This is a genomic window from Chitinophaga cymbidii (assembly GCF_007992715.1).
GTDB lineage: Bacteria > Bacteroidota > Bacteroidia > Chitinophagales > Chitinophagaceae > Chitinophaga > Chitinophaga cymbidii.
In genome coordinates, this window is the sequence record NZ_BKAU01000001.1 from 749,729 (window position 1) to 807,399 (window position 57,671).

Genomic DNA, 57,671 nt, shown 5'->3' on the forward strand with positions numbered 1-57,671 from the left:
ACGGCTTCAAAAGCAGTGTATGACTGGGTGATCGATGAAATGGTTGCCGCAGAGGGCTTGCTCAGCGATCAGCAAGCAACGGCATTCGATTATACAGAAAGATTGACGCAAACGGCCGTTCAGGCGGTGCTGGCAAGGGTATGCCTGTATGCCGCGGGCGAGCCGGTAAATGATACCAGGCGGTATACGGATGCGGCAAAATGGGCCAGGGAAGTCATCAATTCCGGGTTCCATAAACTGAACCCTGATTACACAGAAGTGTTCAAACTGCAATGTAAAGACCAGTACGACGCCGTTAATAAAGAAAGCATATGGGAAGTTGGATTCCAGGTGAATTCGGGTACGCCTGAGCAAAGCTCTCCCGGCCAGGTGCGCGTGGGCATACCAACATCCAGCGACGCTGTCGGCAAAAACGACGGTAGGCTTTTTGTTTACCCGCGCCTGTACCGCACCTACGAATCTTTTGCCTTTACCACCGCAACCAATGCGCCATCGGATGCATCGCCCGACCAGCGGCGGGACTGGTGTGTGGCGCCTTTCAAATACTCCGGAGGAAATGCGACCACACCGCCCGCACAGAATGCGGTGGCATACAACCTCTATTACACGCGCTATCCCGGTAAATGGCGGCGAAGTGAAGAAAACGAGCCGCGCATTGCCACCCAAAGTCCCACTAACTACCCCGTAGTCCGTTATGCAGATGTAATGCTGATGCTGGCCGAAGCGGAAAATGAGCTGAACGGGGGGCCAACGCCAGAAGCCATCAGCCTGGTGAACCAGGTGCGGGCAAGAGCTTACGGAAAGCTGAATGACAGCCGGATCATAACCGGGATAACGGTAACGAACCAGGGAACGGGCTACACCACACCGCCGGCGGTGACCATTACCGGCACGGGCGGCACAGGCGCCACTGCCATTGCTGAAATTTCAGGCGGCAGCGTGACCGGCATCAGGATAACGAATCCCGGTAAGGGATACCCTGCCAATACAATGGTAACCATTGACGGCAGTGGCGGGGCAACCGCAAGCGTAATTTTAAATGGTGACGGAGAGTTGAGCGCCACTCAAACCGCCGGAAAGGAAGCGTTCCTGAAAGCCATCCAGGATGAGCGCCTGATGGAACTGAATGGTGAATTTTTACGGAAGCAGGATCTGAAGCGCTGGGGAATCCTTCAATCGACCATCAAACAAATGGGCGTAGAAGTAATATCCGGCAGCAGCGACCTGAAGCCGGACGGCACGCCGGTAGTGCCCGCGGCCAAAACGCCGTTTGCGCCTTCAAATGTAACGGTCACCCACTATACAAATCCCGCCAACAATATTTCAGACAAGGATTACCGGTTAGCCATCCCGCAAAAAGAGATGCTATACAATGACCAGGCTAAACAGAATAAGGGTTACTGATGGATTATTCATCTATGAAATTTAACGATGCCGTTATGAAAAAAACAATATTCGCATTATCTGCTTTAAGCTTATTGCTTACAGCTTGTTCAGAGAAAGAAATACAGGCGCCAACTGATTTTGAGGTTGCTGTAAAAACAGCCAAATACAATCCGGGTGACAGCGTTCAGTTCAACATATCGGGAGATCCCGACAACATTACCTTTTATTCCGGCGAGCCGGGACATGAGTACGATAAACGCGATTTCTTTTCGTCAGACGAAGGTACGCTGACCCTGCAATTTAACAGTCAGACCAGGGCAGGTGCCACATTACCGAGAAACATATCCGTACTGATCTCCACTGATTTCAACGGGGAATACACGGAAGAAGGCGTAAAGGCCGCCCAATGGACGGATATCACCAGCAGGGCGGTAATGCCGGCCAATACCGCGTCCAATGCCGATGTAGTGTCGGGAGAGATTAACCTGGATGATCTGAAAGTGAAGGGCAAGCCGATGTATGTGGCTTTCCGGTACGTTTCAGAAAACGCCGCCGGTACCGCGCAGCGGTACTGGAATATGGGCCGTATGTTTTTGACCAACAAAGTTCCCGGAAATGTTGATTTCGACATTACATCCACCATCGAAAAGGGATATTTCAAGGTGGTTGAATTTCAGGGGGAGGATAACAAGTGGACCATTAACACAGGAACGGCCAGCTCTCACAGGCTGGTACATACCGCCAATGCCATCAACACCCAGCCGGACGACGACTGGGTTGTCAGCCGCGGATTCAATGTGTTTCAAACCTTCGGGCATAAAAAGAATGCCGTAAATGTGAAATCCATTACGGGCGGCACACCTGCAACTTTCTCCTGGCTGTATTCCGCTCCCGGCACCTACAAAGCGACTTTCATAGCACTCAATGCGGACAGCGACACGCAAAAAGAAGTAATTAAAGAAGTATGGGTTACTATAGAATGATGATCACCGGCATCGCACTGGCTGCCGTTGTCTGCGATCTGCAGGCGCAGGAAGCTGTTCCCAGGCCATTTGTGTTCGGTCACGATAAAGATGTGCCCTTGGCGGCATCGGTAATAGGCGCATCCGATTTTCTCTTTATGGATTGGGATGGCGACGGCGATAACGATATGATGACCACAAGCGGCGGCTCCATCAAACTGATAGAAAATATCGGCAGCAAAAAGAAACCAAAGTTCAACAATGTATTTATCCATAACCAGGTGGTGCTGAAAGACGCGCGTGTGGGCCGCTTTTTCTCCCTGATCAGGCACTCGGGCGTAAAGGCGCAGCAGGGCTTGCCGTCTTTCATCGCCTTTGAACGTCATGGCCAGGTGAGTGATGCGGGTAAGAAGCAGCTCGCGCTTCATATGTTTATCCCGCAGGGGAAAACATGGAAGGTGATGCAGGCATTTGATCCGGAGGGGAAGCCCATACAGGACTTCCTGGATTGCTGGGTAAGCCCAACAATAGATGTTGCCGATCTGAACGGGGATGGTAAGGAAGATCTTATTGTCGGCAGTTCACATCCCCGCGTAGCACAGCCTTCATTGAAGTTTGCCGCCGGCTATAACAACCCGCAGGAATCATGGAACCCTCATGCCAGCCGTCTTTATGTTATGTACAACCGCTCGGTTCCCGACAGCCTGATCTTTGATCATCCGCTGCTGATCGAGGCTGACGGCGCGCCGGTTACCGCATTTGGCTTTCCTTATCCTGTTGCATTTGATATGGATAAAGACGGATTGACGGACCTGGTGGTAGGCCAGCATAAACCCGGGCTGATGTATTTCCGGAATGCGGGGACCAAAACGCAGCCCAGGTTCACTTACGCCGGGTTGCTTGCTGACGGGCGTAAAGCACCCATATCAAGCATCCTGGCGATCCATCCGCGCTTTGCGGACCTGGATGGAGATGGCCGCCAGGAGCTGTTGGCAAGCACCTATTTTGGTTGTGTGGATAATATACTCCGGTTTACACCGAAGAAAGGCGGATGGGAAGAACAGGGGCCATTAATGATGGCGAGCGACCGCAATACCCCGGTGATGCCGCAGGGCATTGGAACAATAGCGCCTATCGACTGGGATGGAGATGGCGACACCGACATGGTTGTTGGTTCTGAACCCGCGGCGCCAAAAGTGATCATCAACAAAGGAAGTAATGCAAAGCCTGTTTGGGAAGTGCCCGCGCCGCTGCAATTCGTAGACGGCAGCAAGCTGGAATATTATAGTATCGACTACGGACTTGGTTCTGTATGGGGCCCCATGGAATGGTATATGGAGCGCGTACTGCCGAGGCTGGCGGACTGGGACGGAGACGGTATCCGGGATATGTTGACGGGCTCCATGGGGTTAAGGCAGCTGTTCCTGAAAGGGCGGATGATAAAAGGAGAACTGCGTTTCGAAAAACCGGTAGCGTTCAAAGTGGAAGGAAAGCCCCTCGCAGCCGGTCAGCGGGTACAGCCCGCGGTGCTGGACCTCAATGCGGACGGGCATCCCGACCTGATCGCCATGGACGATCAAAATATACTTAGATGCTGGCCAGGGAAAGGAACGGATGAACTGGGGCAGCCACAGGTATTTCTTGGATATGACGGCAAGCCGCTGCAAATCAAAACCCGCATGCTGGATATCGGTCATGGCCGCAGTTCTTTTACGATGACCGACTGGGATCTGGACGGCAGAACCGATCTTCTCGTGTATCATGCCTTTGACCGGAAACGCGGCGGGATATACTACTACAGGGCATCAGACAAACCGATGCAATTTGAAAAGCCGGTGAAACTCCTGAAGCTGCTCTCCTTCCATAATGGCGGCATCGCGCTGTCTGACTGGGATGGCGACGGATACCCGGACATATTCACCGGCGGCGATGGCGGCCACCTCGGCAAATCCGCCGTACCGCGGGGCAAACTCTTTTTAATTTCCGGAAAAGAGCTGCCGGTACCGCCCGCCGTCCGCAAACAGATAAATCATTCCAAATAATAACACGTATAGACATGAATAAAATTACCGGGCTAATAGCAGCAACATTTGCCGCTTACCATGAAGATGGCAGCATAAACCTCGACATCATCCCAACTATTGTTGATAAAATGATAGCAGACGGACTTACCGGCGTATTTATCTGCGGCACCAATGGAGAAGGGCCGAACCTGAAGACGGAAGAACGGATGGCCATTGCAGAAGCCTATGTGAAGGCTGCGCAAAAACGGATACTGGTATTGGTGCATGTAGGGCATAGTTCCATTGCGGAATGCCGGAAGCTCGCCGCACATGCCGAACAAATAGGCGCGGATGCCATTTCATCCGTAGCAGCATTCTATTTTAAGCCCACTACGGTGAGCGGGTTGGTGAAATGCATGGCGAAGATTGCAGCCGCAGCGCCCAATACGCCGTTCTATTATTATAATATACCCACGCTTACGGGCGTTGCATTAGACATGGTCAGTTTCCTGAAGCTTGCTGAAGATGCCATCCCCACGCTCGCGGGCATTAAATACACCGCATCAACCCTACACGAATACCAGGCTTGCCTGAACTATAAGAACGGCAAATTTGACATCCTGTTCGGTTATGATGAAATGCTGCTTCCGGCACTTGCCGTTGGTGCCAAAGGCGCCATTGGCAGCACTTATACTTTTGCCGCGCCGATCTATCACCAGGTTATGAAACTATATCAGGAAGGCAAGCAGGAACAGGCTGCACAATGGCAGCTTCATTCCGTGAACATGGTACGTTGTTTAGTGAAATATCCGCCCATACCCGCGCAACGCGCCATCATGCAGATCAAGGGGCTGGAGCTGGGAGATTGCAGACTGCCGCTTGAACCGCTTTCGGCGGATGATACATTGGCTTTCAAGGCGGAATTAACGGAAATCGGCTTTTTTGAGCTCGTCAACCAAAACCCTAACCGATATGACAAAAAACAATTTTCCCAAAACGAAAACAAATCTATGTAACAAAATTGCGCTGGCATTTTCATTTATCCTGTTAACGGCAGCCTGTAAGAAAACAAGTCTACCGCAGGACGCCGCCGCGCCAAAAGAACAGGTGGAATCCCAATCGGAAGTTACAGGCGATTTTACCACATTGGCCTTCAATAGTCCCATCAAATTATTCGATGGAGGCAGTGGCGTTTATCACTCTTACCGCATCCCGTCGATCATCAGAACAAAAAAAGGAACATTGATTGCCTTTTGCGAAGGCCGGGTAGATAACAACCGGGACTATGGAAACATCAACCTGATCTGCAGAAGGTCTACTACCGATGGCAGCGGCTGGGGCCCGGAGATACTGGTAAAAAGCACCAGCGGCACCTGGGGCAATCCTACCGCGGTGGTCAATCAAAGCGATGGAAAAATCTGGCTGTTCATGTCTTATAACGATGCCGGCCTGAGCCAGACCGGTGAAAACGGAACAACGAAGATCACCCAGCCCGGTCAGCGAAAAACCTTTGTTTGCTACAGCACCTACGATCAGGATGGAAATGTATGGTCCAATCCTGTTGATATTACCAGTATTGTTAAACCCGCAAATATGGTATGGGATGCCATGGGCCCGGGAATCGGCATCCAGAAAAGGTTCGGGAGCACTGCCGGCCGGTTGATCATCCCGGCCATCAACCGGAATATATACAGTGACGATAATGGAAGCACATGGCAATATAACGCGATGCCCGGCGGCACATCCGAAGGCACTATCGTGGAACGGCTGACCGGCGTGCTGATGAGGAACGACCGCGGCGTTGGCTCCACCGAATTCTACCGTTATAAATCTGTCGGCGGGATCGGCACCAGCTGGAGTAATTTTGAAAAAGTGACCACTTTGCCAGACCCGCATTGCGAAGGTTCCATTTTAAGGTATACGGATTCCCCCAGCCGGATCCTTTTCCTGAATTCGGCAAGCCAAACCACGCGGACCGCAATGAGAATAAGGATATCCAATGATGAAGGGATTACCTGGCCCACCAGCAAAGCCATTCCGCAGAATGGTACGGGAAATGCAAAGCTGGGCGGCTATAGCAGCCTGGTAAAAACGCCGGACAATATGATCGGCGCGCTGATCGAATTCAATGAAAACACGTCAGACAGCGACCATAGTCATCGCAGTATTTACTTCTTTAAATTCAACCTCGCCTGGATCACGCAATGATCTCCTGATGCGCGCAATGAACCGGCCTCCCGGGCCGGTTCATTGCAAATAATCCCCAAAAGCAGTATTTTACTATTCGCAGATCATTTTCACTTTGCTCACCAATAACATGAAAATCCAAACCGCATGAAATACCTGTCTTTTATAATCCTGTTAAGCTGTAGTTTTCATCTTGCCGGGGCACAGGATACCCCTTTGCATATTGTTATGATCGGGGCGCATCCTGATGATTGCGATATCAGAAGCGGAGGAACCGCAGCGCTGTTCGCCCAGGCGGGTCATAAGGTAAAGTTCATCTCGGTGACCAACGGCGATGCCGGCCATATGGAGCAGGGAGGCGGAGCGTTAGCTAAAAGACGGAGCGCGGAGGCCGCAGAAGCGGCTAGACGGCTTGGCATTACCTATGAAGTCATGGATATTCACGATGGAGAGCTGATGCCTACGCTGGAAGTGCGGCTTGATCTTATCCGGAAGATCCGGGGCTGGAATGCGGACGTGGTCATCTCGCACCGGCCGGTGGACTATCACCCGGACCACCGCTATGCAGGAATATTGGTGCAGGACGCGGCTTTTATGGTGATGGTACCCAATATCGCAGCAGACGTTCCCCCTTTAACGAAGAACCCCGTGTTTCTCTATTTCCAGGACCGTTTTACCAAACCATCACCCTTTCAGCCCGATGTGTGCGTGGATATTACAAAGGTCATAGATAAAAAGATCGATGCATTGGATGCGCATGAATCCCAGTTTTACGAGTGGCTGCCCTGGGTAACGGGCTACAAGGGCGAAATACCCAAAGGCAGGCAGGAGCGCAAAAACTGGATAAAAAGCACCCGGTTTCCGTCCATGGATTCCACTGTAAGGGCCGGTCTGATAAAATGGTACGGCGCCCGCCAAGCGGAAGCAGCGCAGTATGCAGAGGCTTTTGAGTTATGTGAATATGGCACGCAGCCTTCGGAGGAAGAAATCAGGGGGCTTTTTCCTATGCTTAAAAAGGAGTAGCGCTAATTTCAAGCTTATATCCTTTGCCGCGTATAACAACAATGCTGATATTGGGATCGGGTTCCAGTTTTTTTCTAAGTTTTGAAATGAACATATCCAGGCTGCGCCCCACAATAACACCTTCGTCTTCCCATATCTCCTTTTGCAACCGGCTTCTCTCTATGGTCTGGTTAGGCGACGACGCGAAAATGAGCAGTAAACGCGCTTCCGTGCCAGTCAGGTCTATGGTGTTTTTATTTATTACCAGTTGCCGTTCCTGCGCATTGAACAAGACTGATCCCAAAGTTAAAATGCTGGTATTTTGATTACCAGGTCCGGTTTTTCGAGGTTTAACCGATCTAAAAAGAACGAAACCAACAAATGATAAAAATGCCAGGCTGCCAAAAACATATCCACTCTTTGCTGTATTTATTGCTGCCGGTTTGAACTTAATGTTGACCATGTAACATCCCCTGGGTTGTACTCTTCCCCTACAAGCTACAATATCATCTCTTTTATTGTTGGATATAGCGTATCCATAGGCTACACTGGAGTTGCTACAGTTCAGAACATTAACAACATAATCACTTGCGAGAGGATCTTTGGCCAACAAACGCCGGGTAATATTCACCAGCGAGTCCGGTTGAAAAGTAAGCTCATTCTCAAAGCTGATCTGGTATTCATTTTCGGCGATCTTTTTTACCGGAAGAACTCTTGATTTACTGTCGCCCGACTGTGTGAGCAGTTCATCTCCTATCCTCCGGAGCAAAATTTCCCTCCTGGCAATATCAAAACCGTCACTGCCGGTCATACTGAAAGTCACGCATATTACAGAGATAAAAAGGACTAATATCAATCCCAATAGGTATTTGCGTTTCCCGGAAAGCAGATTTCGACTAAAAAACATACCCATTTACGATTTATTTACAAAGGTTACATTTCTATTTACAATCCAAATTCTTCAAGCTGAAATATGTCAAATAGTTTTGTTGGATAAACTTTGAAAGTACATAAAAAATAAAAAAAATGTCTTTTACGAATCTATATCATTTAAACCAACAAAAATTATGAAAAAAATCATTTATGCGCTGATCTTACCGCTGGTTGTGGTAAGCGGACTAGTATTTGCTAATCGTGAAATCAATGATGAAACTTCCAGGAAGGCCGCCCCAAAGCCGCTTACTGCTGCCGAAAGGGAAGCCGGAATGAAAAAATGGAAGGCTACCCCTGAAGGTATAAAGTACACAAAATGGGTAGCTTCTCCCGCAGGCAAAAAAGTGTTTGCCGGTATTGCTAAAATAAGGAAGAACATTAATGATTATACCAATATGGAAGCCGTTGTAACCTCTCTTTCTCTTCCGCCAGGATCAAGATTAGGTTTCGGTGTGATGGCCAGGATCAATGGTGATGATTACATTGTAAAATTTGAGCCGGAAAAGTCTCAACTTGAGCAATTGCAGAGCCTGAAAGTTAACGACAAAATAATCATAAGAAGCCATAACGTATCACACGCGCCCAAGTATTCATACCCAATAATATCGGGCGAATATGTAGAACGGGATAGTAAAGTAATTTTTAAACGTGTCCCTCGCAAAGACGGTTGCTGAGCCAATAAATTATGAGATACTCACATATTTACATCTTAATCAATATGTTTTACGCTAAATTTTAAGAAAATGAAAAGACTATTTCTGTTTTTTCCGGTTATCCTCCTGGTATTATTTCTATTAAATTCTTTTGTGCTAAAAGAAAAGGAGGCGGGAGAGAAAACAACCGAAGGGACTAAATCAGGGCCTGTAAACATTGTTTTTAAATCTACAGATGGCGGACAAATCTGGCAGGACATCAGCAAAGGACTGCCAGAGAATTTGCGGGTAGATAGTATCCGGAGAAATCGCATCTTTGCAAATGATAAAGGGCTGTTTTTAAGGATTGGAGACGAACTCTATCACAGTAGACCAAATGCCACAACTCCTTTTTGGACCAAAGAGATTTTCCCTGGCGAACATAGCAGCATTGACCCCGGCAAGCCCTGGATATTTGCCCACCATTACTGGAGTGTAAATCTGAAAAAAACAAACGGAACGAGTGTATGGTCGCCGATATTCGAAAATTTTCAGGAGCCACGGATACGCAGCGTTTTTGAGACTGCCGGAGGTACAATTTTCATCGGCACCGACAGAGGTCTTTTTAAAACTGCTAACAGTGGAAAAACCTGGAAACATGTTCATGCCGGAGGCTTGGTAGGGAATTTGGCAGAGTCGAATGGCGTATTGGTGGCGATCAGTATGAGAAGGATAATAAGATCGACCGATAATGGCGAAAACTGGGCGGTGGTAACCAGTAAGAGCGATGTAGCCTGGGATGTAAAACAGATCAAAGGAGGATTCGCTGCTATCACTTCCAGTTCAGCGTCGAATACCAGAAGACTAAGGACATCCTACGACGGCGGTAAAACCTGGCAGCCCATTGATGCCGGCCCTCTGGACAAAGCTTTTATTGGGTCAATATGGCGGACCTGGAATGATCGCCCTCGTGTGCAAGCCTTCCTGACTCCAATTATCCAGGCTGGTGAAAACTTCTTTAGTGCTCATCCTGACGGCATTTTCAGATCATCAGACAAGGGAAAAACATGGGAATTATTACTTCCTTCTGTAGAAAATAAAGTCTTCAATTTATTTGTTTCAGGCAACGTGATTTATGCCATACCCAGCAAGGGTGGATGTTGAAAACTCAGATTAACATTCATGGATTTCATGCCTGCCTGGGTCCCTGCCTGCTGGCAGACAGGTTACTTTATACTTTTTCATCTCAAAACAATACTAAGCCTTTCAAAACACGAACAAAATAAAACGGAAACAAAAAGGGCAATCCGCTGGATTGCCCTACTGGTATACATTATGTTAGATAAACAAAGAAAAATTAAAGCAATTAAAACAAGGCGCTACTTTCCGATGCAAAACTTCGAAAAAATATAATCCAACCTATCCTCATTTGTTACTTCACCAGCAATATCAGCCAAAAAATGTAAGCTGCGGCGAATATCCAACGCCAGCAAATCCCCCGGCAGCCCGCCATCCATCCCCCGCTTCACATCCCCGAGCGCCGCAAACACCTCCTGCAAAGCCGCATAATGCCTCGCATTCGTGATGATCGTATTCTCCGTGTTCACCACGCCCCCGGTGACCTGTTGCACCAGCTGCTCTTTCAGGTCACCCACATGATCTTTCGCGGAAATAAAAATAACGCCGGGAATGCTGCTGAACTTCACGCGCGCGGCGGCTTCGCCGATTACATCAACTTTGTTGCCGACGAGCAGGTAAGAGCCCTGAAAATCCGCGGCCTGCGCCATTACCTCGTCGGCGGACATTTCAGATACATCGAACAGGTAGATCACGATGCCCGCTTCGCGCATCTTTTCCAGGGATTTTTGTACGCCGATGCTTTCAATGGCGTCGGTGCTTTCGCGGATGCCGGCGGTATCTATGAGGCGGAACAGGATGCCGCCGATGTTGAGCACTTCTTCGATGGTGTCGCGCGTTGTGCCGGCGATGTCGCTGACGATGGCGCGGTTTTCATTCAGCAGGGTATTCAGCAATGTCGATTTGCCCGCATTGGGGCGGCCGATGATGGCGGTGTTCACGCCGTTTTTGATCACGTTGCCCACGCGGAAGGAGCGGATGAGCTGCTCCACTTCGGCCAGCGCGGTGTTCACCAGCTCGTAAAGCGCGGTGCGGTCGGCAAACTCCACGTCTTCCTGGCTGAAATCCAGCTCAAGCTCTATCAATGCAGAGAATTTTATCAGTTGTTCCCGCAGCGCCTGCAACTCGCGGGAAAAGCCGCCGCGCATCTGCTGCAGGGCGGTCTGGTGCGATGCGGCGGTGTTGGAAGCGATCAGGTCCGCCACGGATTCGGCCTGGGTGAGGTCCAGCTTGCCGTTGAGGAAGGCGCGCTGTGTGAACTCGCCGGGTCTGGCGAGGCGGGCGCCGCAGGCGATGCAGGCGTCTATGATCTGTTGCTGGATGTAGGGGGAGCCGTGGCAGGAGATCTCCACCACTTCTTCGCCGGTGTAGGAACGCGGGGCGCGGTAAAGGCTAACGACCACTTCGTCGATCATCTGCCCGTTCAGGCTCAGCACCCCGAAATGCAGGGTGTGCCCGGGTTGGGCGCAGAGGTCCTTTGCGGGGAAAAGCTTATCCGTGATAGTGATCGCCTCTTTCCCGCTCAAGCGGATCACGGCGATGGCGCCGATGCCGGGAGCGGTGGCGATGGCTACGATGGTATCATCATGGCCTCCTAACTTTCCAATCATGGGCCGAAATTAAATAAAATTCCCCACCAGATAACTGATGGGGAATTCTGTATTCCTACTAGCGTGAGACTATTACTATTCTTGCAGGGTAAAGCGGATCGGCAGGTTGAACTGCACAGATACCTGGCGTCCGTTCTGCTTACCTGGTTTCCATTTCGGCATTTTCTTCACCACGCGGATGGCCTCTTCTTCCAGACCGCCGCCTTTGGTGGCACCGACAGTTTTCACGTCCTTGATGGCTCCTTCAGAGTCCACCACGAAGGATACGAATACTGTACCGGAGATACCGTTTTCTGTTGCCAGATGCGGGTAACGGATGTTGTTGTTCAGGTATTTGGCGAGGGCCTCGTCACCACCCGGGAAGGTCGGAGGTTGCTCCACGAATGTGAAGATCTCTTCTTTCGGCGGGGGAGGCGGTGCTTCTACCACACCGGTACCTTTGCTGTCGCTGATAAGGCCCGGGTCGATACCGTTGGGATCACCTTCTACTGTTTTGGTAGATACGGCTTTCTCCTTGATCTCCTCGATCTTCGGAGGTTCCTCTTCGGCTTTTACCTCTTCATCTTTTTTGATCACCGGCGGCGTGAACTGCACGGAGGGCTTCACGGGCGGTGGTGGTGCCGGCGGCGGCGGTGGCGGCGGCGGAGTCTTCGGATCGTCCGGCAACTTCACGTCCTCCAGCTTGATATCTTCAACTATCGGTTTTTTGGTCGTTTCCGGAGCGCTGGCTTTGATATTCATGTAAACGAGATAGCTGCCAACGATCAGTAACGCAATAGAAGCTGTGATCAAGATGGAATTCCGCACGCGCTTGTCGTAATACTTACGAAGCTCATAAGCACCATAGTTCTTGTTCCTGTCCTCAAACAGGATGTCAAGAAAGTCGGTCTTAAGAATCTTAGCTGAATCCATTGTTAAATGTTTATTGATGGATGCAAAAAATTAGTTTTTTCCATAACTACTGAATCCCGTTGGAGGCTTCGGTAGATTTGATCCATTGCTTGTCCTGGTCGCTGATATCCACCGTTGCATACCGCTGGATACGGTTGATAGCCATTTCATCCAATAAATCTACAAAGTTCTGGTAGGTGGCGCCATCATCTGCTTTGATGATCACGACCACATCTTCCGGTTCTCCTTTAAAGTTCCGCAGCTGCGCTACTTCATCTCTTTTTTTGATGATGATGTCGCGGATGCCGCCCGTATTGGCGAACGACGTTGCGTTAAAGAAGTTCGGGTCCTGCGAGGCATTGGGATCTTGCGCCAATCCCTCGTAGTAATACACCTGGTTCTTTTTCCCTAACAGTATGGTGAGCGCAGTACTTTCTTTTACCTTGTTCTGCTCTTCCTCTTTCTCTGTATCCTTGGGCATGACCAGATCCATCGTCTTCGGTTTCGACATAGTGGTGGTGAGCATGAAGAAGGTGATCAGGAGGAAACCCAGATCCACCATCGGTGTCATGTCTACACGGGTTGAAAGCTTTTTCGATTTCGTTCCCTGGTGTTTTTTACCACCGCCACTACTGCTGGTATCCATTTCAGCCATGGTAGCATTTTTTTAGTTGTTAGAAAACTAACGCATTACTGCGCCTTCTTTTCAGTTGCCTGTTGCTGCGCTTCATACAGTGCAGCAGCAGAGCCTGCGGGCTTCGCTTCCAGGTTGGTTACCAGGTTGAGCTTCTGGATCTTCTTGTCCTTGAAAGTATCCAGAATGTCCTTGATCACCGGGTAAGGCGTTTCATTGTCCGCCTGGACGCAATATTTCAGCTTGTTGAGGCTGCCCAGCTGGCCTTGTACGTTACGCGCATACTCGATCCAGACGCCCAGCTCGTTATTGGCAGAATCGATGGGAATACCTTTCTCAATGCCGGAGCTTTTGCGCTCATCAGCGCTCATGCCCAACACCGTTTTCAGGCTTTTCAGATCGGCGCCAACGCTGGAACCGACCATGAAATTGGTCTTCTCAGCCTGCGTCAGACCCAGCTTGTACTGGGTATCCAGGTCCTCGATCAGTTGTTTTCTCTTTGCCTGACCATCCATGCTGAAAAACACTCTACCGTCCTTCGCCACTGTCAGCAGAATTACGTCAGAATCTGGCAGTAATTGCGTGTTGATAGAAGACGGAGTAACCACGGCCACCGGCTCGTCCGGTTTGAACTTGGTTGCCAGCATGAAGAAAGTCAGCAGCAGGAACGCCACGTCACACATCGCTGTCATGTCGATGTTCGTGCTTTTCCTGGGCATTTTTACTTTAGGCATCTTTACTCCTTTTATTGGTTCACTTAATTAGATTCAATTCTGCAGAAATTCCACACATAATTTACGAAAATTATTTGTGATTCGCAGCGAAGCTTTGTGTTAAGGTGAAACCAGACTCATCGATGGCATAAGTGATGCTGTCGATATTGGTAGTGAAGTAGTTATACATGATAATCGCTACAGCGGAAGTACCGATACCCAGGGCGGTATTGATCAACGCCTCGGAGATACCTAACGCCAGCTGTGCAGAATCGGGTGCACCACCGGAAGACATCGCCGCGAACGCCTTGATCATACCCAGTACCGTACCGAACAGACCCAGCAGGGTTGCTACGGAAGCGATAGTGGACAGGAACACCAGGTTCTTTTCCATCATCGGCAGTTCCAGCGCGGTTGTTTCTTCAATTTCGTTTTTGATGGTCAGGATCTTCTGGTCTGTGTCCAGGTCAGTATTGCTGATCATTTCCTTGTACTTTCTCAGACCGGCTTTGATCACGTTACCCACAGAGCCTTTCTGCTTGTCGCATTCAGCCAGGGCCGCATCAACATTCTTGTTGGCCAGGTGATACTGTACTTTTCTTACCAGCTCAGCACCGCTGAATTTACCTTTTGCTTTGGACAGATAAAGGAAACGCTCGATCACGAAAGTGATACAGATCAGTAACACGGAGATCAGGATCGGTACGATGAGACCACCTTTGTAAACTGTACCAAACCATTTGCCGATACCTTCCTCAACAGGGTGATTGGCCACATTGCCGCCCTGGAAGTTGTCCGGATTACCTAAAACAAGATAGAAAAACACATACGCAATGGCAATGCAAATGGGCACAGCCAGCAAAGCAAACAAGTTGGACGACTTTTTCGCTTGGTGAGAAGAGGTTTTGGCAGCAGCTGCAGTCACAGTTGTTTTAGTCTCAGCCATGTTGATTGAATTTTAGTGTTAAAAATTAAACTGTTTGTTTGTTAGTAATTAAGATTTAAGATTTAGATCGATTCGTTTCCGTACCCTCAATAATAGACTAATAATCAGTGATTCGCAAAGTTATAAGCCTTCCTCAAAAAAACAAGTGTCACTCAAAAAATTTAACCATCCACACGGAAAGCCCGCTGACAGGGCATTTCCACCTTCCCACATTTATTGAGCAAACACTTAAATAAACAAAAAAAATAATATTGTTCCAGCTGTCCCCTCCCAACTTGCCGCTAAAAACGGAATCGATTGATTTTTTTCAAAGTTGGACGCACAATTTAAGAAAATTTTCAAATGTTCCAACAGAAATTTTAAAACCCTGTTTATTCACTCCTGCCGCATCAGCAGCGATGGCAGAATGTTGCCAACGCAACTAATGTTATGACGTATTTCCCGCGCAAAACCCCTATTTATTTCCGTTCTTACCGGCTTTTATCACATTTATGGATTTTAACGATATATATAAACTCTTATCACTTTATTTGTACCGCATCTAACCTGATCAAAATCAAATAAACCAACAATACACATGCATCTAAAGAGCAAATTTGCTGCGGCCCTGGCCGGCATGGTGTGCGCTACCTGCCTGCTCACCACCCATCCGGCCGAAGCCCAGAGAAGAAAAAAGAAGGATAAAAAACCTGTACCTGCCGCTACAGCCCCTTCCAAAGATTCCACCGCCCGCCCACCGATGATGATGGGAGGACGCCCGAAATCAGAACCCAGGAAATTCACCGACGTGATCACCCCCAAAGCAAAAGCCGACAGCGGGATGTTCAACGTTTACAAGCAGGATGACAAGATCTTCGTAGAGATACCCAACAAAATACTGGGAAGGGACATCCTGGTGGTGAACCGCATGTCTAAAGCCCCGGCAGGCATGCGCGTAGGCATGTTCGGGTTCGGCGGCGACCAGATCAATGAAAACGTGATCCGCTTCGAGAAAGGGCCGAACAACCGCATCTTCCTCAAGAACATTTCTTTCGCCGAAAGGTCCAAAGACTCTACACAGCCCATGTACCTGTCCGTAATGAACTCGAACATCCAGCCCATCGTGGCGGCGTTCGATATCAAAGCGTTCTCGAAAGACAGCAGCGGCACGGTGCTGGACCTGACCGACTACATCAACGGCGATAACGATATCCTGTTCTTCGACGGCAGCCTCAAAGGCCAGCTGAAGCTGGGCATGGTGCAGAACGACCGGTCCTATATCCAGGACGTGCGCTCTTATCCCGGCAACGTGGAAGTGAAAACCGTAAAGACCTACACCCGCAGCGGCAACTCCCCCGGCCCCGGAATGCCTCCCGTTGGCGGCGGTTTCGTGACACTGGAACTCAACAGCTCCCTCGTGATGCTGCCGGAAGTGCCCATGCAGCCGCGCTACTTCGACCCCCGAGTGGGCTACTTCGCTACCGGGCTGACCGACTTTGATGCCGACCCGCAAGGCGTTAAAAAGCTCGTGATGATCACCCGCTGGCGCCTGGAACCCAAAGCGGAAGACATGGAAAAATTCCGCCGCGGCGAACTGGTAGAACCCAAAAAGCCGATCGTGTTTTACATCGATCCCGCTACGCCGGTAAAATGGCGCAAATACCTGATCCAGGGCGTGAACGACTGGCAGGTAGCTTTTGAACAGGCTGGCTTCAAAAACGCTATTTCCGCCCGGATGGCGCCTACCAAAGAAGAAGACTCCACCTGGAGCCTCGAGGACGCGCGCTATTCCGCCATCGTATACAAACCTTCCGAAGTGCCGAACGCCAGCGGCCCGCACGTACATGATCCCCGCTCCGGCGAGATCCTGGAAAGCCACATCAACTGGTACCATAACGTGATGCGCCTCCTCCGCAACTGGTACTTCATCCAGGCGGCGCCGAACGACGAGCGTGCCCGCAAAATGCAGTTCGACGACGAGCTGATGGGCGAGCTGATCCGCTTTGTATCTTCCCACGAAGTGGGCCATACCCTCGGCCTGCGCCACAACTTCGGCTCCAGCTCCACCTACCCCGTAGAAAAGCTGCGCGACAAGGAATGGGTGAAAGCCAACGGCCATGCCGCTTCCATTATGGACTACGCACGTTTCAACTACGTAGCGCAGCCCGGCGACGGCATCTCCGGCGCCGACCTCTATCCCCGTATCAACCACTACGATAAATGGGCGATCGAATGGGGTTATAAAAATGTCCCCGGCACAGATGCGGATTCCGAAAGGAGCACCCTCAACAAGTGGACCATCAACCGCCTGCAGGATAAAAAATACTGGTTCGGCACCGAAACAAACCCGGACGATCCCCGCTCTCAGAACGAGGACCTGGGCGACAATGCCATGAAAGCAAGCGGCTACGGCCTGAAGAACCTCCAGCGCATCATGCCCAACCTCATGGACTGGACCCGCGAAGAGAACGAAGGCTATTCCAACCTCTCCGAGCTGTATAACGAAGTAGTGGGACAATACTACCGCTACATGGGCCACGTGGCCAAGAATGTAGGCGGCATCTACGAAACGCCGAAGACAGTGGAGCAGAGCGGCGCCGTATATGAAGTGGTTCCCAAAGCTACGCAGAAAGAAGCGGTGCAGTTCCTGCAAAAAGAACTCTTTACCACGCCGCAGTGGCTGCTGGACAAAGAAGTGCTGAGCCGCATCAAGGGTGAAGGCCCGCAGATACTGCTGGCGCGCCAGGAAGCATTGCTGGGCCGCCTGCTGGGTACTTCCACCATCAACAAGCTCATCAATGCGGAAGCTTCTTCCAGCAACACCTACAGCCCCGTGGATTACATGAACGATATGCGCAAAGGTGTTTTCGCGGAACTGTACAATCACAAAAAGATCGATATCTACCGCCGCAATCTGCAAAAGGCCTATGTGAACAGCCTGGCCAACCTGCTGAAAGCGCCGAACATCCCGCAGGGCATGCCCGCGGCTTTTGCGGCCACGATCGCCAACCCCACCAAGTCGGACGCCTCCAGCATCGCCCGCGCACAACTGGTGCAGCTGCGCAGCGACGCCCGCGTGGCTACCGGCGGAGCAGGTGACAGCATGAGCCGTTACCATCTGCAGGACCTGGTGGAACGTATCAATACCATCCTCGAACCTAAAGGATAATTCTTTCAAAGCATTCAAATGAAGAAGGGCTGACCAGCATTTTGGTCAGCTCTTTTTTTATGGCATAAAAGGGCATAAAAAAGACCGCCTATGAGTAAGCAGTCCGTTATTTATCCCTATACTAATAAAAGTATAAGCGAAGATATCTTACCGGGGTGCAGTGTATCTGCGCAGTGTTTACCACCATCTTCCGTGCGCGGGATAATTGCGGTTTTCTGGAATATTATTGACGATGAAAGCGATCAGCAGGAGCAGGAACACGCCGCTGGCTACGGGGGACAGAGCGTAGAGGTACCCCAGGTGCTTTATTTTCTCGCTGCCGGCCACCGCCAGCAAAGCAGTAGCGCCGCCGGGCGGATGCACTGTTTTGGTGACCTGCATCACCACGATGGAGAAGGCCACGGCCAGCGCACCGGAAAGCCACATCAGGTCCGGCGAACGGATCAGCATGCAACAGGTCACGCCCACCAGCGCGCTGAGCACATGCCCTCCGATCACGTTCCGCGGCTGCGCCAGGGGACTGTGCGCATGGCCGTACACCAGCACCGCCGAAGCGCCAAACGAGCCGATCACGAAAAGATTGTCGCGCACCGGCAGCAGGAAGTGGTTCAATCCGCCGATCAGCCCCACGCCCATAAAAGCGCCTGTAAACGACCAGGCGATGTCCTTTCTGTCGATCAACGTTTCCCGGTATATGACATAACGGGCTATCCTGTAAGTTCTTTTGATCTTGTGTTTCATCGGGCGCAAAAATACAGCTATCAATAAAATTTCTTAATATCGCCTTCAAATCCACCGGCCTCAAACGTGAAAGAACGTCACAACACCAACAAGATCACCATCTACGACATTGCACAGGCGCTGGGTCTGAGCGCTTCCACGGTATCAAGGGCCTTGCAGAACAATCCGCTGATCAACGAGGAAACCAGGGAAAAAGTGCAGCAGATGGCTACCGAAATGGGCTATGTGCCCAACTGGATCGCATCGAGCCTGCGTAAAAAGCGTTCGAACATCCTCGGGTTGATCGTTCCGCGCACGAGCATGTACTTCCAGAGCACCGCCATCAGCGGCATCCAGCACGAAGCCCATAAATACGGCTTCAGCATCGTCATCGGCCAGTCCGACGAAACGGTAGCCATGGAAAAAGAGCTGGTGCATACTTTCTTTTCGCTGCGTGTGGACGGATTGCTGGCCGTTTCGTCCATGTTCACCACCAACTTCGATCACTTCTCCCCTTTTATCCGGAATAACATCCCGCTGGTGTTCTATGACCGCGTACCACAAGACTTTCCGGGGTATACCATCACGGGCGACGACTTCAAGGGAGGCTTCCTCGCTACCGAGCACCTGATCAAACAAGGATGCAGAAAGATCGCGCACTTTTCCGGCGTGCTCACCTGTAACCTTTACCAGCAGCGGCTGGAAGGCTACAAAGCGGCGCTGGCGAAATACAAGATACCATTCGATGAATCACTGATACATGTGCATAACCTGACCCTGGACGCTGCCACCGAAGCAGCCCGCAACATCCTCTCCGGCGACGATATCCCGGACGGCATGTTCTCCGCCAACGACACCTCCGCCGTTGCCTTCATACAGGAAGCCCGCCGCAAGGGCGTGAAAGTGCCTGAACAGGTAAAGGTGGTAGGCTACTCGAACGACCTGTCTTCCCGCATCATTTCCCCTTCCCTTACCACCATCGAACAATCCGGTTACCGGATGGGCGAAAAAGCGGTAGAAACACTGGTTCAGCTGATCAACCACGATGAAAAGCTCAAAGTCACCAGGAACTATGTTTTTGAAGTAGAGCTGATCCAACGGGAATCATCTATGCGATAATGCTCAAATAAAACCTACAACTTTATGAAGACTGCACGCCTTTTTTTAATGGCATTCACCGTGTTGGCATTTGCATCCTGCAGCCGCCAGGTACACACCTACGTGCCCAACCAGGCCAACGTGCCGCTGCTCAAGGAAAAGAACGAATTCAAAGGCAACGTTTCCTTCACCAACTGGCAGGGAGCATATGCTGTTACCGACAATATCGGCATCATGGCCAGCGGCCAGTACGTATGGCGCAACATGTTTTATGACCGCGACAGTGACGGCGATTACCTGCTGGACCCTCACGTGCGCGGCGGGCTGATAGAAGGAGGCGTGGGATTCTTCAAACCCATCGGCACAAGCAGGCGCGCCATATTTGATGTGTACGCGGGCTACGGCAACGGCAGCTTCAAAACAGTTGATAACGGCTTCCAGTACGACAGCATCCAGGGAAATCCGGACTACCTGCTGCGTACCAAATTCCATAAATTCTTCGTACAACCTTCTTTCGGGCTTTCCCACAAAGTGGTGGAAGCTGCTTTCTCTACCCGCTTTTCCGTGGTGCGCTTCTATGATCAGACCATGGGCAGCAAAGTGTTTGAAGACAACGAGAGCCGCCGCGAAAATTTCATGCGGCTGAGCGACAAAGCCATTCCCTTCTTTGAGCCGACCTTCACCGTGCGCGTGGGCTACCGCTATGTAAAATGGCAGGCGCAGCTGCTCTTCTCCGTGCCTATCAACGACGAAACCTACACGGGCTACCAGGTGGGAGATTTCTTCCAGCCGGTGTCGCTGACCATGGGTGTTTCGCTGAATTTCGGGCAGTGGGTGCAGGACGCGGGGAAATGAGGGTGTAACATTTCAGGGGTGTCGCGCGCTTAACAGCAGATACGTCACACTATGAAATTCTGTTATCCCTGGATGTTGCTTGTCTGCATGACAGGCTGCATCTCCTGTACCCGCAACATTTATATACCGAACCAGGTAAATGCCCCGTTGCTGCACGAAAAGCACCAGCTTAAAATAGATGCCGCACCTTCCAACCTGCAGGCTGCCTATGCCCTTACCGATAAATTTGCGGTGATGGTGAACGGACAATACACCTGGGAACGATTGGGCCGGGAAGGCTCTGCCACGAGCAGCCGCCACGGGCGTTTTACAAGACCATTGGGTGGAGTCGTGGAAGCAGGACTTGGTATCTTCAAGAAATTCACGCACCCGGATAAGCCGCCGATCGTACTGGACCTGTATGCAGGATATGGCGCCGGCGGGTTCAGCATATCCGATCATGCATATTATAAAGACAGCACTGGCGGCACACACCGGGATTATACCGTGCGTACCCGCTTCCGGAAATTCTTTATTCAGCCTGGCTTCGGCATGGTGCACAAAAGAGTAGAGCTCGCATTCACGCCCCGTTTTACTTTTCTTCGCTACGCAATCCCCTTTGTAGGCAGCAGTGTGTCAGAGGTCTATTTAACAAACACCTTTGACAACCAGATAACCTATCTTCCGGAAATGAGGAAAGCGGCCAGCAGCGCCACTTTTTTATATGAGCCGGCATTCACCCTTCGCGTCGGCAGTCCTCATTTCAAATGGTATTTCCAGTTATTGGGATCTACGGTCAGTATGTTTGATTCGAACGATTACTATCCTTTCATCAGCATTACAACCGGTATTTCTGCCCGCTTTTAAAAAAACGCTCCTGCCATGAAAATATGTTACCTGCAACTATTGCTTTTGTTGATCTGCTTAACGGGATGTTATTCCCCCATCTACCTGCCCAACCAGGTAAATGCACCGCTGCTGAAGGAGAAAAATGAATGGAAAATAAACGTAGCGCCTTCCAACTGGCAGGCGGCGTATGCCGTTACGGACCATTTTGCGGTCATGCTGAACGGCATGTATAGCTGGGAAAGATTCGGCACGCACACGGCAAGCAATGATTCCGGCCTGTTTGATCACGACAGTCCTTTCACAAGGCCCGAAGGCGGTTTTGCAGAAGTAGGGGCGGGTTATTTCACAACGATCGTAGATCACCCGGAAAGGCCACTCATCTTCGATGTGTTTGCGGGATATGGAGCGGGAGGTTTTACCGTGATCGACCGCAGTTATTATGTGGAACGCAATATTGCCCTTCGTAAAGATCATACGGTGCGGACGACCTTCCATAAATTTTTCATACAGCCGGGGATCGGGATGCGGCACGAAAGAGTAGAGCTATCTTTTAATCCACGTTTTACGTTACTGACAGGCTACAATTCCAGGGCGGGCATACTGGTGGATAATTACCGGGATTACCTGAACAGGGGCCTCGGCAAAACGGTGTGGCTGTATGAGCCTGCCCTTACGCTGCGGCTGGGTTCTCCGCATATCAAATGGCATTTCCAGATTCACGGCAGCGTGCCGATGAACGGTGTTATGGGGCCAGACAAGTTCCTTTCGCCCAAGTTCTTCCCGGAGATAACAGTTAATAGCGGCATCACGCTGAATTTCCGGTCGAAAAAAGAACGGGCTGCCCTTTGAGGAACAGCCCGTTATTGTCATTTTATTTTTATCGCGACTGCATATTTCAAATTCTTCTTCAGCGCGGATGCCGGCAGCTTCACTTCTACGGCCTCTCCGGCTTTCTTCCAGGATACTTTCCCGTTCACACCGAGTAATTCCATCTTAGCGCCGCCGGCGGGCGTAATGCCGGAGAAACGGATCACAGGCGGCAGCGCCTCTCCTTCATCCAGCAGGTAGATCGCGTAGATCGTGCCGTTTTTCTTTTGCGAAAAGCAAACCTTTCCGTCTTTATACGGCGCAACGGAGCGGGTGCCGTAGATCGCGTCGCCGTTTATCTCCATCCACTGCCCGATGCTGTCGAGCTTGCGGTAGGCTTCGTCGTGCCAGGCGCCATCCGGACCGGGGCCGATGTTCAGCAGGTAGTTGCCGCCTTTCGCCACAATGTCCACCAGGTTGTGGATGATCCTGTTCACGGGCTTGTAGCGGTCGTTGGGAACGTACGACCAGGAGCCGGCCATGGTCATGCAGGTTTCCCAGGGATAGTCCAGCGGCTTTTCCGGTATCTGCTGCTCGGGCGTGCGGTAGTTTTCGTAGGGGCCATGCACGCTGCGGTCTACCACAATGAGGCCGGGCTGATGTTTACGGGCCATGGAGGTGATGGCGGGCATATTGATGTCCTGGTCCTGCGCCGGCGTTTTATTCCAGCCCAGGGATTCTTTGGTGTGCATGTCCAGCGGGCGCACCCATCCGCCATCCAGCCAGAGAATATCTACTTTTCCGTAGCCGGTCATCAGCTCTTCGATCTGGTTATAGGTGAATTGCTGAAACTGCTTCCAGCGATCGGGGTATTTGCTGATCTCGTAGTTCACGTTCCTGTCTTTCGGCGGGAAGTACGGCCACCAGTAGGAATCCACGTTCCAGTCCGGTTTGGAGAAATAAGCGCCGATGTGGATGCCTTCGTGGCGGAACGCATTGAACACTTCCTTCGTTACGTCCGCACGCGGGTCTTTGCTGAAAGGCACGTTAGGTGCGGTGATGCGGTAGGCGGACTGCTTTGTATCGAACATATTGAAGCCGTCGTGGTGCTTGGTGGTGAACACCATGTAGCGCATGCCAGCTTTTCTGGCGGCAGCGGCCCAGCGGGCGGGATCGAATTTAACGGGATTGAAGGTGTTAGCCAGCGCTTCATACTTTTGCACGTACTCGCAGTAGGGAATGCCTTCCGGCTTGCGGTGCGTCCAGCCTTCATCTTCCGGGCAAAGGCTCCAGGATTCCACGATGCCCCACTGGGAATATGTGCCCCAGTGCATCATCAGCCCGAATTTCCAGTCCTGCCACTCTTCCAGCTTCTGCAATACCAGCGGATCTTTCTCTTTCACATAAGGATGCTCTTCCTGAGCATGTACGGCGAAACCTGCAAGCAGGCACACCGTCAATAGCATGTTTTTCATCTGTTCATGTTTTACAGTTACCTTATTTCAGTATATGTTGCTGATCCGTTGAATACTTTATTTCAGGCGGCCGGAAGGAAGGCACGTTCCGCCGTTTATTCCCGGCACGCATTTGCCAGATGCATGATGCGCAATTGTTCTTTTACCTGTTCTTTAGCCAGCCTGGTCTTTACTTCCACGATCTGCGCCCGGCCCGGCAGCAGATCGAAATAGTTATCGGAAAAATGGGAGGAATCATCCTGCTCCAGCGAAAGGTATACATTCCGGGCCAGGGACCCGGACTGCAGGCGCACCATCATCTTTCCGTCCTTTTCCTCCACCTCCGCGGCGATCGCCGCTTTGGGCAATTGCAGCAAACGGGGTGCAGCAAAGTAAAATACATTCTCCGATAATACCTTATTGTTCTTTAGCAGTTTGGAATACAATATTACCCTTGTGCGGTCCGCCCCGTTCAGCATGTCTTGTATGGGGATGCTGTGCACCATTTCGCTGCCGCCGGTTTTAGTGCGCACGAGCATTTGTTCCTGCCATATTTCTTTCCCGTTCATGTCCATCAGTTGCAGGTGCAGCATGGCCGTTTCGGGTTCCGGCAGATCGCTGACGAGGTGTGTTACCACCCTGCCGGCCTGTTTGGAATGGCTGATGAGCACCGGGGCATATGCTTTTTTAACGAAGTAGTGCAGGGCCTTCCACCGGCCGAAATAATCGATGCCGCTCCAGGATGCGCCGGGCCAGCAGTCATTCAGCTGCCAGTAGAGCGTGCCCATGCAAAAGGGCATGGCGCGGCGGTGCGCTTCCATCCCCACCTTCATTCCTTCCGCCTGCAATACCTGGCTGAGGTAAAGGAAAGCGGGGAAGTTCTTCGGGGGTTTGTAGTAATGGTCCATATACGTTTTGATGGCGGCATTTCCACGGGTGAAGCTCTTCTGGTGGGCCTGCATTACGTAGGAATGGATGTCCCACTGGCTGGTGTCCGCATAGCGGCGCACGGTATGAATGTCGGGGAACGACTGAAAGCCGTATTCACTCATGAAACGCGGCACATGCGTGGCGAAAGCTTCAAACCATTCCATGCCGTGCCACACGCCCCAGTAGTGATTATCGCCGTGTTTGAAATCTTCGGCTTTGCCCCAGTTGCTGATGGGGGACGAAGGGAAGTAAAAGCGGCCGGGATCGTGGGTTTTCACGGCATCGGGCAACAGCTGGTGAAATAATGTTTCGTATCCTTCCAGGAGCTGTTTCCACTGTTTGTCCGTATACGCATATCCGTCTTTCCAGCCCCAGTTTTTGATCGCCACGGCAATTTCATTGTTGCCGCACCAGAGCGCGAGCGAAGGATGGTTACGCAGGCGGGTGATGTTATCTTCCGCTTCTTCCTTCACCTGTTGCAGGAATCCGGGATCGGAAGGATACAGTGTACAGGCGAACATAAAATCCTGCCATACCAGGATGCCTGCTTCATCAGCGAGGTCGTAGAACTGATCGTTCTCGTAAATGCCGCCGCCCCATACGCGGACCATGTTGAAGTTTGCTTCCTTCATGTCATCGAACAGCTTTTTGTAGCGTTCCGGTGTGGCGCGCGGCAGGAAATTATCCTGCGGAATGTAGTTCGATCCTTTCATGAAGATCGCGCGGCCATTGACTTTCACGAAAAAGCTGGTGCCGTGTTCGTCTTTTTTATTCACGACTTCAATCGTACGCAGGCCGATGCGCTGACGCAGCTTTTGCAGGGTATCGCCGCCGCTGACAACGGCTACTTCAACGGGATATAATTTCTGATCGCCCTGCCCGTTCGGCCACCAGCGCTGCGGCTGCGGGATGGTAAAAGGAAGGCGCAGCTGATGTTTGCCGGCGGACAGGGATTGATGGAGCTGTTGCGTGGCAAATTCTTCATGCGGACTTTTTACGATGATATTGTAAGCGCCGGGCTTGTGTACTTCCAGCGTGAGAGCGGCTTCCAGCGTTGCCTGCGCGTCTGTGAGCTGCTGCTGGCGGAGCCAGCTGTCTTTTATTTGCGCCTTGCTCCAGGCTTTCAGGCGAACGGGGCGCCAGATGCCGCTGGTAACGAGGCGCGGGCCCCAGTCCCATCCGTAATGGTAGGGCGCTTTGCGGGCGAATATGCCTAAAGGAATGTCGCTGGCATCGTTGCCGGCGGGGTATACGAGGCGTTCCGCGAGGAATTTGGGCATGTCATGCGCAACCGGACTGTGGAACAGGATGCGGAGGGTGTTCCTGCCGGGCTTCAGGTGTTTTTTCACGGGGACTTCCCTCCGCACGAACATGTTCTCCGCTTTCAGCACCAATGCGTCGTTCACATATACGTCCGCATAAGTATCCAGCCCTTCAAATTCCAGCGATATAACGTCATGCCGCAGGAGTTCCGGCGTAATGTTAAGCCGCGTGCGGTATTCCCAGTCTTTCTTATCGATCCACTGCACGCCTTTTTCGTTGGCGTCGCGGAAGGGGTCAGGGATAAGTTTGTGATGCAGGAGGTCCGTATGCACAGTGCCGGGCACGGTGGCTGTGCGCCATGCCTGTTCATCCGTGCGGCGGAATTCCCAGTTCTTCAGCTCCGTGCTGATCTGTTGTGCGAACACGGGGGCCGTGATGAACACCAGCAAAAGGCTCCTTAGTAAATTTCCCATAGCGCGTAAAAATAACGGATATTTGTACCATGAAAAGCATCTGGCGCCAGATATTGCAGCATCTCTACATCAAAAAGCGCGACCCGGGAGAGGTGAGGAATACCAATACGAAGCTCATGCATGGCATGAACCGGATCTCTATCATCCTGTTCGTGATCGCGTTGATCGTGATGCTGATAAGGTTGTTCCGGCATTAGCGCATCCCCACGATCGCTTCCGCCGCCTTGCGCGATGCCGTTCCATCCCCAAGGAGCGTCCAGAGCACGGCATAATCCGCTTTCATTTGCTGCCGGCGGGCAGTGTCTTTCAGGATGAGCGTTAATTCTTTCAACAGGTTTTCTTCCGTCAGGTCGTGCTGGATCAGCTCTTTCACCACGGGTTTGTCCATGATGAGGTTGACGAGGGAGATATATTTTACTTTGATGAGGTATTTCGCGAAGAAATAGGAAACGGGGCTGCCTTTGTAGCATACTACTTCCGGTACGCCGAACAGCGCTGTTTCCAGCGTGGCGGTGCCGGAAGTGACCAGCGCGGCGGACGCCTGCAACAGCAGCTGGTAGGTTTGGTTCTTTACAACAGACACGTTGGGGTAAGCGCTGGTGAAACTACTGATGAAATTGTCTTCCAGGCTCGGCGCCTGCGCCATGATGAACTGGTATTCGGGGAAATACCGCGCCATGGACAGCATGACCGGCAGCTTCTCTTTTACTTCCTGCTTGCGGCTGCCGGGCAGCAGCGCGATCACCGGCTTTTCGGAAAACGATGGTGCGGAAGGCGCTTCCTGTGCGGCTTTTATAGCTTCTATCAACGGATGCCCCACATACTCCACTTCAAAATCCCACTTGCGGTAAAAATCTTTTTCGAATGGCAGTATCACCAGCATTTTGTCCACCGTCTGCCGGATCTTCTTCACCCTTCCTTCTTTCCAGGCCCATACTTGCGGACTGATATAATACACCACCTTCAACCCCTGCTGTTTCGCCCATTCGGCAATGCGGAGGTTGAAGCCGGGATAGTCAATGAGGATGAGCACATCGGGCTGATAAGCGAGGATATCTTTTTTACACTGGTCGAGATTGGCGAAGATGGTGCGCAGGTTCATGATCACTTCCACGAAGCCCATGAAGGCGAGGTCCCGGTAGTGCTTCACTACTTTCGCGCCGGCCTGCTCCATGAGATCTCCGCCCCAGGAGCGGATGTCGGCGGACGCATCCAGCTGTTTCAGCTGTTTGACAAGATTGCTGCCATGCAGGTCCCCGGAGGCTTCGCCGGCTATGATATAATACTTCATCTGCTACCAGTGAATGATTTTAAGCAGCAAGATAACGATTGCGTATAACATTGTGATGAGGAAAATGCCCCTGGCCGTGAGGTCCCGGCGCTTGCGGGTGTAGAGATAGAATACCAGGCCGTTGGCGAGCAGGCAGATGCTGATGAGCTTGGGGAGCAGGTGCCTGTTCTGTTTCAGCATGGTGAAGAAATCGGACAGGCTTTGATCGCGGGGCATAAACGTCACCAGGTAGTAGATAAACAGGCCGGCTACCGGGGCCAGCAGCCCCAGTAAGATACCCAGTGATAATTTGTCTTGTTTGAGCATGTTCATAGGATTATTGTATCAGAAGCGCCAGTCGGCTTCCAGTTTTTTCATCAGCCTGTAATCTGTCAGGTCGAACTGTACGGGCACCAGCGAAGTATAGCCGTTTTCCAGGGCCCATACGTCGGTGTCGTTCCCTGTGTCCTGGTTCTTGAATTCGCCGGTGAGCCAGTAGTACTTTTTGCCGTGGGGGTCGCGGCGTTCATCGAACTCCTCCACCCATTTGGCGTTGGCCTGGCGGGTGATGCGGATGCCTTTGTAATCTTTCGCGTCCACATCCGGTATATTAACGTTGAAAAGGGTGTGTTTCGGCAGTTCAGTGCTCAACATTTTTTTTGTGACGGTATGCGCTACTTCGCCACAGGTGGTCATGTCCGCCTCATAGTCGTAATTCAGATAAGAGAAACCGACGGAAGGGATGCCTTCGATAGCCGCTTCCATGGCGGCGGACATGGTGCCGGAATAGATAATGTTGATGGAATGATTGGCGCCATGGTTGATACCGCTCACGCAGATGTCCGGCGCGCGTTCCAGTATCTTGTCCCGCGCCAGCTTCACACAGTCAACAGGCGTACCGGAACAGGTCCATGCTTCGATGTCCCCGAATATGTCTACCTGGTTCAGCCGTAGCGGGAAGCCCAGCGTAATGGCGTGCCCTTTGCCGGACTGGGGGCTGTCCGGCGCTACCACCACCACTTTGCCCAGCGTTTCCACGGCTTCTATCAAAGTTCGTATGCCCGGAGACGTTATTCCGTCGTCATTCGTGACCAGTATCAGTTTTTCCTTCTTCACGTTCTCGTTTTATCAACAAATTTACAAGCTGTGATTTACAATTCCTGACGTTTAACATTTAAATAATTACAGGTCTGACCGTTTCAGCCTGCGCCAGGAAAGAAAACAGAACAAGGCGACGTAGGCCAGCGCGATCAGCACGTAGGTGGTGGCGGAGGGTGGTGTGGCCTGCTCCATCAGCCTGCGTATTATTTTCGATTCGCCGGACAGCAGGCGGTCTGTTGCTTCAAACGGCAGAAAGGCGCCGGCGTGGAATTTCACTTTGAAATCCAGCAGCATCGAGAGCATGAACTCACCGATGTAAGCATAGAACACATAAATAGCAATGGCGATGCCGGACCGTTTCATGAACGTGCCGAGGAAAAAGGCGAATGACAGGTAGGCAAGGCTTTGCAGGGCTGACCATACGATATACTTGAACGTATCGCCGTCCGCACTCCCGCCGCTCTGCAGGCCGAATACCAATGCCGTTACTGCTACCAGGAAGGTGACGAACAGCACCATGCAAAGCATCACGCTGAACTTTGCGGCGATGTACTGGTCCCTGCTCCATCCGTCGATGATGTTCTGCCGCAGTGTGCGGAAATTGTTTTCGTTGGTGAGCAGGATGATCATCAGGATGCCCATCACGGGCGTCATAAAGCTGGTCAGCCAGGCTACTGTTTCATACACCTGCGGGAAGGAAAAAGGGTCCTGCAAAATGGGCAGCTTGCTGGTGATGTTGCGGTTCACGCTCTGGTAAGCCATGCACAACAGCGGCGCTGCTACGGTGAACAATGCAATGAGTATCCAGAAGGTGCGGTAGTTCTTCACCTTCATCCACTCTATTTTTAAAAGATGTGTTATCATGATGCGTTAAGATCAATTGGTTAATTCAATGAACCTTGCTTCGAGGCTCTTTCTGCGTACGGCGAGGTAGTTGAGCGTGACGCCCTGCTCAAAGCAATGCCTGTTCACCTGCTCTGCGCTCTGGCTCCCGGAGAACACTATCTGGAAGCTGCCGTTGTGCCGGCGGATGGACTTGATGTTGGGCAATGCGTTCAGCACATTTTCCAGCTGCGCGAGGTCCGCCGCGCTGATCTCTATCATGTCTTCGTTGGACAATACTTCGTCCACATGCCCGGCCGTGAGCAGCACGCCTTTTTTGAGGATGGCTACGTGGGTGCATACTTTTTCCACTTCGTCCAGCAGGTGGCTGGCCATGATCACGGTGGTGCCCTGTTCGCCGAGCTGGCGGATGAGGTCGCGGATCTCCGCGATACCGGCGGGGTCCAGGCCGTTGGTGGGTTCATCCAGCAGCAGTACTTCCGGTTTGCCCAGCAGTGCGCTGGCGATGGCGAGGCGTTGTTTCATGCCGAGGGAGAACGTGCTGAACTTCGAGTCCCGGCGTTCCCACAATCCCGCCAGCCGCAGTACGCGCTCGATATCGTCCTGGCCGCGGCCTTTGATCTGCGCGCTGATCTGCAGGTTGCGCATGCCGGAGTAATAGTGATAGAAGTTAGGGGTTTCCAGGAGCGTGCCGATCCTTTTGCGGAGGTCTGCATGCGGCTCCTGTCCGAACCATTTGAAGGAGCCTGCGTTGGCCTTCAATACGTCCATAACGATGCCTAACAGCGTGGTTTTCCCGCTGCCGTTGGGGCCCAGTACGCCAAACACGCTGCCGGCCGGCACATCAAAAGAAACTTCTTTCAACGCCTGGATGGGGCCATAGTGCTTGGATACCTGGTGGAGGGATAAGATGTGTGTGTTTTCCAAGGTTTGTGTTGATTATAATGATCAATTACGCAGCGGCTTGCCGGTTTTGAGCATGTGCTGCAGCCTTTCGAGCGTAGGGCGTTCCCCGCAGAGGCTGAGGAAGGCTTCCCTTTCAAGGTCCAGCAGGTATTGCTCGCTGACAAGCGTTTGTTCGCTGAGATCGCCGCCGCACATAACATAGGCGAGCTTCGCCGCGAGCTTTGCATCGTATTCCGAAATGTAGTTGCCGAACTTCATGCCGTTGATGCCCGCCAGCATGGCGCCCAGGGCGGAACGCCCAAGTACGCGGATGTCTGTTCTTTCGATGGGACGGGTATAGCCGGCCTCCGCCAGCTCAAGGGCTTTTTCCTTCGCGTCCGCGATCACGCGGGAGGGGTTCATGCTCACACCGTCCGTGCCTTCCCGCAGGATGCCCATTTCATACGCTTCAAATCCGGAAGTGGCCACCTTCGCCTGCGCGATAGTGAGGTAATAATCCTGCAGGATCACGTTCTCCACCAGCCCTTCGCGATAAGCGTCGGACGCGCGCAGCGTCATTTCCTTGGTGCCGCCGCCACCGGGGATCAGGCCCACGCCCAGCTCCACCAGGCCGATGTAGGTTTCCGCAGCGGCCTGCACCGCATCCGCATGCAGGCTCATTTCGCAGCCGCCGCCCAATGTGAGGCCATGTGGCGCTACCACCACGGGAACAGAGGAATAACGGAGGCGCATGGTGCTTTTCTGGAACAGGCGTACGGCCATGTCCAGCTCATCAAACTCCTGCTCCGCCGCCAGCATGAAGATCATGCCCACGTTGGCGCCCGCGGAGAAATTCGCGCCGTCGTTGCCGATCACAAGCCCGCGGAAATCTTTCTCCGCGCGGTCTACCGACTTATGCACGCCTTCCAGCACCTCACCGCCGATGGTGTTCATCTTTGTTTTCCATTCGAGGTTGAGGATGCCGTCGCCGAGATCATAGAGATTGCAGGCGCTGTTCTTCCAGACGATGTTGCCGGAGCGGTTTTCGAGGATGATGAAATTATCTTCGCCCGGCACCGGCTTGTAAGCTTTGGATGCCAGGTCATAATAGTGCTTTTTGTTGTTTTCGATCTTGTAGAACGATTTCACGCCGGCTGCCAGCATGTCTTCCACCCAGGCAGCGGCCGTCAGCTTGTTGTCTTTGATCAGCTTCAGCCCGTTTTCCACGCCCAGCAGATCCCATGTTTCGAACGCGCCGATCTCCCACCCAAAGCCGGCTTTCATGGCATCGTCCACTTTATAAAGATCATCTGCTATTTCCGGGATACGGTGACTGATATACGAAAACAAGTGCGCATGAAAACGCTGGTAGAACTGTCCGGCTTTGTCGGTGGACTGCGCCAGGGCTTTGATGCGCTGCTTCAGGTCTTCAATGGGTTTGGCGGCTTCGATGCTGGCGAACTTCGCTTTTTGCTTCGGGCCGTATTCCATCGTTTTCAGGTCCAGCGTCAGTATTTCCTTGCTGCCGCCCGCTCCTTTCGTTTTTTTGTAGAAGCCTTGCCCGGTCTTATCGCCCAGCCAGTTGTTCTCCACTACTTTTTGCAGGAACGGCGGGATGCCCATGATGGCTTTGGCTTCATCGTTGGGCGCATTGTCCGCCACGCCCTTCGCCACTTTCACCAGCGTATCGATGCCCACTACGTCCGCCGTGCGGAAAGTAGCGGATTTGGGACGGCCGATCACGGGGCCTGTCAGTGCATCCACTTCATCTATGCCCAGTTCCATTTCCTGCATGATATGGAAGATGGCCATGATGGAGAACACGCCCACGCGGTTGGCGATGAATGCCGGTGTGTCTTTACAGAGCACGGTTGTTTTCCCGAGATAGAGATCGCCGTAGTGCATGAGAAAATCCACTACAGCGGCGTCTGTATGCGGTGTGGGAATGATCTCCAGCAGCCGCAGGTAGCGCGGCGGATTGAAGAAGTGGGTGCCGCAGAAGTGTTTCTTAAAATCATCGCTGCGGCCTTCCGCCATCAGGTGAATGGGGATGCCGGAGGTGTTGGAAGTGATCAGGGTGCCGGGCTTGCGAAACTGCTCTACCTGTTCGAAGATCTTCTTCTTGATGTCCAGGTTCTCCACCACTACTTCTATCACCCAGTCGCAGTCCGCAATGGATTTCATGTCATCCGTAAAATTGCCGGTGCTGATAAGCCGGGCGGATGCTTTTGTATACAGGGGCGAAGGATTGGATTTGACCGCCGCCTGTAATGCTTCGTTCACGATCCTGTTCCTTACCGCCGGATGTTCCGTCGTTAATCCTTTTGCCTTTTCCGCATCGTTCGGCTCTTTCGGAACGATATCCAGCAGCAATACCTTTACGCCTGCGCCTGCAAAAAGGCAGGCAATCCTTGAACCCATTACACCGGAACCGAGCACGGCTACTTTGTTGATCCTTCTTTCCATGTTTTCCAGCTTTTGATGAATGAATTTAGCATTTTTTGCCGGGGTACGATGAGGGGAATGAAAAAACCCTGCGTGTTTTTGACAAACGCAGGGTTTCTTTATGTAAAACGGTTATTATCAGCTTACACTACTGCCGGGCGCTACCGCATCGTCCGGGTTCACGAACACGAGGCGGCCGTCTTTATCTTCCGCCATCAGTATCATGCCCTGGCTCTCGATGCCGCGCATTTTGCGGGGAGCGAGGTTGGCTACCAGCGTTACCTGTTTGCCGGTGATCTCTTCGGGTTTAAAATGCTGGGCGATGCCGGATACTACCGTGCGCTGCTCATAGCCGAGATCTACGGTGAGCTTCAGCAGTTTGTCCGCCTTCTCCACTTTCTCCGCCTGTATGATGGTGCCCACTTTCAGGTCCAGCTTCGCGAAATCATCATATTGTATTTCAGGTTTTGCTTCGGGCTTCGGTGTTTCTTCGGGTGCGGCGGCAGCGGGCTTCTTCAGTCCGGCATGCAGCTTGTCCACCTGCGCTTTCACCTGTTCGTCTTCTATCTTTTTGAACAGCAGTTCCGGCGGCCGCAGCGAATAGCCTACGCTGACCAGTTTCATGCTGCCGGCGTTTTCCCATTCCAGCAGGCGGTCTACCACTTTCAGCATATGGCAGATCTTCTTTGCCGTGAACGGCAGGAAGGGGTTGATGAAGATGGCGAGGTTGGCGGTCAGCTGCAGGCAGACGTGCAGGCAATTGTCGATCTGCGCCTGGTGCTGCGCCTGCAGTTCCGGCGTTTTAGCCAGTATCCAGGGTTGTTTTTCCTGGAGGTAGCGGTTGCCTTCGCGGGCTACGTTCATTACTTCATTCAGCGCGTCGCGGAAACGGAAGGTTTCGAGCGATTCGGAGATCTTCGCTTTGGCTTCCTGCAGCATGGCGAACACAGCGTCGTCCGCCGCATCTTTCTGCTCCGCATGCATGGGCGGTACTTTGCCGCCGCAGAGCTTGTGCATCAGTACCATCGTGCGGTTCACGAAGTTGCCGAGGTTGGCTACCAGCTCATTGTTATTGCGGTCCTGGAAATCTTTCCAGGTGAAGTCGTTATCCTTTGTTTCCGGCGCGGTGGCGCACAGTACGTACCGCAGCACGTCCTGCTGATCGGGGAAATCCTTGATATACTCGTGCACCCACACGGCCCAGTTGCGGGAGGTGGATACTTTTTCGCCTTCGATGTTGAGGAATTCGTTGGCGGGCACATTGTCCGGCACCACATAACCGCCGTGCCCTTTCAGCATCGCCGGGAAAATGATGCAGTGGAACACGATGTTGTCTTTCCCGATGAAATGCACCAGGCGGCTGTCTTCCTTGCACCAGTAATCCTGCCACTGGTCGGTCAGCTCCCGGGTGGCGGAGATATAGCCGATCGGCGCATCGAACCATACGTACAGCACCTTTCCTTCGGCATCTTTCAACGGCACCTTGATACCCCAGTTGCTGTCCCGCGTCATGGCGCGGCTTTGCAGGCCATTGTCCAGCCAGCTTTTGCACTGTCCGTATACGTTATTCTTCCATTCCTTGTGATCTTCGATGATATATTGTTTCAGCCAGGGCTCATAATTTTGCAGCGGCATATACCAGTGCTTCGTTTTCTTTTTCACGGGCACGGCGTCGCTGAGGGCTGAGCGGGGATTGATCAGCTCGTCCGGGCTCAGGGACGAACCGCAGCGTTCGCACTGGTCGCCATAAGCATTCGGATTGCCGCATTTCGGGCAGGTGCCGATGATATACCGGTCCGCCAGGAACACCTGTTTCACCTCATCGAAATACTGCTCGGATTCCCTTTCCTCAAAAAGGCCGTCGTCATACATCTTTTTGAAGAAGCCGGCGGCTGTTTCGTGGTGGATCTGGCGGGAGGTGCGGGAAAATATATCGAAAGAGATGCCCATGGCATCAAAGCTGTCTTTGATGATCGCGTAATATTTGTCCACAATATCCTGCGGGCTGACGTTCTCCTGCATGGCCTTGATGGTGATAGGTACGCCATGTTCGTCTGTTCCGCCGATGAATTTTACGTCTGCTTTCCTGGCCCGCAGGTAGCGGACATAGATGTCCGCCGGGATGTAACAGCCCGCCAGGTGCCCGATGTGCACGGGACCGTTGGCATAAGGCAGCGCTGCTGTGACCAGGGTTCTGTTAAATTGTTTCATAATGCTTATATCCTTGCCGGAATTATCTTTACTTTATGGCCGGGCTTAACCGGCTCCAATTAATCAGCAAAGGTAAACTAAAGCGTTGTAGAATGATCAAAATTCCGCCCTATCTGAAAAAAGGCGATCTGATTGGCGTTACCTGCTCCAGCAGCAAGATGGAACTGTATGCGGCCGAATATGCCGCCGGTATTATAGAATCCTGGGGCTTCCGGGTGCACCTGGGCATTACGGTGGGCACCAGCTTCCATAATTTTTCCGCGCCGGACGAGCTGCGGCTGGAAGAATTGCAGGATATGATGGACCATCCGGATATCAAGGCGATCGTTTTCGGCAGAGGCGGCTATGGCATGATCTGTATCCTGGACAAGATCGATTTCTCCCGTTTCCGCAAGCATCCCAAGTGGATCTGCGGGTACAGCGATATTACCGCACTGCATGCGCATATGCAGGAGCGGCATAAAATTGCAAGCATCCATTCGCTGATGTGCAGCGGCATCACCGTGGCCACACGGGAAAACATATACGTTGACAGCCTGCGCGAAGCGCTGCTGGGCAAGCGCAGCCAGTACGCCTGCGAGCCGCACCCCATGAACCGGGAAGGCAAGGCCGCCGGCAGGCTGACAGGCGGCAACCTTTCCCTGCTGGCGAATATCTCCGGTTCCCCTTCGCAGGTCAATACCAAAGGGAAGATACTGGTGCTGGAAGATGTGGGCGAATACCGGTATAATATCGACCGGATGATGTATAACCTGAAGCGGGCGGGGTGGCTGGACAAACTGGCGGGCCTGATCGTGGGCTCATTCACGGAGGAAAGGGAAACGGATACGCCGTTCGGGCAAACGGAGTACGAGATCATCCGGAATATGGTGCAGGAATATGATTACCCGGTGTGCTACGGCTTTCCGGTGGGGCACCAGGAGCAGAACTTTGCGTTGAAGCTGGGGGTGCAGCATGAGTTGAAGGTGAGCGGGAAGGGGGTGTCTTTGCGGGAGGTGAAGTAGTTTTCTTCACCTGCTCAACACCGAATCCAGCTTCCTGTGAAACAGCGGATAGTCGTTCAGGTTATTATGTTCTCCGCCTTCCAGCGTTACAAACTCATCATCTTTCTTGAAAAGCGGTTCCAGCCTTTTACCGGATTCATACGGCACCGTTTCATCTTCTGTTCCGTGAAAGATCGTAACGGGCGCTGCTACTTTGGGCAGATATGTATAAGTGGGCAACTTATACTTCAGCAGCCATCCAACGGGGTAAATCGGCGCTACATCTCCGGCCACATCTTCCAGGCTGTAGTACGGCGTTTCCAGCACCAGGCGCCTGCAATCGCGCACGGAGGCCAGCTGCGCCGCAATGCCGGTGCCGATGGACTTGCCGTAGATCACGATCTGCCAGGGTGCGAAGCGGGTGCGGGCTACTTTGTACATCAGCAATGCATCGCCGAACAGGGCTTCTTCCGTCAGGCGGCCGGTGCTTTTGCCGAAACCGCGGTAATCCAGGATCAGCACATCGTAGTTGTTGCGGGTGAAATTGCGCATCATCTTCGCGTAGCGGTTGATGTTCATGGCGTTGCCGTGGAAATAGAGCACCATGCCGCGGGGGCGCTCAGCTTTGAACAGCACGGCGCTCAGCTTCACTTCCTTATTCACGGGTATCAGCAATTCTTCGAAAGGCACATCGAACTTAAACTTGTAGCTCTCCGGCAGCACCTCCGGGTGAAACAACAGCTTGTCCTGCACAAAATACAGGGCGATTCCCCCGGCCAGGTAAATGCCGATGGCCCACAGCGCTATTTTTTTTAAATGTTTTTTCATTCCTGCAGGATGTCTCTGATGAATGCATGGTATTCGGGGAACTAATCCTCCACGTCCGGCACCACTTCCAGGCCGTATTCCTCGGCCGTCAGCAGCCCGCGGGCCTTCACTTCCGCCATACCGGCAACATCCGCATTCAGGTCGGTAACCTCGAATTTCTGGTGCAGGTAGTTGAAGGTGTGCAGCTTGCCCGCGAGGCCCGGTACGCCTGCCACGAACTTGATGATCTCGTTCACCATCAGCAAAGCCGTGGCGCCGTGCGTGGCGCCCAGGGCGCCCGCGTCAAAATTCCGGAGATCGTCTACTTTGAAATCGTTACAGCGGTAAGATGCCACCCGCCCCGCCGCCTCCTGCTGCGGCATGTTGAAGCCGCCCCACCAGGCCACCCAGTTATGCACCTCGCCGGTCACAAAGGGCTTGTTCAACGCCAGGCAGGCGTCGTTCACCACAAAATGTGTAATACGGTGTTGCGAACAATCCACAATCAGGTCGAAACTGCTGAATATCTGCAGGGCGTTATCCGGACGGATCTGCACGAGAAAGGGGAAATGCTTGTTCCAGGGGTTGAGGGAAAAAAGACGGCTGGTCGCCATTTTCGCTTTATGCTTCCGCAGGTCCTGCATGTTGTACATCGGCTGGCGGTGCAGGTCTTCTTCCAGTATCGTTCCATAATCCGCAATACCGATCACGCCTACACCGGCGGCGCTGAGGTACTGGGCAACGGGACTTCCCAATCCACCGGCGCCGATCACAAGTATGCGGGCCGCTTTTAATTTCTCCTGGAAAGCAACGCCCATACCGGGTACGGCAATGGGATGCTTGTATCTTGACAATTCTTTTTCTGACAACATGGGAGTATGCTGGTGTTTCTATTTTGTTGATCCAAAGATACTTAGTCCTGCGGAAACTCCAGCGTGAACCTGCTTCCCTTGCCCATGACGCTCTCTACCCTGATCTTGCCTTTATGCGCATCCACGATCGCTTTCACATAGCTGAGGCCCAGGCCGAAACCCTTTACGTTATGCACATTGCCCGTATGCGCGCGGTAGAATTTTTCGAAGATGCGGGACACGGTATCCCTGCTCATGCCGATGCCATTGTCCGCCACGGAAATGATCAGGCTTTTGCGGGTGTTGCCGGTGGCGATGCGTACTTCCAGGTTTTCTTTGGAGTATTTGATGGCATTGTCCAGCAGGTTGAAGATGAGATTGGAGATATGTACTTCATCCGCTTTGATGATCGGCTGATGTGCGTTCAGCTGCAGGTACACCTTGCCGTTCTTGCCGTCGAGCTGCAGCTGCAGGTTTTCTACGGTGGATGTGATCAGCTGGTGTATGTCGATCGGTTGAAGGTTCAGTGTCAGCTCTTCTTTTTCAAGGAGGGCGGACTGCAGGATGGATTCCACCTGTTTGTTCATGCGTTTGTTCTCTTCCTTGATGATGCCGGAGAAGTAGCGGATCTTCTCGCGGTTGTCCATCACCTTTTCATTGCCGATGGCGTCGATGGCGAGAGAAATGGTAGCCAGCGGCGTTTTCAGCTCATGGGTCATGTTGTTGATGAAATCGCTTTTGATCTCGGAAAGTTTTTTCTGTCCGAACATGGTGCGGATGGTGAGCGCGAAGGCGGTGATGATGATGGCGGTGAAGAGTACGCTGCCGAAGATCATCCAGCCGAGGGATTGCAGCGAGGAAAGACTGCTTTCCGGCACGATCACCACCAGCGTTTCATCTGTTTCAAGATTGAACTGCTGGCCGGATGCCGGGTTATCATCAGCGATGGGCGTAACGTATGCCAGGAGGTTGGCGTTGTTGGCGTCCGCCGACGCACGCAGCGAGGCTTCCTTGAAGCCCGGTGAATAGAGCTTTGTACCGTAGATGTTATTGATGCCGAACTCGAACACGGTATCCATCTTGTTCTCTATCATGCCTTTCTTGATCATCTCGTACACATCCCGCGCTTCAAACACATCGCTCACGGAAGTGATGGGGCGCAGCGGCTCGATGGGATCAAAGCTGAAGCGGCTGGCGCTGCCGTCTTTAGACACGCGGCTGTCTACCTTCACCTTGCCAAGCGGGAATTTCATCCCCTTATAAAGTTCGGAAGCTACCATATAGGTCATGGTCTGCATACGCTGCTCGCGCTGTTCTTTTTTGATGTGCGCGGCGTTGCGTATCCAGCTCACCTGTATGTAGATGATTCCCAACAGCGAGAGTGTGATCAGTGCAATTATGACAGGAAATATCTTCTTTAGTGGCAACATGTTGTAAAACGTATAAACGATAAATATAGGGAAAATCCATCCCTTGTAAACTAATTGCTATAGCAACTATGATACAAAATTAAATCCCGCAAAGCCTTATCCATACTGTTTTTCACAAAACAGCATTACTTTAACGTAATTTTAACGGAGGATTTATGCTGTAATTGCTGCCAGTTTCCATAACTTTGCTCTGTCATCTGGTACCAAATTTGCTACTATATAGATGACTCAAAAAAGCGAATAAACTTTCTACATACATCGACGTGGATTCGTTCCATAAGCGATTTAGATTTTGGTTGATAAAATGGTAAGGGATCTTTCTAGGTCCCTTTTTCTTTTTTATACTATTTTAACGGCTTTTGCTAAACGTTTACCTTGCCTTCTCCTTGCTCTCTCCTTGCCTTATCCTTGCTCTGAACAAAGCCGTCAATATTGTACCAGCTAATCCAAAAAATAATGAACCATTTTCTTCATTCTTGGTTAAATTTGAAAAGCCCAAAGATCAAGCTATGGACAAGCTCTCGCCCGGAATATTGCTGATAGCGGACCCTTTTCTGAAAGATCCGAATTTCGCCAGGACCGTAGTACTGCTCTGCGAGCACCAGGAACAGGGCAGCTTCGGATTTATTGTTAACCGGCCTTTTGAGCAGAAGCTGGACGAACTGATCCCCGATGTGCTCATTCCCAACATTCCCGTTTTTCTCGGCGGCCCTGTGCAGATGGACACCGTTCATTTTATTCACCAGCTGCCGGAGCTGATCACCGGCGGGTCCGAGGTATTTCCGGGGCTTTACTGGGGCGGGGATTTCGCCGCCGCCATACAACTGATCAACAGTAATAGCGACGACGCGCGGAAGATCAAGTTCTTTATCGGGTATTCCGGCTGGAGCGAAGGGCAGTTACAGGGGGAGCTGGACGATAAAAGCTGGATACTGTCCGCCATCAACCCCGCATTGCTGTTTTCCGCCGAAGGCCCCGAGATATGGAAGCAATCCCTGCGGAACATGGGCCACAGCTTTGCCATGATGGCCAATTTCCCCATCGACCCTACCCTGAACTAAAAACAAAAAGGCCAGGCTAAACGCCCGGCCCTCTCTATTTCAAAAATCGCCTTTATCCTTCTTTTAAACCGCTACAGCGCCTTCAACCAGCACGGTAGCCTTGTTGTTCAGCACTTCTACGAAACCACCGTCGATCGTAAAATGCTCCGCACTGGCCTTGTCTTTCAGCACCTTCATCTTACCATTGCCCAAAGCGGCGATCAGGGGAGCGTGGCGGTCCAGTATCTCGAAAGAACCATCCACACCCGGCAACTGGATGCCGTATACTTCGCCTGTGTAAAGCTTTCTTTCCGGTGTTAATATTTCCAATAACATGTTAATCGGTTTTGTGTGTGATCATCCCTTATTTAGCAGCGGCAGCCAGCAGTTTCTTGCCTTTCTCGATGGCGTCATCGATAGAACCTACCAGGTTGAATGCTGCTTCGGGATATTCGTCCACTTCACCATCCATGATCATGTTAAAGCCACGGATCGTTTCTTCGATGGGCACCAGTACACCTTTCAGACCGGTGAACTGCTCGGCCACATGGAAGGGCTGGCTGAGGAAACGCTCCACGCGGCGGGCGCGTGATACGGTGAGTTTATCTTCGTCGCTCAGTTCGTCCATACCCAGGATGGCGATGATGTCCTGCAGTTCCTTGTAGCGCTGGAGGATCATTTTCACACGCTGTGCACAGTTGTAGTGTGCCTCTCCAACTACCGCAACGGTCAGGATACGGCTGGTGGAGTCCAGGGGGTCTACCGCGGGGTAGATACCTTTATCGGAGATCTTACGGGACAATACGGTAGTTGCGTCCAGGTGGGAGAAGGTAGTTGCCGGAGCGGGGTCGGTCAAGTCATCCGCCGGTACATATACCGCCTGTACGGAGGTAATGGAACCGTTCTTGGTGGATGTGATACGTTCCTGCATCAGGCCCATTTCCGTGGCCAGGGTAGGCTGGTAACCCACGGCGGAAGGCATACGGCCTAACAGCGCGGATACTTCGGAACCTGCCTGGGTGAAACGGAAGATGTTGTCTACGAAGAAGAGGATGTCGCGGCCGCCACCTGCGGTGCCGTCGCCATCACGGAAATATTCTGCCATGGTCAGGCCAGACAGGGCTACACGGGCACGGGCGCCGGGAGGCTCGTTCATCTGTCCGAAGATGAAGGTAGCCTGGGATTCCTGCAGCGCTGCCTTGTCAACAGCTGAGAGGTCCCAACCGCCATGCTCCATGGATTCCTTGAATTTATCGCCATACCGCACAATGTTCGCTTCGATCATTTCACGCATCAGGTCGTTCCCTTCACGGGTACGCTCGCCTACACCCGCAAATACGGAGAGACCGGCGTGGCCTTTTGCGATGTTGTTGATCAGCTCCTGGATCAGTACGGTCTTACCTACACCCGCACCGCCGAACAGACCGATCTTACCGCCTTTTGCATAAGGCTCGATCAGGTCGATCACCTTGATACCGGTAAAGAGTACTTCGGTATCGGTGGCGAGATCTTCGAAACGGGGGGGCTGACGGTGGATGGGAGCGCCATTGGTCGTGTCCAGCTGGCCAAGACCGTCGATCGCTTCACCTACCACGTTGAACAAACGGCCTTTGATGGCATCACCGGTAGGCATTTTGATGGGGAAGCCCCTGTCGATAACGGGCATACCGCGTACCAAGCCATCGGTAGAGTCCATGGCTACGGTACGAACGCTGTCCTCACCCAGGTGCTGCTGCACTTCCAGCACAACCTTCTGGCCGTTGTCGCGCGTCAGTTCCAGGGCGTTATAAATTTCGGGCAATTTTCCTTCAAAATGCACGTCCACAACGGGACCGATGATTTGTTTGATCTTACCTGTGTTAGGCATATTTCTTAGAAGTTTATAAAATGCGTGTAATGTGTGGTACTGTGAAATTTCGCGCAAAGGTAATCATTGAAGCCTTAAAACCCAAAATAATGAAAAGATGATTTGGGGTGATTTTCGTCAGGTTTAAGGGTTACAAATATATTAACTTTCTTGAATAAGTTATATTATTTAAGCCGGGGGTATTATTTTTATAGCTGTTCAAAACTACTCTTTATGCAAGATGATAAGCCCGTACTGGGCCGCCGGGGCTTCCTCGGCACCTTCGCCAAGGCCGGTATCCTCAGCGCCGCGGGCCTCGCGCCGGCAGTAAAATCCCTCGCCGCCGCCAGCGTAGCGCCCGAAGCCCACGCCTTCCTCTGTCCGCCCTACCTCCAGAATCCGGCTCCCACGGCCATGACGCTCATGTGGCTCAGCAACAAGCCCTCCTACAGCTGGATCGAATATGGAGAAACGGCAGAACTGGGCCTGAAAGCGCACCATTCGCAGGCCGGCATCGTGGACTCCTACAACCGCATTTACCGGATCAGGCTCGAGCACCTCCAACCCGGCACCACCTATTACTACAAAGTATTCTCAAAGGAGATCGCCGAGTTCCGGCCTTACAAGCTGACCTACGGCGGCACCATCAGCAGCGAGCTGTTCAGCTTCACCACGCCGGAAGAAGACCCGGAACAGGTGTCCTGGCTGGTGATGAACGATATTCACGACCGCCCCGCGAGCATCCCGCACCTGGTATCGCTCAGCAAGGAGCCGTACGACTTCGTGTTCTTCAACGGGGACATATTTGATTACCAGGAAGATGAAAAGCAGATCATCGACCATCTGCTGACGCCTGCCGCCCAGGCCTTCGCTTCTCAAAAACCTTTCATCTTCACCCGCGGCAACCACGAAACCCGCGGCAAGTTCCGCCGCGAGCTGCCCGATTATTTCGATCATCCCTGGTTTTTCGCCAAAACCTGGGGGCCGGTGCATTTCACCGTGCTGGATACCGGGGAGGACAAAGAAGATACCCATCCTGTGTACGCCGGCATCGTGGATTTCGATGAATACCGCCGCCAGCAGGCCGAATGGTTCAAACAGGTGGCGCAGACGAAGGCATTCAAAAAAGCAAAATTCAGGGTGGTGATGATGCACATCCCCGTCTACCACTCCGGTGACTGGCACGGGCCGATGGAATGCCAGAAGCTCTTCGGGCCGCTGTTCCAGCAGCACAAGATCGACCTCTTCCTGGCCGGGCACACGCACCGCTACGTGGTGCACCAGCCCGTTGAAGGCAAGCACGCCTACCCGGTGGTGATCGGCGGCGGGCCGAAAGAAGGCGCCCGCACCATCATGCATGTGAAGGCGGACCAGAAGAATCTGAAGCTGGTGATGCTGAAGGATGATGGCAGTGAAGTGGGGAGGGTGGAGCTGAAGAGCAGGCGATGAAGCCATTATCTTTTGCATGGTTTTGAGGCGGCGGCTTCCCGGCAGGTGTCAGGCGGCAACGCATGTGGCTTCTGCCGGGAAGCCCTGAGAAAACGGCCCTCCCTATTTCACCGCCGGCACACAGGCAAACGGATCGGGATCACCCGGCGCCGGCTTCTTGTCTGCCGACCAGCAGAAGTTCATCGGCTGGCTGGTAACGCTCAGCAGGCGGATGTTTACCTTGCTGCCCTTCCGGCTGTTGGAGGCCGTGACGGACTGCACGCCTTTCGCGGGAATATTGTGCACGGTGTACTGCTCTGTTTTGAATACATCACCGTTGCCGCGGAGGTATTGCACGGAAACGATGGCATTATCCAGCGGGTACTCCGTCTGGTTGCGCACCTGCACCTGCAGGTCTTTAATACCGCCCAGGAAGCCTGTGCGGTAATCGCCGGTATTTACAGAAATATATTGTTTCCAGTTCTTGCGGAAATACTCCCGCCTGTCAACAAACTGCACCTGCGCCTGGTGCTGCATGTCCTTGCGGTCCGCGATCTGCTGCGCGGTGCGGTTGCTGAGGGTGAGGCTGTTCCGCAGGTCGCGGTTTTCGCCGATAAGGCGTTCGTTCTCGCGCAAAAGGGTGGAGGCCCGCTTACGGTCGCGGTACCCGCTGATAAAAAATATGACGGCCAGTAATGCCAGTACGGCAGGGAAAAGAATCCTTCGAAGCATGCACTGTCAACAGAAAAAATGATGCCAATACCGGGGCGTCATGGTTCGCGGAACTCGTAACGAATCTTTTCATTCTTCTCAAAGTCGTACAGGGTAAGCCTTCGCACGGTATAGTAGGCATTCCAGTAAGAGCGCAGGGCGTTGATGTAATTTTGACTGGCCTGGTCTTTTTCCTGCTGCGCGAGGTTCAGGTCCGTGATGGATATTTTGCCGATGAGGTAACGCTGCTTGGTGATCTCATAGCGCAGCCGCGCGATGGTGTCTGCCTTGGCGGCGCTGTTCAGCTGCTTTTGCTGGATGTTGAACAGTTGCGTTTGCAGGTAGATCTCCTGATCGAAGCTGCGTTCCGCCTGTTGTATATCGATCTCCGCAAGATCGCGGTTGGCCTTCGCCTGGCGTACCCGGTTGCGGGCGCGGCCCCAGTCCATAATAGGAATGGCCACGCCGATGGAAAGGTTCTGCTGCACGGCGCCGCGGCTGTAAAGATCACCGAAAAGGGAATCGGTATTAGACCGCCCGAACTGAGCATTGAGGTTGAACTCGTATCCGTTGTTCCCCCTGGCGGACGCTACTTCCTGTGCGGCCTGCAGGCGGCGGCGCCTGAATTCCAGCACAGCCTGCCGGTTGCTGCCCGCTTCGGTCACCGCTTTGTCCAGCGGCACGGAAAAGAGCGGCGTAGCGCTCGGGAGGTTCAGCTCTATGTCTGCATCCTTTGGCATGTTCAGGAAGCGCTTCAGTTCCTGGTAGGCCACTTCCTTGTTCAGCGAAGCCTGTTCCAGGTTGTTCTGCGCGTTCAGCAGGTTCAGCTCTATCTGCAACAATTCATTCTCCGCGATCTTGCCCAGCTCAAACCTTCCTTTGGATATTTTATATAACGTATCCGTATTCTCTACGTTGAGCCGCAGGATGCGCTCCTGCGTCTGCGCGGCCAGCGCCCTGAAAAAATAATCCGATGCGTCCAGCGCCACCACTTCCAGGTCTTCAATATACAGGCGTTTGCTTTCTTCGTACAGCAACGGCGATATCAGGCGGTCCCAGCGGGCCGCGTTGTACATGATCGAAGGCTGGTAATAGTTGATGGAAAACGGCGTGGCCATGTAGCGCTGCTCGCGGTAGGGATCAAACTGGTCGAACCGCGCGAGGTCCGTGCGCATGGAAAATTGACCACCGGTCCAGGGCACGAGTTGTCGTAGCCCCAGACCCAGTGATGTATTAGAAGTAGAACGGCGGCGGTATTCTGTTTTGCCATCCGGCTGCAATACGCCTACGGTTTCGCCGAGCGGACTACCGGAATAATTGGCGTCCAGCACCAGTTGCGGCAGCTGGCCGGACCGGAAGTAGCGGTAAGCGTACAGGTTGTTGAGCGCCCTGCTTTGCGCGCGGTAATAGGAAGGCGAGTTTTTCTGCGCCATGGCTACCACGTCCTGCAGCACGAGCTTTTGCTGCGCAAAACAGGCGGAAACGGCAAGGGTACAGGCAAACAGTAATTTCAGTTTAAGCATGACGTAAACATTCTATTGGGTTCTGGTCGGCAGCCTTGCGCGCGGGAGAGATACCGAATATCAATCCCACGGAAGACGCCAGCACAAAGGATAAAAAAATGGAAACAGCGGAAACGATCGTTTTGATGTCAGCCACCTTGTCAACGATATAAGCGCCGGCCACGCCGAGTATGATGCCGATGATGCCGCCGCAAAGACTGATCAGCACGGCTTCAAACAGGAACTGCATCACAATGTCGTTCTTCTGCGCACCCAGCGCCATGCGGATGCCGATCTCCTTCGTGCGTTCCAGCACGGAAGCCAGCATGATGTTCATGATGCCGATGCCGCCCACCAGCAGCGAGATGCCCGCGATGGCGCTCAGCACGATATTGAATACGTCTTTCGTTTTTTGCTGCTGCTGCAGTAATTGTTCAGGGATGGTCACTTCAAAATCCGCCACATCACTATGCCTGCGTTTCAGCATGCGGCTGATGATGCCGGCCGATTCCGTGAGCTGCTCGGGTTGCCGTATTTTCACAATGAGCTGATCCAGCTGGTGCTGCGATTTTGCCTGCTGGTTGCGGTTGCTGCCGTCTTCCATGAACCAGGGAAGATGTTCTATGCGGATGGCGGGATTCTTGTAGCGCACCAGCGTTGTTTGTATCGGCACGTAGATGTCCATATTGTAATCGCGGATGCCGAGGTTTTCCTTGGTGGCGCTGCTGATCAGCTTCTCGCCCGTTACGCCGATGATCTTCAGCCATTGCTGTCCGCATTTGATGGTCTTGCCCAGCGGATCTTCCGAGATAAAGAACTTCCGCTTCACCCCCGCGCCGATGATGCATACGCCTTCACCGCCGGCGAGCTGCTTATCATTGAACATCCTGCCGGAAGAAAGGGCGATGTTGTTCAGCTCAAAAAAAGCCGGCTCGATGCCCACCATTTTCAGTTTCCGGCTTTTGCCGCTGTAGATCACATCCTGGTCAAGGATCATCTCCGGGCTCACGGCTTCCACGGTAGGGATCATTTTGCGGATGCTGTAGGCGTCCTGCAGACTGAGACCTTTGGAGAATTTTTTCTTTTCTTCCGTTTTCCCTCCTTCCTTTGACTGGCCGCTTTCATCCTCATCTTTCTTTTCCTCCACCACCGGCTTGATCACAATATTATTGACGCCCACCAGCTTCATCTGGTTCATGATCTCCTCTTTTGCGCCACGCCCGATGGCGAGCATCGCTATCACCGCGCCCACGCCAAAGATGATGCCCAGCGCGGTCAGGAACGAGCGCAGCCGGTTGGCCACAAGCGAGTCCAGCGCAATGTTGAGGTTATTCATATTACGGGCTCCCCATAATTTTCGCATGCTGCTGATTTTAGAGTTATTTCAGGGGGATGATCTTGTTATCCTTTGCCGAGGCCGGTTCTGCGAGGTATACCACATCGCCTTCCTCCAGTCCTTTTGTAACGATCACCTCTTCATCATTGCTCTTACCGAGCTTCACTTCCCGCTTTTCTATGCCCGCGCCTTTCCGCACATATACATAGCTGGTGTTCTTTTCGGAGAAGATGGATTCGAGCGGAATGATAAGCTGGTTGGGCACCTGGTTGATGAGGATGTTATTGGAGGTGGTCATGCCGGGTTTGAGGATGGAATCTACTTTTTCAAGCTTGATGAGCACTTCGAACACCTTGGCGTTGGAGCCCGGCCTGTTCTCGCCGATATTGGCCACGGAGGTGACCGTGCCTTCCATTTTTACATCCGGGAATGCATCCAGCCCCATGCTTACTTTCTGGTTCTTCTTGATCTTGCTGATGTCTACCTCGTTGATATAGGTTTTGGACAGCATGCTGGAAAGGTCCGGCAGCATGGCCAGCCGCGGGTCCCAGGTGCGGATGGTGGAGCCTGCCTTCTTTTTGCCGCCGGAATTATAATCGATGATATATACCAGCAGGCCGTTTTTGGGCGCTGTGATCCTGAACTGGCTGCGCAGGTCTTCCAGGCTTTGCATCTGCTGCTGGCGGCGTTGCAGCTCGCGGTACGCCTGCTCCATTTTGGTAGCGGCCTGGCGTTGCTTGATCTTGTAATTCTCCAGCAGCTGCGAGAGGTCGCGGTTTGCCTTCTCCACGTCCAGCTCCGCCTGGCGCACGGTGGCCGGGGGTTCATATTTGCTGAGCTGCAGGGCGAGGGTCTTCTGTTCCATCTGGAACTTCAGATTGGTGATGTTATCCCGCACTTCGCGCATCTGCAAAGCAGTGTCCAGCGCGGTTTGTGAAAGGGTGGAGTTAGCCCTGTCCAGCTCCATCTGCACGTCGCCTATCTTTTTGTTCACCACGGCAGGGTCCAGCGAGGCAATATAATCGCCCTGCTTCACCGTAATGCCCTCGGGGGCCATGTCCTGTATTTTGATCTCTTCGTAAATCTGGTTAGATTGCAGGCCGGTCGGGGCATTGATATATTCTGTATTCTCGGCCATCAGCTCTCCGGGGCTAACCACTATGTCACGAAAGTTGCCTTTCCGTACGGGGACTGTGGTGCTGCTGTCAGCGGGTTTGTTGGCAAACACATAATACAGCACGCCTGAGCCGATAATGCATAACGCGGCAATGAGCCACCATTTTTTTCTCAACATAGGTTAAATGTGTGTGTATGAACAAAGGGTGAAATAGCTATTTTTGACTCATCGGTCCTGTGAAATTGTTATCATGATGCACACGCTCTCCTTTTCCATAAAAATATACGGGGATACTTAAACGAAATGTTAATTGTTACAGACGTAGGGAAATCGTACATAAGTGTAGAAATATCTGATTTTGAATTGAGCTATAAACGGATGAATATTAACTTTTATTTTTGCAGCAAATTATCAGGATGGAATTAATTATCGTTAACAACGAACAGACAGCCCGGCAGTTCCTGGATGTACATGTGCAGCTCAACAAACATTATGAAGGCTGGATACGCCCGCTGGACAAAGACATCAATGATGTGTTCGATCCTGAGAAGAACAAGGCATTCCGTTTCGGGGAAGTGATACGGTGGATATTGAAAGATGATGAAGGACGCCTCGCGGGCCGCATTGCCGCGTTCGTCAACAAAAAATACAAGACCAAAGGGGATGAGCAACCCACAGGAGGCGTGGGTTTCTTTGATTGTATACATGACCAGCAGGCCGCCAATCTCCTCTTCGATACCGCCAAAGCCTGGCTGGCGGAACGCGGCATGGGAGCGATGGACGGGCCGATCAACTTCGGCGAGCGGGACCGCTGGTGGGGCCTGCAGGTGAAAGGATATGTGAACCCTCCCTACGGCATGAACTATAATCCGCCCTATTACCAGGAATTATTTGAAACGTACGGCTTTCAGCCCTTCTTCCACCAGTACTGCTTTGCGCTGAAGGTGAAAGACCAGGTGCAGGAAAAGTTCTACACCCGCCATGCCGCCCTCGCCGCCGATCCTGATTATTCGGCCAGGCATGCGGACAAAAGCCGGCCCGAAAAATTCGCGGAGGATTTCACCGCGGTGTACAACAAGGCATGGGCCAGCCACGGCGCCGGAAAAGAAATGACCAAAGAACAGGCGCTCCAGCTTTTTAAAAAGATGAAACCGGTGATGGATGAAAAGATCATCTGGTTCGCCTATTATAAAGATCAGCCGATCGCCTGCTGGCTGAACCTCCCGGAGCTGAACCAGTATTTCAAACATATGAACGGCAAATTCGGTTTGCTGCAAAAGCTCAAGTTCCTCTGGCTGAAGCTGACAGGCGCCTGCCGCAAGTTCACCGGCATTGCATTCGGCGTGATACCCGAGTTCCAGGCCAAAGGGGTGGACGCCTTCATGATCATGGAAGGCGCCAAACTGATACAGGGGCAAATGTTATATGATGATTATGAAATGCAGTGGATCGGCGATTTCAATCCCAAGATGATCAACATCGCGGAAAGCCTCGGAACCTACCGCAGCCGCCAGCTGACCACCTACCGTTATCTTTTTGACCGCAGCCGGGAATTCAAAAGGCATCCCATATTGTCCTGACACATAGCATGTACGGGGGATGCCGTTTAGGTGAGGATAGCGTATATTGGACCCTCCAAATCCAGAACGTACCTTACCTATGAGCAAATTCGTACACTACCCTCCCAATCCGGTGATGGTAGATCCTGCGCTTGTACAACCTGCATCCAGCTATAAAAGGCAGGTGCAGAAAGTGATCGCGGGCCTTACGCTTTTCTTTGTGGTGTACGTGATCCTGCTGGTAGCCGCCGTCAGCCTCGCGGGAGCCTGCGTCTGGGCCGGCTTTGCGGTGATCCGCTTTTCCATGCATACGCTTCCTTCCGTTTTTCTGTATGTCACCGGCGCGCTGGTCATGGCATACGGCGCCGTAGTGCTATTCTTTCTTGTTAAACATATTCTCACTCCCGCGAGGGACCGGACGCCCTACCGTGTACAGCTATACGAAAAAGACCATCCCGGTTTATTCGTATTCATCCGTCAGCTTACCATAGATACGCAAACCGGCATGCCGGACAAGATATTCGCCATCCCGGACGTGAATGCCGCCGTGTCCTGTGATTCCAGCTTCTGGAGCTTGTTTTGGCCGCCACGCAAGCACCTGATGATCGGCCTGGGGCTGGTGAACACGGTGAATCTCAGCGAGTTTAAAATGATACTGGCGCACGAGTTCGGGCATTTTTCGCAACGCGGCATGAAGCTCGGCAGCTACGTATACACCGTTAACCGCGCCATCTACAAGATCCTCTACCAGCGCCAGAACTGGGGCAGCCGGATGGTCAAGAAATGGGCCGGCGTTTCCGGCGTGATCAATATATTCAACGTCATCCCGCAGGTGACCGTGCTCATCATGCAGGGCATACAGGCCATCCTCCGTTTCCTTTACCGGATGGTCAACCGCCAGTACATGGAGCTTTCCCGGGAAATGGAATTTCATGCGGACGCGGTGGCCATTGCCGTGGCAGGCAGCAGTCCCGCTATCTCCGCGATGCGCCGGTTCCACCTCAGCACCCATTGCTTTTCACATTGCTGCGAGCACATGGCCGCGCTGGCGGGAAACGACAGCTCCCTGAGAAACGTATATGCCGCGCAGACCGCGTTGATGCGGTACCTCGCCACGCTGCACCGGCTGGAACTGGTGAACGGCCTGCCCGTGATATCGGATGCCTACCTGCAAACACAGACCAGCAGCCGCATTCAGTATAACGATCAATGGGCGTCCCACCCTTCCGAAGAAGAACGCGAAGGCCGTTACAGGGCCGCGAACGTAGAAGCGGCGATAGACCACACGCCCGCCTGGGTGCTTTTTGAAAACGCCACTGCTTTCCAGGAAGCCTTCACCCGGGGGCTGTACCACTGGTCTTTCCCGGACAAAGCGGCCATCCTGCAGGAAGAGCCGGCGGAAACCTTTATCCATACCATCGCGCAGCAGCACGACCGGTACCGGTTCCCCGAAGTGTTCGCGGACTACTACAGGCACCGCCCCTTTGCGGACATGACGGGCGTAGTGCACCAGGCGCTGGACGGGCAACTGCTGCAAACCACGGCCCGCGAACTGTACGCTCCCTGCTGCACGCAGAAGATCCGCCGGCTGGAACAGAACCGCAGTGACCTGAACATTCTCCACGCGATCGGGAACGGACTGATAGAAACCAGCCACTTTGAGTTCGATCATAAAAAATATGACCGGGCTGACGCACCTGTATTGGCGCAGCAGCTGGAAGGAGAGATCAGGGAGCAGACGGCCGCTCTCCTGCAGGCGGACACCCTGCGCTACCGCCATCACCTGCTGCTGGCGGAACGCCAGAGCAGCACCACTTTTCACCATCTGCGGCAGATGTATCACCGCGTGATACTGCAGCAGGAGCTGGCGGACGACATGGAAGCCCAGGCCACCCGGATCATCAACGAAGTGCAGGCCATCTACCGCGAGGCGCAGGTAACGATGACCGCACTGCTGGCCGGACTGAAAGCGCTCAAAAAAGAGGAGGGCCGCTTCAAGCCCCTCCTGCAAAAAATGCTGGAATACGCTGAAGTCCCTGAAGCCATAGACCCCACCTTCACCACAGACGCCGCCCTGTTCCTTAACTCCAACTACACCTACCTGCGCGACGATGCCGTGCAGGAAGAGGAAATACGGGCCCTGTACCACCTCACCCACCGGGCGGTGAGCAACCAGCGGGACATTACGGAGCTCGGCAAAAAAGCCTACCTCGAATACGCCGCCGGGCTCATCCACCGCTATCAGCCCTCCAACGTGCAATAAATCCATCCGCAAACACATCTTCCCACCGCCAATCCCGCCAAAAGCAGCGGCCCGGCCAATTACGTAATAAAGCCGCCACAAACACATCCTTCACCGCCAACCCCGCCCGGCAGTTGCCCGACCAACCCACGTAATAAAGCCGGTCACAAACACATCCTCCACCGCCAACCCCGCCAAAAGCAGTTGCCTAACCAGCATCGTGCCGCAAACCAGGCACCGAACGCCTCAATCCCGCCACCAGCACCATTCTATGACTTTTTACTTTTTAGTTCTCCCATTTTGCGTTACTTTCGGCACTTGGAAAGGAGCGTATCCCATCATGGAAAATTTTATAGTATCCGCCCGTAAATACCGTCCGCAGAACTTCTCCACGGTAGTAGGGCAAGCCCATATAACAACAACACTCAAAAATGCCATCCGCAACAATCAGCTGGCGCATGCCTTCCTGTTTTGCGGTCCACGTGGCGTAGGCAAAACCACCTGCGCCCGCATCCTGGCAAAGACCATCAACTGCGAGAACCTGCAGCCGGACGGCGAAGCCTGTAACTCCTGCGATTCCTGCCGGACCTTTAACGAAGGCAGCTCGTTCAATATCCATGAGCTGGATGCCGCCTCCAACAACTCGGTAGACGACATCCGCACCCTGGTAGACCAGGTACGCTTCGCGCCACAGGCCGGCAAATACAAGATCTACATCATAGATGAGGTGCACATGCTCAGCTCCTCGGCATTCAACGCCTTCCTGAAAACACTGGAAGAACCGCCGTCCTACGCCATTTTCATCCTGGCCACCACGGAAAAGCACAAGATATTGCCGACGATCCTCAGCCGTTGCCAGATATTCGACTTCAAACGCATCACCATACAGGATACGGTAGATCACCTCCAAGAGATCGTTACCAAGGAACACATGACCGCGGAAAACGACGCCCTGCACCTGATCGCACAGAAAACGGACGGCTGCATGCGCGATTCGCTCAGTACGCTGGACAAGATCGTGAGCTTCACCGGCGGCAAACTGACCTATCAGAACACGCTGGAGCATCTTAACATCCTGGACTACGATTACTATTTCAGGGTCATGGACGCCGTGCTGGCACAGGACGTGGCCGGCGCGCTGCTGATTTTCGACGAGATCCTGCAGAAAGGTTTTGAAGGCGATAATTTCCTGGGCGGATGGGCCGAGTTCCTGCGGAACCTGCTGGTCTGCAAGGATGAAAAGGTGCTGCACCTCATGGAAGTGAGCGCCAACCTGAAGGACCGTTATAAACAGATGAGCGGCCGCGTCAGCGCGGCTTACCTCGTAACCGCCCTGCACCTGCTGAACGAAACGGAGATCGGTTACCGCATGGCCCGCAACAAGCGCCTGTACGTGGAAATGGCGCTGATACGCCTCTGCTACCTGCAACAGGCCGTGACCCTCGTGAGCAACGATCAGACCGGCGAAGTGTTAAAAAAAAACCTGATTCCTGAAGGAGCACCGCAACGCCTGCGGGCGCCGCTGCCACAGCCCCTCTACGGCAAACCCGCCACCACTAAGACGATCACGCCGGAAGCACCGCGCCTGACCATCGAATCAGGAGCCGCGCAGCCCGGCAATACTGGGGGACAACCCGGACATGCGGCCGCAGCCCAACAGCAGCAGGCCCGTACCACGGACTACAGCAATGCCGTACAAACGCCCGAAGCCCGGGACAACACTCCGGCTGCTTCGCCGTCCGCCAATCAGCAAACCGGCACAACACAGGCTGCTTCATCACCGTCTGTCAACCCGCAAGCAGGCACAACTTCGCCATCCGCTAACCGGCCGGCTGGCGCAACAACAACACCAACGCCGCCGCCCGCACCCCGGCCCGCCACTTCACCCGGCGCCGGCAAACTCACCGGCCTGGCCGCCATGAAGGAAGCCCTCGCCGCAAAACAGCAAACAGCCACCACCACACAAAGCAGCGCCGTCCAGCTCACCGCCGGAGCCCTCGCCGTGTATTGGGACGAGTTCATCGATAAATTCCGCCAGGCCAATAAAATGACCGTGGTGAGCAACCTCCAACTGGCCCAAACCATGCTCCTCGGGCCGGAAGAGATCGGCATCGTAAGCAGGAACATCGTGCAGTACCGCTTCATGGAGGAAGAAAAACTCGAAATCTCCGAGTTCTTCAAACGGAAATTCCGGAACAATGCATTGATACTTACCCTGCAGCTGGACGAAAATCAGCAGCAGGCCGCAGATACAGGCCCCGCACCGCTTTCCAGCCGGGAGCAGTTCGCCCGGATGATCGAAAAATACCCGCTGGTAAAAGAGTTAAAAGACAAACTGGGCATGGAACTGGATTTCTGATCCGGCGCCGCATTGAATAATCACTAATTTTAAACGCCCCCGCTCCCGATGCTTTGCGTTTTTGCGCAAAAACTTGTAGGTTTGGGCAAAATTTCGAAGAAACACTATGGCAGAAGTTATCAGAATGCCCCTTTTAAGTGATACGATGACAGAAGGGGTGATTGCGGAATGGCATAAGAAGGTAGGAGATACCGTTAAGTCCGACGATGTTATTGCTGAAGTGGAGACCGACAAGGCCACAATGGAAGTGATGGCATATGCGGACGGTACTTTGCTGTATATCGGTGTGGAGAAAGGAAAAGCTGCAAAGGTGAATGACGTTATCGCCGTTGTTGGAAAACCCGGTGAAGACTATAAGTCCCTGCTGGAAGGCGGCGCAGCTGCCGCTCCCAAAGCAGAAGCCCCGAAAGCAGACGCAAAAGCAGCGCCTGCTCCCGAGAAGGAAGCCGCTCCCGCCGCAGTTGATAACGCCGAACTGGAAAAAGCGCTCAAAGACGCTACCGTCATCCGCATGCCGCTGCTCAGCGATACCATGACGGAAGGCAAGATCGTAGCCTGGAATAAAAAAGTAGGCGATACCGTAAAAAGCGATGACGTGCTCGCGGAAGTGGAAACCGACAAGGCTACCATGGAAGTGATCGGTTATGCGGACGGTACCCTGCTCTACATTGGCGTTCCCGAAGGGGATGCCGCCAAAGTGAACGGCATCATCGCCATCGTTGGCAAGAAAGAAGCCAATATTGAAGCGATCCTCGCGGCCGAGAAAGCCGGCGGCGCCGCTCCCAAAGCCGCTGCTGCTGAAGCACCGGCCAAAGAAGCCGCTCCCGCGGAGGCATCATCCGCCCCCGCCGCACAAAGCGCTAACGGCGACAGCCGCGTGAAAGCCTCCCCGCTCGCCAAGAAACTCGCGGAAGAAAAAGGCATCGACATCAGCCAGGTAACCGGCTCCGGTGACGGTGGCCGTATCGTAAAAAAGGACGTGGATTCCTTCGTTCCTTCCAAAGCAGCCCCCGCAGCCAGCGCAGGCGCTCCCGCCGCGAAAGTGGCAGCCTTCGCACCCGCAGGCCAGGAAGGATACACCGATACGCCGCTCACCAACATGCGTAAAACCATCGCCCGCCGCCTCGGTGAAAGCAAATTCGGCGCCCCGCACTTCTATCTCACCATGGAAATCAACATGGACAATGCAAAAGAAGCCCGCGAAGCCATCAACAAAATATCCCCCGTTAAGGTTTCCTTCAACGATATGGTCATCAAGGCTGCAGCCATGGCGCTCCGCCAGCATCCGGACGTGAACAGCAGCTGGATGGGAGATTTCATCCGCCACAACCAGCACATCCACGTAGGCTCCGCCGTGGCGGTAGACGAAGGACTGCTGGTACCGGTGATCACCTTCGCCGATCAGAAGAGCTTCTCCCAGATCGCCGCGGAAACAAAAGAACTGAACGACAAAGCCAAGAATAAAAAACTCCAGCCACAGGAAATGACCGGCAACACCTTTACCGTGTCTAACCTCGGCATGATGGGCATCGAAGAATTCACCGCCATCATCAACCCGCCCGCTTCCGCGATCCTCGCTGTAGGCGCCATCAAAGAAGTAGTGGTAGCCGGAGAAAAAGGCCAGTTCAAAACCACCAGCGTCATGAAAGTGACCATGAGCTGCGACCACCGCACAGTGGACGGAGCCGTGGGCGCCCGTTACCTGGTAACCTTCAAGCAATTCATGGAAAACCCGGTAGCGATGCTCGTGTAACCGGGTGATTCAAAAAGATACGAAAGGGTTGGTCTGTATCAGGCCAACCCTTTTTTTTGGCGAACAGCTTACTCCAAAATGCCAACCATACGCTGAATCTTTCCACATCAACCCTCTCAATCTGCTAATTGCATCAATCTTTTTGCTAATTTTATAATCACACCCCCAAAACAACGTTCCATGCGTCACCCAACTCATGCGATCAACTGGTTTGAGATCCCTGTTTCACAATTCGACAGGGCCAGGGCCTTTTACAGCGCTATTCTCGACGTAGCGATCACCGAAATGCAGCTCGGCGGGGACCGCCTGGGGCTGCTGGCATATGATGCCGAAAACGGCGGTGTGGGCGGCGCCATCGTGGAAGGGCTGGACTATGTGCCCAGCCAGCGCGGCTGCATCATTTACCTGCATTGCGGTGACGACCTGAACGAAGTGCTCGACCGGGTGATCAGCGCCGGCGGACGCATTGAGCGGGATAAAACGCCCGTTTCCTATGAGCTGGACCTCGGCTTCCATGCCATTTTCATCGATACCGAAGGCAACCGCATCGGCCTGCATTCCCCGAAATAGACAATATCACCGTTTCGGCCGCGCCCACCATTTCATCCCCGCTGCTGCCGGCCATATCAGCTTGCATTTTCCTTCCTCATCCGCAACATTCTTTTGCAATGGACGAATATTTCAATAAGTTTTGAAAGTTCAAAAACTTTACATACATTTGAAGCATGAAATTTTCTGATGCAAAAGCACAATTCATCCAGGCCTGGGGATTGCTCGGCGCGCAATGGGGCATCAACCGCACCATGGCGCAGATCCACGCCCTCCTGCTCATCGCGCCGGAACCCATGAGCGCCGAAGAGATCATGGAGGCGCTGGACATCTCCCGCGGGAACGCCAACATGAACGTCCGGGAGCTGATGAACTGGGGGATTGTGGAAAAAGTACTGGTGCCGGGAGAACGCAAAGAGTTTTTCGTAGCAGAAAAAGATATCTGGAAAGTAGGCACCGCCATTGCGCGGGAAAGAAAGAAACGGGAACTGGACCCCGTGCTGAAAGTGCTCCTGCAGCTCAACAAGATCGATGGCGACCAGAAAGACAAACACATCAAAGCCTTCCGCGAAACCATCCAGAACATCCAGAAATTCGCGCATCAGACCGATGCCGCCCTCAACGCCTTTATCAAGTCCGAAGAGAACTGGTTCTACAGCACCCTGCTGAAAGTGATCCGCTGATAACAGCCATCACCATGCAGTTAAAAAACACACATCAATATATTTCAATTTTTTCTGAAAGTTCTATACAATGAAAAACAAAACCATCGTCATCGCCGGAGGAACAGG

49 protein-coding genes (2 of these 49 running past the window's edge) are annotated in these 57,671 nt (G+C 52.8%); 24 read left to right on the forward strand and 25 right to left on the reverse strand.

Translation table 11 applies throughout. From position 1 onward, the window contains the following. The 6 genes from CCY01nite_RS02825 to CCY01nite_RS02850 form a co-directional block, all read left to right on the forward strand. Positions 1-1,404 carry the 3' portion of a RagB/SusD family nutrient uptake outer membrane protein gene (locus CCY01nite_RS02825; RefSeq protein ID WP_146857780.1) on the forward strand. It extends 525 nt beyond the left edge of the window, so 1,404 of the gene's 1,929 nt are visible here — the last part of the coding sequence; its start codon lies beyond the left edge, outside the window; it ends in the stop codon at positions 1,402-1,404. Between the two features lie 35 nt (positions 1,405-1,439). Next, positions 1,440-2,369, forward strand: a complete 930-nt coding sequence (locus CCY01nite_RS02830) for a DUF5017 domain-containing protein (RefSeq protein WP_186830873.1) — start codon at positions 1,440-1,442, stop codon at positions 2,367-2,369. Next, entirely contained in the window at positions 2,351-4,390 is a 2,040-nt protein-coding gene (locus tag CCY01nite_RS02835) for an FG-GAP repeat domain-containing protein (RefSeq protein ID WP_146857782.1), read from the forward strand. Before CCY01nite_RS02830 ends, CCY01nite_RS02835 begins: the two co-directional genes overlap by 19 nt. Before the next feature lie 14 nt (positions 4,391-4,404). Next, on the forward strand, positions 4,405-5,367 hold the full coding sequence (locus CCY01nite_RS02840; protein WP_146857783.1) for a dihydrodipicolinate synthase family protein: 963 nt from the start codon (positions 4,405-4,407) through the stop codon (positions 5,365-5,367). Beyond that, positions 5,324-6,559: a sialidase family protein gene (locus tag CCY01nite_RS02845; RefSeq protein ID WP_146857784.1), complete on the forward strand. Its 1,236-nt coding sequence runs from the start codon at positions 5,324-5,326 to the stop codon at positions 6,557-6,559. Before CCY01nite_RS02840 ends, CCY01nite_RS02845 begins: the two co-directional genes overlap by 44 nt. Before the next feature lie 126 nt (positions 6,560-6,685). Further along, positions 6,686-7,561 carry a PIG-L deacetylase family protein gene (locus tag CCY01nite_RS02850; RefSeq protein WP_146857785.1) on the forward strand — a complete coding sequence of 292 codons (876 nt, stop codon included), beginning with the start codon at positions 6,686-6,688 and terminating at the stop codon, positions 7,559-7,561. Here the strand turns inward: CCY01nite_RS02850 and CCY01nite_RS02855 are convergent. Further along, positions 7,548-8,351: a winged helix-turn-helix domain-containing protein gene (locus tag CCY01nite_RS02855; protein ID WP_246129835.1), complete on the reverse strand. Its 804-nt coding sequence runs from the start codon at positions 8,349-8,351 to the stop codon at positions 7,548-7,550. The two genes, CCY01nite_RS02850 and CCY01nite_RS02855, sit on opposite strands and share 14 nt — an antisense overlap. A gap of 256 nt (positions 8,352-8,607) precedes the next feature. Between CCY01nite_RS02855 and CCY01nite_RS02860 the strand changes: the two genes are divergently transcribed. After that, the gene (locus tag CCY01nite_RS02860; RefSeq protein WP_146857786.1) at positions 8,608-9,147 is read left to right on the forward strand and encodes a hypothetical protein; all 540 of its coding nucleotides are present in this window, start codon (positions 8,608-8,610) and stop codon (positions 9,145-9,147) included. Between the two features lie 69 nt (positions 9,148-9,216). Continuing rightward, entirely contained in the window at positions 9,217-10,269 is a 1,053-nt protein-coding gene (locus CCY01nite_RS02865) for a sialidase family protein (protein WP_146857787.1), read from the forward strand. A gap of 215 nt (positions 10,270-10,484) precedes the next feature. On the opposite strand, the gene mnmE is transcribed toward CCY01nite_RS02865, so the two are convergent. The 5 genes from mnmE to CCY01nite_RS02890 all read right to left on the reverse strand — a co-directional run bounded on the left by mnmE (position 10,485) and on the right by CCY01nite_RS02890 (position 14,961). Then, positions 10,485-11,852: a tRNA uridine-5-carboxymethylaminomethyl(34) synthesis GTPase MnmE gene (gene mnmE / locus CCY01nite_RS02870; RefSeq protein ID WP_146857788.1), complete on the reverse strand. Its 1,368-nt coding sequence runs from the start codon at positions 11,850-11,852 to the stop codon at positions 10,485-10,487. Between the two features lie 75 nt (positions 11,853-11,927). Then, positions 11,928-12,764 carry an energy transducer TonB gene (locus CCY01nite_RS02875; protein WP_146857789.1) on the reverse strand — a complete coding sequence of 279 codons (837 nt, stop codon included), beginning with the start codon at positions 12,762-12,764 and terminating at the stop codon, positions 11,928-11,930. 46 nt (positions 12,765-12,810) lie between these two features. After that, positions 12,811-13,398: an ExbD/TolR family protein gene (locus tag CCY01nite_RS02880; protein ID WP_146857790.1), complete on the reverse strand. Its 588-nt coding sequence runs from the start codon at positions 13,396-13,398 to the stop codon at positions 12,811-12,813. Between the two features lie 35 nt (positions 13,399-13,433). Beyond that, positions 13,434-14,111: an ExbD/TolR family protein gene (locus CCY01nite_RS02885; RefSeq protein WP_146857791.1), complete on the reverse strand. Its 678-nt coding sequence runs from the start codon at positions 14,109-14,111 to the stop codon at positions 13,434-13,436. A 70-nt stretch (positions 14,112-14,181) separates the two neighbouring features. Then, a complete protein-coding gene (locus CCY01nite_RS02890; protein WP_246129836.1) occupies positions 14,182-14,961 on the reverse strand; it encodes a MotA/TolQ/ExbB proton channel family protein in 780 nt (259 codons plus the stop codon). A 652-nt stretch (positions 14,962-15,613) separates the two neighbouring features. On the opposite strand from CCY01nite_RS02890, the gene CCY01nite_RS02895 reads away from it, so the two are divergent. Further along, a complete protein-coding gene (locus tag CCY01nite_RS02895; protein WP_146857793.1) occupies positions 15,614-18,184 on the forward strand; it encodes a zinc-dependent metalloprotease in 2,571 nt (856 codons plus the stop codon). Between the two features lie 177 nt (positions 18,185-18,361). Here CCY01nite_RS02895 and CCY01nite_RS02900 read toward each other — a convergent pair whose 3' ends face one another. Further along, positions 18,362-18,925, reverse strand: a complete 564-nt coding sequence (locus CCY01nite_RS02900) for an HPP family protein (RefSeq protein WP_146857794.1) — start codon at positions 18,923-18,925, stop codon at positions 18,362-18,364. Positions 18,926-18,991: 66 nt separating this feature from the next. Here CCY01nite_RS02900 and CCY01nite_RS02905 point away from each other — a divergent pair, with 66 nt between their 5' ends. Genes CCY01nite_RS02905 through CCY01nite_RS02920 form a run of 4 tightly spaced genes read left to right on the forward strand, consistent with a single transcriptional unit; the run spans position 18,992 to position 22,534 of the window. Beyond that, entirely contained in the window at positions 18,992-20,023 is a 1,032-nt protein-coding gene (locus CCY01nite_RS02905) for a LacI family DNA-binding transcriptional regulator (protein WP_146857795.1), read from the forward strand. Positions 20,024-20,047: 24 nt separating this feature from the next. Beyond that, positions 20,048-20,857 (forward strand): hypothetical protein, encoded by an 810-nt coding sequence (locus tag CCY01nite_RS02910; RefSeq protein WP_146857796.1) that lies wholly within the window; start codon positions 20,048-20,050, stop codon positions 20,855-20,857. A 51-nt stretch (positions 20,858-20,908) separates the two neighbouring features. Further along, positions 20,909-21,703, forward strand: coding sequence for a hypothetical protein (locus CCY01nite_RS02915; RefSeq protein WP_146857797.1), 795 nt, complete (start codon positions 20,909-20,911; stop codon positions 21,701-21,703). Between the two features lie 15 nt (positions 21,704-21,718). After that, positions 21,719-22,534, forward strand: coding sequence for a hypothetical protein (locus tag CCY01nite_RS02920; RefSeq protein WP_146857798.1), 816 nt, complete (start codon positions 21,719-21,721; stop codon positions 22,532-22,534). A gap of 17 nt (positions 22,535-22,551) precedes the next feature. On the opposite strand, the gene CCY01nite_RS02925 is transcribed toward CCY01nite_RS02920, so the two are convergent. Both CCY01nite_RS02925 and CCY01nite_RS02930 read right to left on the reverse strand, forming a co-directional pair. Then, positions 22,552-23,967 carry an alpha-L-fucosidase gene (locus CCY01nite_RS02925; protein ID WP_146857799.1) on the reverse strand — a complete coding sequence of 472 codons (1,416 nt, stop codon included), beginning with the start codon at positions 23,965-23,967 and terminating at the stop codon, positions 22,552-22,554. A gap of 95 nt (positions 23,968-24,062) precedes the next feature. Further along, positions 24,063-26,612: a beta-mannosidase gene (locus CCY01nite_RS02930; RefSeq protein ID WP_146857800.1), complete on the reverse strand. Its 2,550-nt coding sequence runs from the start codon at positions 26,610-26,612 to the stop codon at positions 24,063-24,065. Positions 26,613-26,641: 29 nt separating this feature from the next. On the opposite strand from CCY01nite_RS02930, the gene CCY01nite_RS26520 reads away from it, so the two are divergent. Beyond that, complete coding sequence (locus CCY01nite_RS26520; RefSeq protein ID WP_186830874.1) at positions 26,642-26,809, forward strand: DUF6728 family protein; 168 nt, start codon at positions 26,642-26,644, stop codon at positions 26,807-26,809. Here CCY01nite_RS26520 and lpxB read toward each other — a convergent pair. The 7 genes from lpxB to metG all read right to left on the reverse strand — a co-directional run bounded on the left by lpxB (position 26,806) and on the right by metG (position 35,367). After that, positions 26,806-27,903: a lipid-A-disaccharide synthase gene (gene lpxB / locus CCY01nite_RS02935; protein ID WP_146857801.1), complete on the reverse strand. Its 1,098-nt coding sequence runs from the start codon at positions 27,901-27,903 to the stop codon at positions 26,806-26,808. The two genes, CCY01nite_RS26520 and lpxB, sit on opposite strands and share 4 nt — an antisense overlap. Positions 27,904-27,906: 3 nt before the next feature. Next, on the reverse strand, positions 27,907-28,209 hold the full coding sequence (locus tag CCY01nite_RS02940) for a hypothetical protein (RefSeq protein ID WP_146857802.1): 303 nt from the start codon (positions 28,207-28,209) through the stop codon (positions 27,907-27,909). 18 nt (positions 28,210-28,227) lie between these two features. Then, positions 28,228-28,998, reverse strand: a complete 771-nt coding sequence (surE, locus tag CCY01nite_RS02945) for a 5'/3'-nucleotidase SurE (RefSeq protein ID WP_146857803.1) — start codon at positions 28,996-28,998, stop codon at positions 28,228-28,230. 66 nt (positions 28,999-29,064) lie between these two features. Then, positions 29,065-29,847 carry an ABC transporter permease gene (locus CCY01nite_RS02950; protein ID WP_146857804.1) on the reverse strand — a complete coding sequence of 261 codons (783 nt, stop codon included), beginning with the start codon at positions 29,845-29,847 and terminating at the stop codon, positions 29,065-29,067. Between the two features lie 12 nt (positions 29,848-29,859). Then, positions 29,860-30,753, reverse strand: a complete 894-nt coding sequence (locus tag CCY01nite_RS02955; protein ID WP_146857805.1) for an ABC transporter ATP-binding protein — start codon at positions 30,751-30,753, stop codon at positions 29,860-29,862. Between the two features lie 21 nt (positions 30,754-30,774). Continuing rightward, the gene (locus CCY01nite_RS02960; protein WP_146857806.1) at positions 30,775-33,177 is read right to left on the reverse strand and encodes a 3-hydroxyacyl-CoA dehydrogenase/enoyl-CoA hydratase family protein; all 2,403 of its coding nucleotides are present in this window, start codon (positions 33,175-33,177) and stop codon (positions 30,775-30,777) included. 117 nt (positions 33,178-33,294) lie between these two features. Then, positions 33,295-35,367, reverse strand: a complete 2,073-nt coding sequence (metG, locus tag CCY01nite_RS02965) for a methionine--tRNA ligase (protein ID WP_146857807.1) — start codon at positions 35,365-35,367, stop codon at positions 33,295-33,297. Positions 35,368-35,459: 92 nt separating this feature from the next. Here metG and CCY01nite_RS02970 point away from each other — a divergent pair, with 92 nt between their 5' ends. Further along, on the forward strand, positions 35,460-36,371 hold the full coding sequence (locus CCY01nite_RS02970; protein ID WP_246129837.1) for a S66 peptidase family protein: 912 nt from the start codon (positions 35,460-35,462) through the stop codon (positions 36,369-36,371). Between the two features lie 6 nt (positions 36,372-36,377). Here CCY01nite_RS02970 and CCY01nite_RS02975 read toward each other — a convergent pair whose 3' ends face one another. From CCY01nite_RS02975 to CCY01nite_RS02985, 3 genes are read right to left on the reverse strand one after another with little or no spacing between them, the layout of a single operon-like run. Beyond that, the gene (locus tag CCY01nite_RS02975; protein WP_146857808.1) at positions 36,378-37,178 is read right to left on the reverse strand and encodes an alpha/beta hydrolase; all 801 of its coding nucleotides are present in this window, start codon (positions 37,176-37,178) and stop codon (positions 36,378-36,380) included. Positions 37,179-37,219: 41 nt separating this feature from the next. Next, a complete protein-coding gene (locus CCY01nite_RS02980) occupies positions 37,220-38,029 on the reverse strand; it encodes a HesA/MoeB/ThiF family protein (RefSeq protein ID WP_146857809.1) in 810 nt (269 codons plus the stop codon). A 41-nt stretch (positions 38,030-38,070) separates the two neighbouring features. Continuing rightward, complete coding sequence (locus CCY01nite_RS02985; protein WP_146857810.1) at positions 38,071-39,438, reverse strand: sensor histidine kinase; 1,368 nt, start codon at positions 39,436-39,438, stop codon at positions 38,071-38,073. A gap of 509 nt (positions 39,439-39,947) precedes the next feature. Here CCY01nite_RS02985 and CCY01nite_RS02990 point away from each other — a divergent pair. Next, a complete protein-coding gene (locus CCY01nite_RS02990; protein ID WP_146857811.1) occupies positions 39,948-40,499 on the forward strand; it encodes a YqgE/AlgH family protein in 552 nt (183 codons plus the stop codon). A gap of 63 nt (positions 40,500-40,562) precedes the next feature. Here CCY01nite_RS02990 and atpC read toward each other — a convergent pair whose 3' ends face one another. Together atpC and atpD are read right to left on the reverse strand one after the other, a co-directional pair. Beyond that, positions 40,563-40,814 (reverse strand): ATP synthase F1 subunit epsilon, encoded by a 252-nt coding sequence (atpC, locus tag CCY01nite_RS02995; protein WP_146857812.1) that lies wholly within the window; start codon positions 40,812-40,814, stop codon positions 40,563-40,565. 28 nt (positions 40,815-40,842) lie between these two features. Then, positions 40,843-42,345: a F0F1 ATP synthase subunit beta gene (gene atpD, locus CCY01nite_RS03000; protein WP_146857813.1), complete on the reverse strand. Its 1,503-nt coding sequence runs from the start codon at positions 42,343-42,345 to the stop codon at positions 40,843-40,845. A gap of 213 nt (positions 42,346-42,558) precedes the next feature. Between atpD and CCY01nite_RS03005 the strand changes: the two genes are divergently transcribed. Continuing rightward, positions 42,559-43,773 carry a purple acid phosphatase family protein gene (locus CCY01nite_RS03005; RefSeq protein ID WP_146857814.1) on the forward strand — a complete coding sequence of 405 codons (1,215 nt, stop codon included), beginning with the start codon at positions 42,559-42,561 and terminating at the stop codon, positions 43,771-43,773. Between the two features lie 102 nt (positions 43,774-43,875). On the opposite strand, the gene CCY01nite_RS03010 is transcribed toward CCY01nite_RS03005, so the two are convergent. The 4 genes from CCY01nite_RS03010 to CCY01nite_RS03025 are packed head-to-tail and all read right to left on the reverse strand — an operon-like array spanning position 43,876 to position 48,595. Continuing rightward, positions 43,876-44,484 carry a hypothetical protein gene (locus tag CCY01nite_RS03010; RefSeq protein WP_146857815.1) on the reverse strand — a complete coding sequence of 203 codons (609 nt, stop codon included), beginning with the start codon at positions 44,482-44,484 and terminating at the stop codon, positions 43,876-43,878. A gap of 38 nt (positions 44,485-44,522) precedes the next feature. Then, complete coding sequence (locus CCY01nite_RS03015) at positions 44,523-45,986, reverse strand: TolC family protein (protein ID WP_146857816.1); 1,464 nt, start codon at positions 45,984-45,986, stop codon at positions 44,523-44,525. Next, on the reverse strand, positions 45,979-47,328 hold the full coding sequence (locus CCY01nite_RS03020; protein WP_146857817.1) for an ABC transporter permease: 1,350 nt from the start codon (positions 47,326-47,328) through the stop codon (positions 45,979-45,981). Before CCY01nite_RS03020 ends, CCY01nite_RS03015 begins: the two co-directional genes overlap by 8 nt. A gap of 16 nt (positions 47,329-47,344) precedes the next feature. Continuing rightward, the gene (locus CCY01nite_RS03025) at positions 47,345-48,595 is read right to left on the reverse strand and encodes an efflux RND transporter periplasmic adaptor subunit (protein WP_146857818.1); all 1,251 of its coding nucleotides are present in this window, start codon (positions 48,593-48,595) and stop codon (positions 47,345-47,347) included. Between the two features lie 239 nt (positions 48,596-48,834). Between CCY01nite_RS03025 and CCY01nite_RS03030 the strand changes: the two genes are divergently transcribed. The 7 genes from CCY01nite_RS03030 to CCY01nite_RS03060 all read left to right on the forward strand — a co-directional run. Beyond that, entirely contained in the window at positions 48,835-49,998 is a 1,164-nt protein-coding gene (locus CCY01nite_RS03030) for a hypothetical protein (RefSeq protein WP_146857819.1), read from the forward strand. A 79-nt stretch (positions 49,999-50,077) separates the two neighbouring features. Beyond that, positions 50,078-52,240, forward strand: coding sequence for a M48 family metallopeptidase (locus CCY01nite_RS03035; protein ID WP_146857820.1), 2,163 nt, complete (start codon positions 50,078-50,080; stop codon positions 52,238-52,240). Between the two features lie 319 nt (positions 52,241-52,559). Further along, positions 52,560-54,578: a DNA polymerase III subunit gamma/tau gene (locus CCY01nite_RS03040; protein WP_146857821.1), complete on the forward strand. Its 2,019-nt coding sequence runs from the start codon at positions 52,560-52,562 to the stop codon at positions 54,576-54,578. 106 nt (positions 54,579-54,684) lie between these two features. Further along, the gene (locus CCY01nite_RS03045; protein WP_146857822.1) at positions 54,685-56,331 is read left to right on the forward strand and encodes a pyruvate dehydrogenase complex dihydrolipoamide acetyltransferase; all 1,647 of its coding nucleotides are present in this window, start codon (positions 54,685-54,687) and stop codon (positions 56,329-56,331) included. 180 nt (positions 56,332-56,511) lie between these two features. After that, the gene (locus tag CCY01nite_RS03050) at positions 56,512-56,901 is read left to right on the forward strand and encodes a VOC family protein (RefSeq protein ID WP_146857823.1); all 390 of its coding nucleotides are present in this window, start codon (positions 56,512-56,514) and stop codon (positions 56,899-56,901) included. Between the two features lie 155 nt (positions 56,902-57,056). Further along, the gene (locus CCY01nite_RS03055; RefSeq protein WP_146857824.1) at positions 57,057-57,563 is read left to right on the forward strand and encodes a GbsR/MarR family transcriptional regulator; all 507 of its coding nucleotides are present in this window, start codon (positions 57,057-57,059) and stop codon (positions 57,561-57,563) included. A 70-nt stretch (positions 57,564-57,633) separates the two neighbouring features. Further along, positions 57,634-57,671, forward strand: partial view of a TIGR01777 family oxidoreductase gene (locus CCY01nite_RS03060; RefSeq protein WP_146857825.1) — the beginning only. It continues 907 nt past the right edge of the window; the window shows 38 of its 945 coding nt (coding positions 1-38); the start codon lies at positions 57,634-57,636; its stop codon lies off the right edge, out of view.

Coding starts and splice junctions, on each gene's coding strand:
- CCY01nite_RS02990 (WP_146857811.1), top strand. CDS start 39,948: ATGGACAAGCTCTCGCCCGGAATATTGCTGATAGCGGACCCTTTTCTG.
- atpC (WP_146857812.1), bottom strand. CDS start 40,814: ATGTTATTGGAAATATTAACACCGGAAAGAAAGCTTTACACAGGCGAA.
- CCY01nite_RS03025 (WP_146857818.1), bottom strand. CDS start 48,595: ATGTTGAGAAAAAAATGGTGGCTCATTGCCGCGTTATGCATTATCGGC.
- CCY01nite_RS02975 (WP_146857808.1), bottom strand. CDS start 37,178: ATGAAAAAACATTTAAAAAAAATAGCGCTGTGGGCCATCGGCATTTAC.
- CCY01nite_RS02850 (WP_146857785.1), top strand. CDS start 6,686: ATGAAATACCTGTCTTTTATAATCCTGTTAAGCTGTAGTTTTCATCTT.
- CCY01nite_RS03055 (WP_146857824.1), top strand. CDS start 57,057: ATGAAATTTTCTGATGCAAAAGCACAATTCATCCAGGCCTGGGGATTG.
- atpD (WP_146857813.1), bottom strand. CDS start 42,345: ATGCCTAACACAGGTAAGATCAAACAAATCATCGGTCCCGTTGTGGAC.
- CCY01nite_RS02960 (WP_146857806.1), bottom strand. CDS start 33,177: ATGGAAAGAAGGATCAACAAAGTAGCCGTGCTCGGTTCCGGTGTAATG.
- CCY01nite_RS02980 (WP_146857809.1), bottom strand. CDS start 38,029: ATGTTGTCAGAAAAAGAATTGTCAAGATACAAGCATCCCATTGCCGTA.
- CCY01nite_RS02840 (WP_146857783.1), top strand. CDS start 4,405: ATGAATAAAATTACCGGGCTAATAGCAGCAACATTTGCCGCTTACCAT.
- CCY01nite_RS02910 (WP_146857796.1), top strand. CDS start 20,048: ATGAAGACTGCACGCCTTTTTTTAATGGCATTCACCGTGTTGGCATTT.
- CCY01nite_RS03010 (WP_146857815.1), bottom strand. CDS start 44,484: ATGCTTCGAAGGATTCTTTTCCCTGCCGTACTGGCATTACTGGCCGTC.
- CCY01nite_RS02885 (WP_146857791.1), bottom strand. CDS start 14,111: ATGCCTAAAGTAAAAATGCCCAGGAAAAGCACGAACATCGACATGACA.
- mnmE (WP_146857788.1), bottom strand. CDS start 11,852: ATGATTGGAAAGTTAGGAGGCCATGATGATACCATCGTAGCCATCGCC.
- CCY01nite_RS02830 (WP_186830873.1), top strand. CDS start 1,440: ATGAAAAAAACAATATTCGCATTATCTGCTTTAAGCTTATTGCTTACA.
- CCY01nite_RS02930 (WP_146857800.1), bottom strand. CDS start 26,612: ATGGGAAATTTACTAAGGAGCCTTTTGCTGGTGTTCATCACGGCCCCC.
- CCY01nite_RS26520 (WP_186830874.1), top strand. CDS start 26,642: ATGAAAAGCATCTGGCGCCAGATATTGCAGCATCTCTACATCAAAAAG.
- metG (WP_146857807.1), bottom strand. CDS start 35,367: ATGAAACAATTTAACAGAACCCTGGTCACAGCAGCGCTGCCTTATGCC.
- CCY01nite_RS02865 (WP_146857787.1), top strand. CDS start 9,217: ATGAAAAGACTATTTCTGTTTTTTCCGGTTATCCTCCTGGTATTATTT.
- CCY01nite_RS03030 (WP_146857819.1), top strand. CDS start 48,835: ATGGAATTAATTATCGTTAACAACGAACAGACAGCCCGGCAGTTCCTG.
- CCY01nite_RS03005 (WP_146857814.1), top strand. CDS start 42,559: ATGCAAGATGATAAGCCCGTACTGGGCCGCCGGGGCTTCCTCGGCACC.
- CCY01nite_RS02950 (WP_146857804.1), bottom strand. CDS start 29,847: ATGATAACACATCTTTTAAAAATAGAGTGGATGAAGGTGAAGAACTAC.
- CCY01nite_RS02845 (WP_146857784.1), top strand. CDS start 5,324: ATGACAAAAAACAATTTTCCCAAAACGAAAACAAATCTATGTAACAAA.
- CCY01nite_RS02895 (WP_146857793.1), top strand. CDS start 15,614: ATGCATCTAAAGAGCAAATTTGCTGCGGCCCTGGCCGGCATGGTGTGC.
- CCY01nite_RS02985 (WP_146857810.1), bottom strand. CDS start 39,438: ATGTTGCCACTAAAGAAGATATTTCCTGTCATAATTGCACTGATCACA.
- CCY01nite_RS03020 (WP_146857817.1), bottom strand. CDS start 47,328: ATGCGAAAATTATGGGGAGCCCGTAATATGAATAACCTCAACATTGCG.
- CCY01nite_RS02855 (WP_246129835.1), bottom strand. CDS start 8,351: ATGACCGGCAGTGACGGTTTTGATATTGCCAGGAGGGAAATTTTGCTC.
- CCY01nite_RS02915 (WP_146857797.1), top strand. CDS start 20,909: ATGAAATTCTGTTATCCCTGGATGTTGCTTGTCTGCATGACAGGCTGC.
- CCY01nite_RS02925 (WP_146857799.1), bottom strand. CDS start 23,967: ATGAAAAACATGCTATTGACGGTGTGCCTGCTTGCAGGTTTCGCCGTA.
- CCY01nite_RS03035 (WP_146857820.1), top strand. CDS start 50,078: ATGAGCAAATTCGTACACTACCCTCCCAATCCGGTGATGGTAGATCCT.
- CCY01nite_RS02880 (WP_146857790.1), bottom strand. CDS start 13,398: ATGGCTGAAATGGATACCAGCAGTAGTGGCGGTGGTAAAAAACACCAG.
- CCY01nite_RS03045 (WP_146857822.1), top strand. CDS start 54,685: ATGGCAGAAGTTATCAGAATGCCCCTTTTAAGTGATACGATGACAGAA.
- CCY01nite_RS02860 (WP_146857786.1), top strand. CDS start 8,608: ATGAAAAAAATCATTTATGCGCTGATCTTACCGCTGGTTGTGGTAAGC.
- CCY01nite_RS02900 (WP_146857794.1), bottom strand. CDS start 18,925: ATGAAACACAAGATCAAAAGAACTTACAGGATAGCCCGTTATGTCATA.
- CCY01nite_RS03015 (WP_146857816.1), bottom strand. CDS start 45,986: ATGCTTAAACTGAAATTACTGTTTGCCTGTACCCTTGCCGTTTCCGCC.
- CCY01nite_RS02835 (WP_146857782.1), top strand. CDS start 2,351: ATGGGTTACTATAGAATGATGATCACCGGCATCGCACTGGCTGCCGTT.
- lpxB (WP_146857801.1), bottom strand. CDS start 27,903: ATGAAGTATTATATCATAGCCGGCGAAGCCTCCGGGGACCTGCATGGC.
- CCY01nite_RS02920 (WP_146857798.1), top strand. CDS start 21,719: ATGAAAATATGTTACCTGCAACTATTGCTTTTGTTGATCTGCTTAACG.
- CCY01nite_RS02970 (WP_246129837.1), top strand. CDS start 35,460: ATGATCAAAATTCCGCCCTATCTGAAAAAAGGCGATCTGATTGGCGTT.
- CCY01nite_RS02875 (WP_146857789.1), bottom strand. CDS start 12,764: ATGGATTCAGCTAAGATTCTTAAGACCGACTTTCTTGACATCCTGTTT.
- CCY01nite_RS03050 (WP_146857823.1), top strand. CDS start 56,512: ATGCGTCACCCAACTCATGCGATCAACTGGTTTGAGATCCCTGTTTCA.
- CCY01nite_RS03040 (WP_146857821.1), top strand. CDS start 52,560: ATGGAAAATTTTATAGTATCCGCCCGTAAATACCGTCCGCAGAACTTC.
- CCY01nite_RS02940 (WP_146857802.1), bottom strand. CDS start 28,209: ATGCTCAAACAAGACAAATTATCACTGGGTATCTTACTGGGGCTGCTG.